This is a genomic window from Streptomyces sp. NPDC018026 (genome assembly GCF_044327745.1).
GTDB lineage: Bacteria > Actinomycetota > Actinomycetes > Streptomycetales > Streptomycetaceae > Streptomyces > Streptomyces rubrogriseus.
In genome coordinates, this window is sequence record NZ_JBIRFY010000007.1 from 146,552 (window position 1) to 201,728 (window position 55,177).

Here is a 55,177-nt window from a genome sequence, read left to right on the forward strand (position 1 = left end):
TGTCGTTGAGGTGGTCGTCCTTGCTCTTGCCGGACGACCTGGGGGCGTCGGTGCGCACCTTGGAGGCGCCTGCGACGGCCTCCTGCTTGTACTTCCAGTGCGCGGCGATGCCGTACTCCGCGCGGCGGTGCATGTCGAAGGTGCGGATCTGCAGCTCGACCGGCTTGCCGCCGGGCCCGATGACCGTCGTGTGCAGCGACTGGTACATGTTGAACTTGGGCATCGCGATGTAGTCCTTGAACCGCCCCGGAACCGGGTTCCAGCGGGCGTGGACCGTGCCGAGCGCCGCGTAGCAGTCGCGGACGGTGTCCACCAGGACGCGGATGCCCACCAGGTCGTAGATCTCCGCGAAGTCCCGGCCGCGGACGATCATCTTCTGGTAGACGCTGTAGTAGTGCTTGGGGCGGCCGGTGACGGTCGCCTTGATGCGGGCCGCGCGCAGGTCCTGCTGGACCTCGTCGGTGACCACGGCGAGGTACTCGTCGCGCTTGGGGGCGCGCTCGGCGACCAGCCGGACGATCTCGTCGTACATCTTGGGGTAGAGGATCGCGAAGGCGAGGTCCTCCAGCTCCCACTTGATGGTGTTCATGCCCAGCCGGTGGGCGAGCGGCGCGTAGATCTCCAGGGTCTCGCGCGCCTTCTTCTCCTGCTTCTCGCGCTTGAGGTAGCGCATCGTGCGCATGTTGTGCAGGCGGTCGGCGAGCTTGATGACCAGGACCCGGGGGTCCTTGGCCATGGCGACGACCATCTTGCGCACGGTCTCGGCCTGCGCGGCCTCGCCGAACTTGACCTTGTCCAGCTTGGTGACGCCGTCGACGAGCAGGGTGACCACGTCGCCGAAGTCGCGGCGCAGGTCCTCCAGGCCGTACTCGGTGTCCTCGACGGTGTCGTGCAGCAGCCCCGCCATCAGCGTGGCCGGATCCATGCCCAGCTCGGCGAGGATGGTGGTGACGGCGAGCGGGTGCGTGATGTACGGGTCGCCGCTCTTGCGCTTCTGGCCGCGGTGCCAGCGTTCGGCGACCTGGTAGGCGCGCTCGATCTGGCGCAGGGTCGCCGTCTCGATCTTGGGGTCGTTGCCGCGCACTATGCGCAGCAGCGGCTCCAGGACCGGGTTGTACGGGTTGGCGCGCTGGACGCCGAGGCGGGCGAGGCGGGCGCGGACGCGGTTGGAGGAGCCGGAGCGGGCGGGCTGCCCGGCGGGGGCGCGGACCACGGGCGCGTTCTGCGGGCGCTCGGCCGGCAGCGGCTTGGGGCGCGGCTGCTGCTCGGCGGGCTTGTCGACCGGCGCGGACGGGGCATGCCGGATCGGCCCGCGCGTGTCGTTCTTCGCCTGGGGCGCGCTCGGCGCGGGCTTCGCCGCGGACGCCGAGGCGGACTCGGGCTTTGCGGCGGTCAGTGGCTGGGCCTCGTCTGGCAAGAGGACTCCTCGTGCGCGATCCGGGTCCCCCGGTCAGGCTCCGGATACCCCATGGTAGCGATCCTGCCCTCCAGGATCGCCTTCTGGCCAATGTGAGGGCTGTCAACCCGTGCAACGCCTGGGGCGGGCGCCGGATTCCTCCGGGCCCGCCCCAGGGGTGCGGTTCGCACGGTTCAGACCGTGAGCAGTGCCTTCAGCGGTGCCCCGGCCAGGGCCGGCTCCAGCCGGGCCCGGCCGCCGAGGAAGCCCAGTTCCATCAGGACCGCGAGGCCCGCGACCTCCGCACCGGCCCGGCGGATCAGCTCCAGCGAGGCCTCGGCGGTGCCGCCGGTGGCGAGGACGTCGTCGACGACCAGCACGCGGTCGCCCGCGGTGAGGTCCTCGGCGTGCACCTCGATCTCGGCGGAGCCGTACTCCAGGTCGTACGCCTGGCCGAGCGTGGCTCCGGGGAGCTTGCCCGCCTTGCGCACGGGGATGAAGCCGAGGCCCGCCCTCAGAGCCACCGGGGCGCCGAGGATGAAGCCGCGGGCCTCCAGGCCGACGACCTTGGTGGCACCGGTGCGCCCAGCGACCTCGGCGAGCGCGTCGGTCAGGACGGTGAACGCCGCCGGGTCCGCCAGGAGCGGCGTGATGTCCTTGAACACCACGCCCGGCTCCGGGTAGTCGGCCACGTCGCGGATGCGGCTGAGCAGCAGCTCCGTGATGCCGGTCGTCTCGGTCATCGGCGCTTCCCCGAGGGTCGGCCGCGGCCCCTGCCGCGGGACGCGGGCTGGTTGCGGGGTCCGACCACCGCGGGTGCCGCGTCGTCCGGCTCGTCGGCGTCGTACGCCCCCTCGTCGGCCGCGGACTCCGCGCTCTCGCCCTTGGCGGCCGCCTGGGCGCGCTTGGCGAGGACCCGCTTCTTGAGGGCCTTCATCTGCGGCTCGGCCTCCTTGAGGTCGGCGACGAGCGGCGTGGCGATGAAGATCGACGAGTAGGCGCCCGCGGCGAGACCGACGAACAGCGACAGCGAGATGTCGTTGAGCATGCCGGCGCCGAGGACACCGCCGCCGATGAACAGCAGGCCCGCCACCGGCAGCAGCGCGACCACCGTGGTGTTGATGGAGCGGACCAGGGTGCTGTTGATCGAGCGGTTGGCGATCTCCGCGTAGGTCCAGCGAGTCTGTTTGGTGATGTCCCGGGTCTGCTCCTTGAGGCTGTCGAAGACGACGACCGTGTCGTAGAGCGAGTAACCGAGGATCGTCAGCAGACCGATCACCGTGCCGGGCGTGACCTCGAAGCCGACCAGGGCGTAGATGCCCACGGTGATGGTGATGTCGTGGATCAGTGCGACGAAGGCGGCCAGTGCCATCCGCCACTCGAACGCGATCGCCAGGTAGATCACCACGAGGACCATGAAGATCCCGAGGCCCTGCCAGGCCTTGTTCGCGATCTGGTCACCCCAGCTGGGGCCGACCAGGTCGGCGTTGATCTTCTCCGCGGAGACGTCCAGGTTCTTGGAGAGGTCCTCCTTGATCTGGTCCGACTGCTGGGTGTCGGTGCCCGAGATCTGGATGCGGAGGCTGCCGTCGCCGAGCTTCTGGACGATCGCGTCGTGGCCGGAGGCCTCCTCCGCCCAGGTCTCGGTCTGGGAGACCGAGGCGCTCATGTTCTTCGGGGTGGTGAAGACCGCGCCGCCCTGGAACTCGATGCCCATGTGCAGGCCGCGCACCGCCAGGCCGACGATGGCCGTGATGGTGATGAGGATCGAGATGCCGTACCAGATCTTGCGGTTCTTGACGAAGTCGTAGCCGACCTCGCCGTGGTGCAGTCGGGCGCCGAGTGTGCCGAGCTTCGACATCTCTCACGCCTCCTTCGGGTCGACAGGGCCGGCGGCAGGACGGGACGGACGGCGGGTGCGGCGCAGCGGAGGCTTGGCACCCAGGGCCTTGGGGTCGAGGCCGGACCACTTGTGACCGCTCGCGAAGAACTTGCGCCGCGCCATCAGCGTCAGCAGCGGCTTGGTGAAGAGGAACACCACCACCACGTCGAGCAGGGTCGTCAGACCCAGCGTGAACGCGAAGCCCTGCACCTTGCCGACGGTGACGACGAAGAGCACCGCGGCGGCGAGGAAGGACACGAAGTCGGAGACGAGGATGGTGCGCCGGGCGCGCGGCCAGGCCCGCTCGACGGCGGGGCGCAGCGTGCGGCCCTCCCGGATCTCGTCGCGGACGCGTTCGAAGTACACGATGAACGAGTCCGCCGTGATGCCGATGGCGACGATGGCACCGCACACGGCCGGCAGGTTCAGCGCGAAGCCGATGGTCGGGCCGAGCAGCGACATGATCACGTAGGTGAGGCCGGCCGAGACCAGCAGCGAGCAGACGGCGATGAACGACAGCCCGCGGTAGTAGAACAGCAGGTAGAGGACGACCAGGGCGAGGCCGATCGCGCCCGCGATCAGACCGGCCTTGAGCTGCTCACCGCCGAGCGCGGCGGTGACGGTGGTGACGCTGTCCTCCTTGAAGGTCAGCGGCAGCGCGCCGTAGGACAGCATGTTGGCGAGGCTCTGGGCCTCTTCCTGGTCGAAGCTGCCGGAGATCTCCGCGTTGCCGCCGGTGAGCGCCTGGCTGACGTACGGGTCGGAGACGACCTCGTTGTCCAGGACGATGGCGAACTGGTTCTGCGGGGACTGGTTCTGGGCCAGCTTGCCGGTGATGTCCGCGAACTTCTTGCTGCCCTTGTCCGTGAACTTCATCGTCACGGTCCAGCCGGCGGCGGTCTGCGTGTTGTAGACGGCCTCGGCCTCGTCGACCTCGGTGCCGTCGACGGCGGCGGCGCCGAGGATGTACTTCTGCCACTGGCCCTGCGAGTTCTGGCCGCAGGCCACGGTCTGCTCGCTCGGCTTGGCGCCGTCGCCGGCCTTGGCGCGGGCGTTCTTGTCGGTGCAGTCCAGGGCCGCGTACTGCTGCTGCAGCTTGGCGGCGGCGTCGTCACCGGAGGCGCTGGCGCTCGGGGACGGGGAGGCGCCGTCGGAGCTCGTCGCGGACGGGCTGGGGTCGGCCTTCAGGGCGTCGCTGGCGGCGCGGCCCTGGGTGGTGGCGCTCGCCGAGGCGGAGTCGGACGGCGTGCCGCTCGCCTTGTCGCCGTCGGTGGCCTTGTCGCCGTCGGTCGCCTCGTCCGTGGCCTTGTCGGTCGCCTTGTCGGTGGCCTTGTCGGTCGCCTTGTCCGAGGCGCCGCCGGTCTCGCTCGCCGAGGGGGTGCCGGTCGCGTTGGCGCCGGAGAGTTCGGTGGCGAGGACCGGACGGAAGTACAGCTTGGCGGTGGTACCGACCTGCTGCCGGGCTTCCTTCGAGTTCGTCCCCTTGGGGATGTTGACGATGATGTTCCGGTCGCCCTGGGTCTGGACCTCGGCCTCGGAAACACCCAGACCATTGACACGGCGGTTCATGATCTCGACCGCGGTGTCCATGTTGGTCTTGTTGATCGCGGACTCCTGGCCCGCCTCCGGCACGGCCCGGAGCGTGATGCTCGTGCCACCAGCCAGGTCGATGCCGAGACGCGGAGTCGTGTGCCCGGAGGCGAACATGCCACCGGTGAGCGCCACGATGGCGATCAGAATCAGGGCCAGCGAGCGCCCGGGCTTACTCTGAGCGCTCGCATTCTTTCCCTTTTTAGGTGCTACCACCTTTGTGTACTCCCTCTCGGGCCGCTTCGCGCCCAGAAGGCGTCACCGGCGGCCATCACATGGTGTCCGGATCCGTGCGAGCCGCGCGTCACGCGGGGTGCGCGGGAACCCGTCCCGCGCACCCCGGGGCACGGCTTACTTCGCCTCGGAACCGCCGTCGGACTTCTTCGCCTGCTCGTCCGTCTTCGCCTCGGCGGGCGCGGCGTCGACCGTCGGCTCGTCGGCCGTCTCGTCGGCGGGCTCGGGCTTCTTGCCGAGGTCGACGGACTTGTCGTCGGAGGCGTCGTCGTCGGGGGCGTCGGTCTCGGTGAGGGAGGAGGCGTCGTCGGGGACGACGTCCGCGTCGGACTTCAGGTCGTGCTCGATGCCGTGGACGATGCGGTTGTACTCGTCGTCCGAGAGGACGGCGCCGATCGCGTTCTTGGCGAAGAGGAGCTCAACACCCGGGCCGGCGTCGAGGAGGACCGTGTCGTCGTTGACCTCCTTGACCGTGGCGTACATGCCCCCGATGGTGCGGACACCGGTTCCGGGCTGCATCTCGCTCCGCATGTTGGCGGCCTGCTGCTGCTTCTTCTTCGCCGACCGGGTCATCAGGAACATGGCCCCGATGAGCACGATGAACGGGAGGAGGGTCACGAGACTCACGGGTCGGTACTTCCTTCACACGACCGCGATGGGGAGCGGCCTGATGGTTGGGGGTGTGTACACCGCCGACAAGGGCGGCATCGGCGGAGTCTAGGCGAGTCCGCGCGCATGGAACAACGCCCAGCATGTCACCGGGGTTCCTGCTCCGGCGAATGTGCCCCGCGTGAACGGGTCGTCACGCCCCGAACAAGTCCGGTTGTCCGTTTCCTGAACCCTGCGAACGCGGCGGGGTGAGGCCGAGGTGCGCCCAGGCGGCCGGAGTGGCCACCCGCCCGCGTGGGGTGCGGGCGAGCAGACCCTCCCGTACGAGGAAGGGTTCGGCGACCTCTTCCACTGTCTCACGCTCCTCCCCCACGGCGACGGCGAGCGTGGACAGGCCGACCGGTCCGCCGCCGAACAGCTTGAGGAGCGCCTCCAGCACCCCGCGGTCGAGGCGGTCCAGGCCCCGGGCGTCGACCTCGTACACGGCGAGGGCGGCCGAGGCGATCTCCTGGGTGATCAGGCCGTCGGCCTTGACCTGGGCGTAGTCGCGGACCCGGCGCAGCAGGCGGTTGGCGATGCGGGGGGTGCCGCGGGAGCGGCCGGCGATCTCGGCGGCGCCGGTGGCGTCGATCTCGACGTCGAGCAGGCCCGCGGAACGGTGGACCACGCGTTCCAGCTCGGCCGGTCCGTAGAACTCCATGTGGGCGGTGAAGCCGAAGCGGTCGCGCAGCGGGGGCGGCAGCAGGCCCGCGCGGGTGGTGGCGCCGACCAGGGTGAACGGGGGCAGCTCCAGGGGGATGGCGGTGGCGCCGGGGCCCTTGCCGACGATGACGTCGACGCGGAAGTCCTCCATCGCCATGTACAGCATCTCCTCGGCGGGCCGCGACATGCGGTGGATCTCGTCGAGGAAGAGGACCTCGCCCTCCTGGAGGGAGGAGAGGATCGCCGCGAGGTCGCCGGCGTGCTGGATGGCGGGGCCCGAGGTGATGCGGATGGGGGCTTCCATCTCGGCCGCGATGATCATCGAGAGGGTGGTCTTGCCCAGGCCCGGGGCGCCGGAGAGGAGCACGTGGTCGGCGGTCGCCCCCCGCGCGCGGGCGGCCCGCAGCACCAGGTCGAGCTGCTCGCGGACCTTCTCCTGACCGATGAACTCGCCCAGGTCCTTCGGCCGCAGGGCCGCCTCCACGGCCTGGTCCTCGCCGTCGGCGGCAGCGCCGACCAGCCGCTCGGCGGCGGCCTCCGCGTCGGTCGTGTCGTCCCAGTTCACTTGATTCTCCTTGCCGTGGCGCACCGGGTCGGTGGTGGCGGGCGTGGTCAGCGGGCGCGGTTCAGCGTCCGCAGGGCGGCCTTGAGCAACTGGCCCACCTGCGGCGCGCCCCCGGCGGCCTCGGCCTGCGGCGCCACGGCGGAGACGGCCTCGTCGGCCTCGCGGGTCGCGTACCCGAGGCCGATCAGGGCGGCGTGCAGCTGGTCGCGCCAGCCGGTGCTGACCGGGGCGCCGACGGCGGGGGCGCCGATGGGCTCGCCGAGCCGGTCCTTCAGTTCCAGGAGCAGCTTCTGCGCTCCCTTCTTGCCGATGCCGGGGACGGCGGTGAGCGCTTTCTCGTCCCCGGTGGAGACCGCTCTGCGCAGGGCGTCGGGCTGGTGCACGGCGAGCATCGCCTGGGCGAGGCGGGGGCCGACGCCGCTGGCGGTCTGGAGCAGCTCGAAGACCTGGCGCTCGTCGTCGTCGGCGAAGCCGTAGAGGGTGAGCGAGTCCTCCCGCACGACGAGGGAGGTGGCGAGCCTGGCCGGCTTGCCGAGCCGCAGGGTGGAGAGCGTGTTCGGCGTGCACTGGACGGCCATGCCGACGCCGCCGACCTCGACCACCGCGGCGTCGGGTGCGAGGGCGGCGACGGTGCCGCTGACGAAGGCGATCATGCGGGGCGGCCTTTCGACGGGTGGGGCTTCTGGGGGCGGCGCGGGGCCTGTGCGGTGTGCAGGGCCACGGCCTGCTGGAGGCGGTTCTGCGCGGGGGCGCGCCAGATGTGGCAGATGGCGAGGGCGAGGGCGTCCGCGGCGTCCGCGGGCCGGGGCGGGGCGGCGAGCCGGAGCAGGCGGGTGACCATGGCGCCGACCTGCGCCTTGTCGGCACGGCCGGTGCCGGTGACGGCGGCCTTCACCTCGCTCGGGGTGTGCAGGGCGACGGGGATGCCGCGGCGGGACGCGCACAGGATCGCCACGGCGCTGGCCTGGGCGGTGCCCATGACGGTGCGGACGTTGTGCTGGCTGAAGACGCGCTCCACGGCGACGGACTCCGGCCGGTGCTCGTCCAGCCACTGCTCGATGCCCTGCTCGACGGCGACGAGGCGGTGGCCGAGGTCGGCGTCCGCGGGCGTGCGGACGACGCCGACACCGACCATGGTGAGCGGCCGGCCCGCGACGCCCTCCACGACGCCGATCCCGCAACGGGTCAGCCCCGGGTCCACCCCCAGCACACGCATCAGCGGGCCCCTCTCGTCGATCACCTGTTTGTGCAGGCTATCGGGTGCCACCGACAACGCGACGGGCCGACGGGTGGTGTCCCCGTCGGCCCGCTGAGCACAGGGCGCGGCCTATGCGTCCACCTTCTCCATGACCTCGTCGCTCACGTCGAAGTTGGCGAAGACGTTCTGCACGTCGTCGCTGTCCTCCAGGGCGTCGATGAGCCGGAAGATCTTCCGGGCGCCGTCCTCGTCGAGCTCGATCTGCATGGTCGGGACGAAGTTGGCGTCGGCGGACTCGTAGTCGATGCCGGCCTCCTGGAGGGCGGTGCGGACCGCGACCAGGTCGGTGGCCTCGCTGAGCACCTCGAAGGACTCGCCGAGGTCGTTGACCTCCTCGGCCCCCGCGTCCAGGACGGCGCCGAGGACGTCGTCCTCGGCCAGCTCGCCCTTGGGCACGATCACGACGCCCTTGCGGTTGAACAGGTACGACACCGAGCCCGGGTCGGCCATGGAACCGCCGTTGCGGGTCATGGCGACGCGGACGTCGGAGGCGGCGCGGTTGCGGTTGTCGGTGAGGCACTCGATGAGCACCGCGACACCGTTCGGACCGTAGCCCTCGTACATGATCGTCTCGTAGTCGGCGCCGCCGGCCTCCAGGCCGCCGCCGCGCTTGACCGCGGAGTCGATGTTCTTGTTGGGGACCGACTGCTTCTTCGCCTTCTGGATGGCGTCGTACAGCGTCGGGTTGCCCTCGATGTCGACGCCGCCCATGCGCGCCGCGACCTCGATGTTCTTGATCAGCTTCGCGAAGAGCTTGCCGCGTTTGGCGTCGATCACGGCCTTCTTGTGCTTCGTCGTAGCCCATTTAGAGTGGCCGGACATCTGCCTGTCTCCTTCGCGTAACCCATCTCCTGCAACGAACGCAGGAATCCTACAAGGACTGAGCCGCCCGGTTCGCGCGCACCATGTCCGCGAAGAGCCGGTGCACACGGTGGTCGCCGGTCAGTTCCGGGTGGAACGACGTGGCCAGCGCGTTGCCCTGGCGGACGGCGACGATGTGGCCGTCGTGCTCGGCGAGCACCTCGGCGGCCGCACCGACGGACTCGACCCAGGGGGCGCGGATGAAGACCCCCTCCACGGGCTCGCCCTCGACTCCCTCGACGTCGACGGCCGCCTCGAAGGACTCGTTCTGCCGCCCGAAGGCGTTGCGGCGCACGATCATGTCGATGCCGCCGACCGTCTCCTGTCCGGAGCGCGGGTCGAGGATCTTGTCGGCCAGCATGATCATGCCGGCGCAGGTGCCGTAGACGGGCATGCCGTCCCGCACGCGCGCGCGGAGGGGTTCCATCACGCCGAAGAGGACCGCGAGCTTGGAGATGGTGGTGGACTCGCCGCCGGGCAGGACCAGGCCGTCCAGCTCGGCGAGTTCCTCGGGGCGGCGCACCGGCCTGGCCACGGCGTCGGCCACGGCCAGGGCGACGAGGTGCTCCCGTACGTCGCCCTGGAGCGCCAGGACACCGATGACGGGGGTGTCACTCATGCCGGGACGCCCTACCAGCCGCGGTTGGCGTAGCGCTCGGTCTCGGGGAGGGTGTCGCAGTTGATGCCGACCATGGCCTCGCCGAGGTTGCGGGACGCGTCCGCGATGATCTTCGGGTCGTCGTAGAAGGTGGTGGCCTTCACGATGGCGGCGGCGCGCTTGGCCGGGTCGCCGGACTTGAAGATGCCGGAGCCGACGAAGACGCCCTCGGCGCCGAGCTGGCGCATGAGCGCGGCGTCGGCGGGGGTGGCGACGCCACCGGCCGAGAAGAGCACCACGGGGAGCTTGCCCAGCTCGGAGACCTCCTTGACCAGCTCGTACGGGGCACGCAGCTCCTTGGCGGCGGCGTACAGCTCGTTGTTGTCGTAGCCGCGCAGCCGGGCGATCTCGTTCTTGATCTGGCGCAGGTGCCGGACCGCCTCGACGACGTTGCCGGTGCCGGCCTCGCCCTTGGAGCGGATCATCGCGGCGCCCTCGGCGATCCGCCGCAGGGCCTCGCCCAGGTTGGTGGCGCCGCAGACGAAGGGGGTGGTGAAGGCGAACTTGTCGCTGTGGTTGACCTCGTCGGCCGGGGTGAGGACCTCGGACTCGTCGATGTAGTCGACGCCGAGGGACTGCAGGACCTGGGCCTCCACGAAGTGGCCGATGCGGGACTTGGCCATCACCGGGATGGACACGGCGCCGATGATGCCCTCGATCATGTCCGGGTCGGACATCCGGGCCACGCCGCCGTCCTTGCGGATGTCGGCGGGGACGCGCTCCAGGGCCATGACGGCCACGGCGCCCGCGTCCTCGGCGATCTTCGCCTGCTCCGGCGTGACGACGTCCATGATGACGCCGCCCTTGAGCTGCTCGGCCATGCCGCGCTTCACGCGGGCGGTGCCGGTCTCGGGTGCCTGGTTTTCGGAGAGCGTGCTGGACACGGGTACCTCGCTGGGGAGAAGGGGGGTTGTGCAGCAACGAGGAAACGCGAGGCGAGCAGGCCACTGCAAGGGCCAATGAGAAGGCGGTGGATCGTTTTCGCTTCCCGGCGCTCCCGGTGCTACGCCGCCCGCTCGACCAGGGCGGCCGGCGACTCGTCGTCCATCTCGAAGGCCAGTGGGAAGGGCGCGTGCCCGGCGAGGCGGAACCAGCGGACCTTGCGGTGCTCGCGCAGCCTGCGGGCGGCGCCCACCGCGTCGTTGTGGAAGCGCCGGGCCATCGGCACCCTCCGTACGGCCTCGGCCAGTTCGTGGGCCGCCGCCTCTCCCCCGGGTGCCTCGCGCAGTACGTCCACCTGCTGCGCGTCGGCGAAGACGGCGCGCAGGGCCTGGCTCAGCTCGCTCTCGGCGACCTCCCGCAGCTCCTCCTCGGCCTGCCGGGCGGCGTGCGCGGCCTCGTAGAGGACCATGGAGGCGGCCGGGTCGAGCACGCCGGAGGTGGCGAGTTCCTGGGCCACCGACGCCCTGCGCAGCAGCTGTGCGTCCAGGGCGGCACGGGCGGCGTCGATCCGGGCGTGCAGCCGGTCCAGGCGGCCCGCCGTCCAGCTGAGGTACAGGCCGACGGCGACGAGGACGACCAGGATCCAGATGAGGGTTGCGGTCACGGGCCGCAACCCTATCGGTGGCCCGAGCGCGTCCGGTGGGCCCCGTACACGCCGGCCGGCCAATACCCGCCGGCGGGCCGGTGACCGGTGCGGGCCGGGACCCGCGTGCGCCGGTGGCCGGTGCGGGCCAGCGACCGGTGTGGGGCGGGGCCGGGCGCCGCCGGGCTCGTAGGCGCGTGTCGGTGGCCGTGTGCGTTGGTGGGTGTCAGTCCCTGGCCAGGCCGAAGCGGGCCCGCAGGCCCGTCGCCCGGTCGTCCGTCGCCACCGCCGCCGCTCCCGCGGTGACCGTCTCGTAGACGGACAGGATGTCCGCGCCGACCGTGGACCAGTCGAAGCGCCGTACGTGGGCGCTGCCCCGCTCCCGCAGCGCGGCCCGCCGCTCCGGGTCGGCCAGCAGGCGCAGGGCCGCCTCTGCCAGCGCGTCGGCGTCCTCGTTGGGGAAGAGCTCACCGGCCGCCCCCTGGTCGAGGACCTGGGCGAAGGCGTCCAGGTCGGCGGCGAGCACGGGGGCGCCCGCCGACATGGCCTCGACGAGGATGATGCCGAAGCTCTCGCCGCCGGTGTTGGGCGCGACGTACAGGTCGACGCTGCGCAGGAAGCGGGCCTTGTCCTCGTCGCTGATCATGCCGAGGAACTCCACGCGGGAGCGCAGCTCCTTCGGCAGGCTCTCGACGGCCTCCTCCTCGTCCCCGCGCCCGGCGACGAGCAGCCGGGTCTGCGGCCGGGCGGCGAGGATCGCGGGCAGCGCCCGCATGAGCACCGGCAGGCCCTTGCGGGGCTCGTCGATGCGCCCTATGAAGCCGATCGTGTCGCCCTGCCACTCCGGCTTGGGCTCGGCGTCGGCGAAGAAGTCGACGTCGACGCCGTTGGGGATGACGACCGCGTCGCCGCCCAGGTGCTCGACGAGCGTGCGGCGGGCGTACTCGCTCACGGCGATCCGGGCGCTGATCTTCTCCAGGGCGGCCTGGAGGATCGCGTACGCGGCGATCATCGCGCGGGAGCGCGGGTTGGAGGTGTGGAAGGTGGCCACGATCGGGCCCTGCGCCGCCCAGCAGGTCAGCAGGCCCAGCGAGGGCGAGGTCGGCTCGTGGATGTGGATGACGTCGAAGCCGCCCTCGTGCAGCCAGCGCCGGACCCGGGCCGCCGACAGGAAGCCGAAGTTGAGCCGGGCCACCGAGCCGTTGTACGGCACCGGCACCGCGCGACCCGCGGAGACGACGTACGGCGGCAGCGGCGTGTCGTCGTCGGCCGGGGCGAGGACGGACACCTCGTGGCCGAGCCGGATGAAGTACTCGGCGAGGTCCCGGATGTGGAACTGGACGCCGCCCGGCACGTCCCAGGAGTACGGGCAGACGATGCCGATCCTCACGACGCGCCGCCCGGCCCGTCGGCCGCCCCCGGCGCCTTGGCGGGGTCGAGGTCCTTGAGCCACAAGCGCTGCAGCATGTGCCAGTCCTCCGGGTGGTCGGCGATCCCCGTGGCGAAGGCATCGGCCAGCGCCTGTGTCATGACAGACGTCTTTTCGGCCCGGGTACCTGACTCGGGCACCTCGACCGGCGGGTGCACCCGGCCCTGCATCACCGGCGAGTCGTCGTACCAGAGCGTCACCGGCAGCAGCAGCGCGCCCGTCTGCTGGGCGAGCAGGGCGGGACCGGCCGGCATCCTGGCCGTCTCGCCGAAGAAGCCGACCTCCACGCCGGAGGCGGACAGGTCGCGGTCGGCGACCAGGCAGACCAGGCCGCCGTCGCGCAGCCGCCGGGCCAGCGTGCCGAAGGCGGTGCCGCCGCTGTGCGGCAGGACCTCCATGCCGAGGCCCTCGCGGTAGGCGACGAAACGGTCGTAGAGGGTCTCGGGCTTGAGGCGCTCGGCGACGGTGGTGAATGGGATGCCGAGTTTCGTGGTGACCCAGGCGCCCGCGAGGTCCCAGTTGGCCAGGTGCGGCAGGGCGAGTATCACGCCCTGGCCGGCGTCCAGGCCGTCGGTGAGGTGGTGCAGGTCCTTGGGGGCGAAGCCGCCCTTGATCCGCTCGGTGCTCCACGCCGGGAGCCGGAACGACTCCATCCAGTAACGCAGGTACGAGCGCATGCCCGCGCGCGAGAGGGCGGCGAGCCGCTCGGGGCTCGCGCCGGGCACCACGCGCGCGTAGTTGCTCTCCAGGCGGCGCACCCCCGCGCCGCGCCGCTTCCAGGCGACATCGGCGATGGTGCGGCCGAGGCGCACGGCGGCGGGCTCGGGGAGCTTCTTCACGGTGCCCCAGCCGGCGCCGTACAGACCGTCGGTCAGCCGGTCCCGAGCGCTCACTTGGCCGCCTCGGCGTCCTGGCTCTCCTGCGCGGCGGCGTCCGCCTCGGCGGCCTCCCGGCGGACCGTGACGACCCGCTGGACCAGCGTGACGAGGCTGCCGACGGCGACGATCCACAGGGCGATCGGCAGCAGGTACTGGATGCCGGGCACGCCGAACTTGTGCAGCCCGGCGAATCCGGCGGCGACCAGCGAGATGACCAGGCGCTCGGCGCGCTCGACCAGGCCGTTGACGGCGACCGGCAGGCCGATCGCCTCGCCGCGCGCCTTGGTGTACGAGACCACCTGGCCGCTGGCCAGGCAGAAGATCGACACGGCGCACAGGACGATGTCGTCACCACCGCCCGCGTACCACAGGGCGAGGCCGCCGAAGACCGCGCCGTCGGCGACCCGGTCGAGGGTGGAGTCCAGGAACGCGCCCCAGCGGCTGGAGCGGCCCAGCTGGCGGGCCATGTTGCCGTCGACCAGGTCGGAGAAGACGAAGAGCGTGATCACCACCGTGCCCCAGAAGAACTCACCCATGGGGTAGAAGACCAGCGCACCCGCGACCACACCGGCGGTGCCGATCAGCGTGACCGTGTCCGGGCTGACGCCCCGGCGGATGAGAAACGCGGCGAACGGTGTGAGGACACGCGTAAAAAATGCACGCGCGTACTTGTTCAGCATGGCCTTCCCGACGGTCGGTGTGGCGCCGCGGCCCTTGCTGGCCACCGGCTGGCCCATCGTAGTCACGCGCGCGTGTGGACGGTGGCCGGGCACCCTGAGCCCCCGCCGGGCGTCCGGTGGCCGCCGGGATCGGGTCCTTCGTATGGACGCGGCGTGACGGGAGTGGAAAGCTCGAAGGACCGCGGGCGTCGCCGGAGCCGCCAGTGCACGCGGTCCCGCGTGTCCGCGCCCACAGTGACCTCACCGTGCACGGGAGGCAAGGACATGGGCGACAAGGCACACACCCATCCCGGAGCCGCCGGAAGGGCAACGGCGGCCGACCACCCCGCGTCCGTACGGAACGTGGTGCTGGTCGGCCACTCCGGATCGGGCAAGACGACATTGGTGGAAGCTCTCGCGCTGACGGCGGGAGCGGTGAACCGGGCGGGCCGCGTCGAGGACGGCGGCTGCGTCTCGGACTACGACGACATGGAGCACCGCCAGCAGCGCTCCGTACAGCTCTCCCTGGTGCCGGTCGAATGGGACGGCATCAAGATCAACCTCCTGGACACTCCCGGGTACGCCGACTTCGTCGGTGAGCTGAGGGCCGGTCTGCGCGCGGCGGACGCGGCCCTCTGCGTCGTCTCGGCCTCCGACGGGGTGGACGGCTCGACCCGCATGGTCTGGGAGGAGTGCGCCGCCGTCGGCATGCCGCGCGCCATCGTGATCACGCACCTGGAGGCCGCCCGCGCGGACTTCGAGGAGATGACGCGGATCTGCGCGGAGGCCTTCGGCGGCGACGACCCCGACGCCGTACTGCCGCTGTACCTCCCGCTGCACGGCCCGCCCGCCCCCGACGGACACGCCCCTGTGACGGGGCTCGTGGGGCTGCTTACGCGCAAGCTGTTCGACTACGCGTCCGGCGAGCGCGTGGCGTCGGAGCCGGGCGAGGCGGAGCTGCCGCAGCTCGACGAGGCCCGCTCGATGCTGATCGAGGGGATCATCTCGGAGAGCGAGGACGAGACCCTCATGGAGCGCTATCTGGGCGGCGAGCAGGTCGACGTCAAGACGCTCGTCGAGGATCTGGAACGGGCCGTCGCGCGCGGGGTGTTCTTCCCCGTCCTGGCCGCCGCCCCCGCCGCCGACGGCGCCCGGCAGGGGCTGGGCACGGTCGAACTGCTGGAACTGGTCACGCGCGGCTTCCCGACACCCCTGGAGCGCACCGCGCCGCGGGTCACCACACCCGAGGGCGCCGGACGCGAACTGCGGATGTGCGATCCGGAGGAGTCGCTGGTCGCGGAGGTCGTCAAGACGTCCTCGGACCCGTACGTCGGCCGGATCTCGATGGTCCGCGTCTTCTCCGGCACCCTGCGCGCCGACCAGACGGTGCACGTGTCCGGGCACGGGATGACCGACCGGGGCCACGAGGACCACGACGTCGACGAGCGGATCGGCGCCCTGTCGACGCCGTTCGGCAAGCAGCAGCGGCCGGTCTCGCACGTGATCGCGGGCGACCTCGCCTGCGTGGCGAGGCTGACCCGCGCGGAGACCGGGGACACGCTCTCGGCCAAGGACGACCCGCTGCTCATGGCCCCCTGGGAGATGCCCGACCCGCTGCTGCCGCTCGCCATCGAGGCGCACAGCAAACCCGACGAGGACAAGCTCTCCCAGGGACTGGCCCGGCTGGTCGCCGAGGACCCGACGATGCGCCTGGAGCACAACCAGGACACCCACCAGGTGGTCCTGTGGTGCCTGGGCGAGGCACACGCCGACGTGGCCCTGGAACGGCTGCGCAGCCGCTACGGCGTCCAGGTCGACGTCGTACCCCACCGGGTCTCCCTGCGCGAGACCTTCGGCGGCCGGGCGGCCGGGCGCGGGCGGCATGTGAAGCAGTCCGGCGGGCACGGCCAGTACGCCATCTGCGAGATCGAGGTGGAGCCGCTGCCGGGCGGTTCGGGGATCGAGTTCGTGGACAAGGTGGTCGGCGGCGCGGTGCCCCGGCAGTTCATCCCGTCCGTCGAGAAGGGCGTGCGCACCCAGGCGGCCAAGGGCGTCGCCGCGGGCCACCCGCTGATCGACGTGCGGGTCACGCTGCTCGACGGCAAGGCGCACTCGGTGGACTCCTCCGACGCCGCGTTCCAGACCGCGGGCGCGCTGGCGCTCAGGGAGGCCGCGGCCGAGGCGAGGATCCACCTGCTGGAGCCGGTGGCCGAGGTGAGCGTGCTGGTCGGCGACGACTACGTGGGCTCGGTGATGAGCGACCTGTCCGGGCGGCGCGGCAAGGTGCTGGGCACCGAGCAGACCAGCGGCGGCCGGACCCTGATCAGGGCCGAGGTGCCCGAGATCGAGATCGGCCGCTACGCCGTGGACCTGCGCTCCCTCTCGCACGGCACCGCGCGCTTCGACCGCCGCTACGCACGGCACGAACCGATGCCGGCGCAGGTCGCGGACCGGCTGCGCGAGGAGGTGCGGGTGGCGTCCTAGCAGGGGCGCGGGACATCGTCCTGGAAGAGGTGCGGGACGGCGTCCCGGCGGAGCATGGGACTCCGGTGCGTGGTCCGGCCGCACCGGAGTCCCGCTCCCCGCACCGGAGCCGGTCCGCCCCGGCGTGCGACGGCGCGCCCGGCGGTCAACCCGGGCGCGCGGGGCGCCTTTGGCCGTCCCGTGACGCACGGCCGTCCCGGCGGATACGCTGATGACCAGATCAACAGGTGTGCGGGGCAGGGAAGTCGGGAAGGCCGCAGGAGCGACAGTGGTGGCGATCGGGGGCGGGAATGACCGTTGACGGCGGTTACGCGGACTTCTTCGGACCGCAGGTGCCGCGCACGGACGACGGCGGCCAGACGGCCACGTTCGCGCTGGCCTCGGCCGCCTACCGGGACAGCGAGGCCGAGGAGATACTCAAGGCCAACAGCGAGTGGCACAAGTCGGCCGTGAGCAAGCCCCGGATCAAGCTCTTCCGGCCCAACCTGGGCGAGGCGTTCTCCCGGGCGATCATCGACCGGATGCTCGGTCCCAAGCGGGCCCCGCTCATCCAGTCCTTCGGCGCCCAGCCGCAGGTCGTCGTGGAGCACAGCCTCGCGGCGCACCGCATACGCCGGGACCGGGACAACTGGCTGAGCGCCGTCATGGTGCTGTGCGGACTGCTGTTCCTGCCCGGGCTGCTGATCTGGCTCCTGGTCTTCCAGATCCGCACCACCGTCGCCCGGCGCGAGGACAAGCGGGCCGGCGCGCTCGCCACCGCCCTGCTGCTCGCGATGGCGGTCCTCGCCGTGCTCTTCCTGCTCAAGATGCCCTTCAGCGGCTTCTGGGCCTGGTACGCACGTGCCTGCGTCGTCGCCCCGGTGATCGGCTGGTTCTGGGCCAAGCGGATCTGCGAGCGCACGGCACGGGACCTCCGGGAGCGCTGGAGCGGCCTCCTGTCCGGCGCCGGCGTGGGCGCCAAGGTGCCCGAGGCGGTGCCGAGCAGCCCCGGCGAGACCGCGGCCGAGGAACTGCGCCAGTCACTGGCCCGGCTCAGCGCCGAGCAGCAGTCCAACTCCGTCTTCTACGCCGGTCCCAAGGGGATCCTCGGCATGGGCACCCGCTGGGGCAACTGGCAGCTCGCCGAGGAGCTGGTCCCCGTCGACCCGGACCGGGAGATCAACCCGTTCCGCAGCTGGGACGTCATCAAGGCCATCCACGACCGGCTGCGGATGCTGGAGCGCGGCCCGCTGCACACCGGCGGCTTCACCAAGCCGACCGTGCGGCACTGGATCGTGACCCCGATCGGTGAGAACGCCGACTCGGTGTCCCGGCCCGAGGGCACGGACGTCGAGGCGTACCAGATCAAGCAGCACGCCATACAGGAGATCTGCGACAAGCAGCAGTTCGGCGCGGGCGACCGGCACTACCTGGGCGTCCAGTGGACGCTGTGGGACGGCCAGTTGGTCATCTCCATGCTGATCACGGTGACGGTGCTGCACGAGACGCTGCGCATCGAGGTCACCGGACACGCCCTGGGACCGGTGCACTCCCTGTTCACCAGCAAGCCCGCGGCCAAGGAGAAGCAGGTCCAGAAGTCGGTCAAGTTCTGGGAGACCCGCACGGTCAAGCTCCCGCTGGTCGACACCGACGAGGTGGTACGGCTGGCCGCCCGGGCCCCGCTGACCTGGTATCCCCCGCTGCTGTACTGGCTGGGCGGCAAGCTCACGCTGCCCGAGCCCTTCGGCGTGCGGCACGCCTGGGCGGACCGGCCGTGGCGGCACCGCTTCATGGCCGACGACGCGCTGCGGGCGGCCACGCCGGTGCTCCGGGCGGTGCACTCGGCGGCGATCAAGGTGCTGAAGGAGAACGGCGTGGACACGGAGAAGTTCGGCGCCCGCGCGGGCGGTCTGAGCGGGGCGGTGCAGGAGGCGGTGCCGAAGAAGGCGGACGTCTACGACGCGTAGGCCTCCGGCGGTTGGGCGGGGGGGCGGAGTGGGCGTCCCTGGGGGCTGCCGCCCCCAGACCCCCACTTCGGCCTGGACGGCCTCGTCCTCAAACGCCGGACGGGCTGGAGGGCCAGGCTTCTGCCAGCATCTTGCGGGTGTCGCCCAGGAGCTGGGGGAGCACCTTTGTGTGGCCGATCACGGGAAGGAAATTGGTGTCGCCTCCCCAACGAGGCACTACATGCTGGTGGAGGTGGGCGGCAATGCCCGCGCCGGCCACGGTGCCCTGGTTCATGCCGATGTTGAAGCCGTGGGCGCCGGACGCGGTGCGCAGCGCCGTCATCGCCTGCTTGGTCAGCTCGGCCAGCTCCGCGGTCTCCACGGTGTTCAGCTCGGTGTAGTCGGCGACGTGGCGGTAGGGCACAGTCATCAGGTGACCGCCGTTGTACGGGTACAAGTTCAGCACCGCGTACACGTGCTCGCCGCGCCGGATGATCAGACCGTCCTCGTCGGACTTGGCCGGAATCGAGCAGAAGGGGCAGTCGTCATCGGCGCCGGGGCCGCTCGGCTTGTTCTCGCCCTGGATGTAGGCCATCCGGTGGGGCGTCCACAGACGCTGGAACGCGTCCGGCGTACCCACTCCCAGCTGCTGCTCCGGCTCACTCGTCATGCGTGCAGCATATGGCGTCGGCACCGGGAAGATGAAAGGGCCCCCGGGAGATCCCCCCCCCGGAGGCCGATCCCCGCGAGTGCGGGGAGCAAAGCACCTTCGTGTGTCCGACGACCGGTATGAACGGACCATCCCCGCATCGGCGGGGAGCATGTCACACCTGAACCCGGCGCTCCACCACATCAACGAGCTTCGCCAGTGCCTGGTCGCGCGGAATGCCGTTCTCCTGCGAACCGTCGCGGTAGCGGAACGACACCGTGCCCCCGTGCATGTCCTCGTCACCGACGATGATCATGAACGGGACCTTCTGCTTCTGCTGCGTGCGGATCTTCTTCTGCATCCGGTCCGAGGAGGAGTCCACGTCGACGCGCAGCCCCTTGCGCCGGGCCTCCGCCGCGAACTCCTCCAGGTACTGCACGTGCGCGTCCCCCACCGGGATGCCCACCGCCTGCACCGGGGCGAGCCACGGCGGCATCGCGCCCGCGTAGTGCTCCAGGAGCACCGCGAAGAAGCGCTCGATGGAGCCGAACAGCGCGCGGTGGATCATGACCGGACGGGTCTTGGTGCCGTCCCCGGCCGTGTACTCCAGGTCGAAGCGCTCCGGCAGGTTGAAGTCGAGCTGGATGGTCGACATCTGCCAGGTGCGGCCGATGGCGTCCTTGGCCTGGACGGAGATCTTCGGGCCGTAGAACGCGGCGCCGCCCGGGTCGGCCACCAGCTCCAGGTTCTGCTTCTCGGCGACCTGGCGCAGCGTCTCGGTGGCCTCCTCCCAGGCCTCGTCGGAGCCGACGAACTTCTCCGGGTCCTTGGTGGACAGCTCCAGGTAGAAGTCGTTCAGACCGTAGTCGCGCAGCAGGTTCAGGACGAAGGTGAGGGTCTTGTCCAGCTCCTCCGACATCTGCTCGCGGGTGCAGTAGATGTGCGCGTCGTCCTGGGTGAAGCCGCGGGCCCGGGTCAGGCCGTGCACGACGCCCGACTTCTCGTACCGGTACACGGTGCCGAACTCGAACAGGCGCAGGGGAAGTTCGCGGTAGGACCGCCCCCGCGCGTCGAAGATCAGGTTGTGCATCGGGCAGTTCATGGGCTTGAGGTAGTAGTCCACGCCCTCGTCGAGCTGCATGGGCGGGTACATGCCGTCGGCGTACCAGTCCAGGTGGCCCGAGGTCTCGAAGAGCTTCCCCTTGGTCGCGTGCGGGGTGTAGACGAACTCGTAGCCCTCCTCCTCGTGGCGGCGCCGCGAGTAGTCCTCCATGACCCGGCGGATGATGCCGCCCTTGGGGTGGAAGACGGCGAGGCCGGAGCCGATCTGCTCCGGGATGGAGAACAGGTCCAGCTCGCTGCCGAGCTTGCGGTGGTCGCGCTTCTCGGCCTCGGCGAGGAACTCCAGGTGCGCCTTCAGCTCGTCCTTGGTGGGCCAGGCGGTGCCGTAGATGCGCTGGAGCATCGGGTTCTTCTCGCTGCCGCGCCAGTAGGCGGCGGCGTTGCGCATCAGCTTGAAGGCCGGGATGTTCCGGGTCGTGGGCAGGTGGGGACCCCGGCAGAGGTCCTTCCAGCACAGCTCGCCGGTCTTCGCGTCGAGGTTGTCGTAGATCGTCAGCTCGCCGGCGCCGACCTCGACGTCCGCGCCGTCGTCGCTGGACGCGGAGCCCTTGAGGCCGATCAGCTCCAGCTTGTAGGGCTCGTCGGCGAGCTCCTCGCGGGCGGCCTCGTCGGTGACCACGCGGCGGGAGAACCGCTGCCCGCGCTTCTGGATCTCCTGCATCTTCTTCTCGATGGCCTTGAGGTCATCGGGGTGGAAGGGCTTCTCGACGTCGAAGTCGTAGTAGAAGCCGTCCTTGACCGGCGGGCCGATGCCCAGCTTGGCCTCGGGGAACAGCTCCTGCACGGCCTGGGCCATGACGTGCGCGGTGGAGTGGCGCAGGATGTCGAGACCGTCCTCGGAGGAGATCTCGACGCCTTCGACGGTCTCGCCGTCCTGTACCGCGTAGGCGAGGTCCTTGAGGTCGCCGGAGACGCGGGCGGCGATGATCGAGCGCTCGCCGGCGAAGAGCTCGGCGGCCGTAGTGCCCGTCGTCACCACGCGTTCTTCCCGCTCGGAATCCCGCTGGATGATCACACGGACGTCTGACACCGGTCTCTCCTGACTGAAGGTGGGGCCGCGGCGCCATACCGGAGCGCACGCATGAGGGCGATCGTACCGACCCTGGCCCGCCCACCGCGAAATCAGTCCCGGCAGTCCCCTCCGTCGCCGCAGGCCTCCTCGAAGAAGGCCGCGACCTCTACGTGCTCCTGGACGGCCTTCAGCAGCCGGTCCCGCTCCGCGTCGTCGACCTGGACGGGCGTGATCTCGCAGGCGCCGGTCAGCCGGCGGAACCCGCCCCGGCTCTCCAGCCGACCCAGCATCCGCACCGGCAGCCCGACGAGGTGGGCGTGCCCGGCGATCCGGTAGGCCTCCTCGTCCAGCGCGACGCGCACGTGCGGCACCTCGGCCCCGGCCAGCACCCGCAGCCGTACGGTGCCCGGGCCGCGGGGTCCGGGCCGACGCATGCGGACGACGGTGCCGGTGATCCGCACCGGCACGGAGGGCTCCGCGCGCAGGTAGCGGGCGGCGGCCTCGCGCAGGGCGGGCAGGTCGCCCGGCGAGAACTCGACGGGTTCGGTGAGGGTGCCGCAGCCCTCGGGCACGCCCGCGGCAGGTGCCCAGCCGATGGCCATCCGGGCGCCCTCGGTGCCGCGGACCAGGGCGACCAAGGACTCGGTCAGCTCGTGGCTGACCCCCGCCGCGACGGCCGAGTCGAAGGCCTCCGCGCCACCGGTGGTCCGCCGGTAGTCGACGGCCTCACGGGCGGCGTACAGGGCCTGGTGCAGGCGTACGGCCAGGGGGCGGCCGGTGCCGACCGGCAGGAACGCCGTGAGGTGGCGGCCGTCGGGGGCGGGGCCCACCAGGACGTTCTCCAGGGCGGTCTCGGCGGCGCGCCGGTGCCGGGCGCCGTAGTAGCCGGCCCGCGCGCGGGTGGCGAGCGCCCCGGCGAGCAGCATGCGGCGGGCGGCGGAGCGCAGCTGTTCCTCCGCCGTCCAGGTCGCCGTGGCGCCGGGCCCGGTCGGGATGTCGCGTTCCCAGCGGATCTCGTCGCTGGGGACGGCGAGGGAGAGCAGGATCTCGCGGGCGGCGGGCGTGCCGCTGCGGGACAGGGCGAGCAGCGCCTCGCCGAGCAGGTCGTCGCTGTCGGGGAGGGCGCGGCTGACGGGCACCAGGAGGCTGGTGACACCCGTGGCCGGGCCGGGCGGGGTCCAGCGGCCGTAGCGGCCGGGGGCACCGCCGCGCCGTCGCCAGCCGTGCCGGTGGAGCAGGGCGGTCAGCACGGCCGGGTCGACGGTCCCGGGCTCGGGCGGGGCGGCGTCGCGGGGGCGGTCGTCGAGGGCGTCGGCCGGGTGGTGCGGCCGTACGGACCGCAGGGGCTCGACGGACCGCGGGGGCTGGACGGGCCGCGGGGGGCCGCCGCCGGTCGGGCGGTGCGTCATGGTTTCCCTCCCGTCCCGACCCGCGTCATGATCTCGCACAGCGCCCGGTCGTCGAAGATCCGCGCGGTCGGTATCCGCACAGTGGTGCGCTGCCGGCCCGTGACGGGGTGTCCGGCGAGGTTCGTCCAGTAGCAGCAGTGCCTGAGGTCGAGCCGGTCGTGTCCGGCGCGCAGCCACTGGTCCCGGGCGGGACCGGGGGACGATCATCACGACCAGGATCTTGTGCACCGACACCGGGGTGCGGGCGAGCTTCGCCAGATGGCCGTTGTCGAGGGTGAAGGAGAAGAAGCGGCCGGGGGGTCCGGGCGCGATCTGGTAGGTGGCCTTGAGCTGCACCTTGATCGTGACCTCGTCGTCGACGGTGTGCCCGGGGGCGCTGTGGCTGACGTGCCAGTCGATGCCGTTGTCCGGAAAGGGCTGGGACAGCGAGCAGCCCGCCGCGGCGGCGACCGCGTGGAGGTATCCGACCTGCAAGGTCTCCATGCAGGCGGTGGTGGCGAGAGAGCCTCGTGAGGGCGTGGTGCGCTCCGGCAGCAGCCCGCCCCGTTCGGGCTGCGCAATGGCCATGACCAACAGCCTTCCAGAACTGGTGAATCCCCGCTGCGGGTCTGTGAACTGCAAAGACCCGTACTCCTGTTGTGTCCTTCCGGCGTACGCCGCAAACAGCCCGGGTATCACCGAACCGGGACAAGGGACGGCGCGTCAGCTGTCGCGCTCGGACGAGGAGTTGAGTGCCCTATGACGAGCTGGTTCGAGGGGCCGCTGGCCGCCTTCGACACGGAGACGACGGGTGTGGACACCGAGACCGACCGGATCGTGTCGGCCGCCCTCGTCGTCCAGGACGCGCCGGGACTGCGCCCGCGGGTGACCCGGTGGCTGGTGAACCCGGGCGTGCCGGTGCCCGAGTCGGCGACGGCGGTGCACGGGTTGACGGAGGAGTACGTGCAGCGCCACGGGCGGTGGCCGGCGCCGGTGATGTACGAGATGGCGGAGGCGCTGACGGAGCAGGCCCGCGCGGGGCGTCCGCTGGTGGTGATGAACGCGCCGTTCGACCTGACGCTGCTGGACCGGGAGTTGCGCCGGCACCGCGCCTCGTCGCTGGGCCGCTGGCTGGAGCGGACGCCGCTGCACGTGCTGGACCCGCACGTGCTGGACAAGCACCTGGACCGCTACCGCAAGGGCCGTCGCACCCTCACCGACCTGTGCGCGCACTACGGCGTGGAGCTGGAGGGCGCGCACGACGCGGCGGCCGACGCCCAGGCCGCGCTGGAGGTGGTGCGGGCGGTGGGGCGCCGTTTCCAGGCGCGCCTCGAACGCCTCTCCCCCGCCGAGCTGCACACCCTTCAGGCGGTGTGGCACGCCGGGCAGGCACGCGGGCTGCAGGCGTGGTTCGCGCTCAACGGCACCGAGGAAGCGGTGGACCCGGCCTGGCCCCTGCGCCCGGACCTGCCGGCGGCGGCGTGACCCTTCGTACCGGTCCGCGTGAACGCCGGAACACGAAGAAGCCGGTCCGTCGTGTGACGGACCGGCTCTTTCCGGGTGGGCGATACTGGGTTCGAACCAGTGACCTCTTCGGTGTGAACGAAGCGCTCTCCCACTGAGCTAATCGCCCGGGAACGCACTGAACAATACAGGGCGTCCGGCGATTCCATCAAACCGCTTGCCGACCACCTGCCAGGTGCGCCGCGAGACCCCGTCGCCCCGCCCGCATCATGAGGCGGTGGTTGGCCCGGAACAGGGGTCGCCCCGGCACGGCGAGGAGGCGCAGCAGCGGCTTGCGGACGACGACCTCCTGGTCGTAGCGGACGAGGGTGGCGGAGCCGCGCGGGGTGACCGTCCAGCGCGCCCAGCCCTCCATGTCGCCGCTCATCGCGACCTCCAGCACCCCTTCGGCCGGGTCCCGCCGTCCCTCCCGCACGGTGGCGGTGAGGTCGTACGGAAGCAGGGAGCGGAACCGGAGGAGGCCGCTGGTGTCGTCGAGCCGGGTGACCTCGCGGACCTGCGGCCACCAGCGGGGGTAGTCCTCGATGCGTTCCAGTGCCCGGTAGACGTCCGGGGCGGGCGCGGGCAGCGGCCACCGGCTGCGGAAGCGGTAATGGTTCCAGTCCACCCGTGCAGTGTGCCCGCGCCCGCGCCCCGTACGGGCCCGCTACGGCATCCTGTCCCCCAGGAGTGCGAGGTTCTCGATGGCGGCCAGGCCGTAGAGCGCGGTGTCGTTGGTGGACACCCAGCTCGCCTCGCTGCCCGGGACCAGGGCGACGGGGCCGCTCAGCTTCCGTGTCGTCCAGGGCGCCGACTCCTGGTAGCCGTCGGAGTCGTAGAACTTCTGCCACGCGCGCGTGGCGAGCTTGTCGTCGCCGGTGCGTACGGCCGCGTACGCGTCGAGGCGGGAGTGGCCCTGGAAGAGGATGAGGCTGCCGAAGTTGGTGCCGTAGCGCTCGGCCTGTTCGGTCTTGCTCGCGTTGAAGTAGCGGCAGTAGTCGTAGTACGCCTCCTCGAACTTCGGCATGTCGACGAGGTCGATCAGTTCGGCGCACAGTTCGTTCAGGCCGAAGACGGCGGACAGGTGGGAGACCTCGACCTTCGGGGTGTCGGCGACGGCGAACCTCCCGGTGTCCAGGTCGTACAGGCCGCTGCCCTGGACGAAGCCGTTGGGCTGGGCGGCGATGGTCTCCATGGTGGACAGGACGCGGTCCCTGGCCTTCTCCCACTTGGGGCCCTTGCGTTCCCACTCGGTGAGCCAGGCCGAGACCAGGCCGCTCCAGTCGGTGCCGAAGCCGACCGACAGGGCGTTGCGGTCGGGGGTGTAGGGCTCGGTGCGGATCTTGCGGAGCGGGTCGAGGGCGAGGAAGGTCTCGTCGGAGTCGACGTTGGCGTGCATGAGGTCGCCGACGCGTTCGTCGGCGGTGAGGAAGTAGTAGAAGCGCCGGTAGGTGGTGTTGGCGATGCGCTGCTGCTTGGCGCTGTCGGCGTAGTGCTGGACGCCGTGCCGGGTGCCGAGCCCGGCCCATTGGCCCAGGTGGTAGACGTCCACCTCGCCGGTGTGCCGGGTCATGGCCTCGGCGAAGCGGAAGATGTCGGCGCGGCCGGAGCGCAGATAGGCGTACCAGAGCCAGAGGTCCGGGGAGAGTTCGGAGTTGTCCCAGGCGTAGCCGCCGATGTCGTACCGCCAGGTGTGCCGGGCGGCGTCGTAGGTGTGCATGATGTCGCCGTAGTCCCAGAATCCGTACCAACGGCGCTGTTCCACCTGGTCCTTGTAGTAGTTGAAGAGGAAGTCGAGGTGGTCCTCGATCCTGGCCCTGGCGGGGGTGGAGCGGTCGGGCTCGGAGTAGAGGCCCGGGCCGAAGACCCCGGCCTTGATGAGCTGCTTGGGCGGGGCGGCCAGTTGGGGCAGTACGCGCACGGCCTCGACCTGTTCGGCGAGCCGCTCGGCGCTCGGGGTGGCGTCGTTGGCCCAGAAGAGGAGCTCCGAGGTGCGGGCGATGCCGTAGGGCGTGCCGAACTCCGGCTCGTAGTCCTCGTAGGTGATGTTGAGGCCTTCGAGCTGCTCGGGGAACGTGTCCTGGCCCATGCCGTCGTGGTAGAAGCGCAGGTCCATGGGCTGGGCCTCGGGTGACCAGAGCCAGAGGGTCACCTCGGCCTCTTCGGTCTGGGCGTCGCGGATGTCGAGTTGGGCGGGGTACTTCTCCCAGAAGTCGCGCAGGCCGAAGGAGAGGCCGCCGCTCGCGCCGCCGACGTAGCCGAAGCCGGAGGCGCGCCGGCCGCCGCCCGCGCCGATCCAGCCGTGGCCCTTCTTGGTGCGCTTGCGCAGGGTGAAGCCGTCGGCGGACAGCTGGGAGAGGGTGTAGTCGCCCCACTCGGGGATGTACTTCAGGCGGGTGGTGACCCGCTGGTCCCAGGTGGCGGGGTCGGGCAGCTTCTCCCCGGCGAACTGGGCCGCCTGGACGGCGGCCCCCGGGTCGCGGCGCAGTCCGGTGATGCCCTTGACGGCCTCGCGGAGCAGTCCGGTGCCCTCGCCGCCGATGCGGATGTGGCGGTCGTAGGAGGCGTCGCGCATGGGGACGGTGAAGCGGACACCGAGGCCGCGGACGAAGTCGCCGCTCGCCCGGCCGGGGTCCTGCTTCCCGTCGAACGTGACGGTGTGCACCATGCGGAAGGAGTCGGCGCCCGCGTAGAAGTAGAGGCGGATGGAGAAGGGGAGCCAGCCGCGGTGGCCCCTGCGGTGCTTGCCGTCGATGCGGACGACGGCGCGGACGGGGCCCTCCTGCTCGACCCGCACGTCGTCGATCACGCCGTCGAAGCGCTCGTACTTGACGGTGCCCTGGTCGCCGTCCTCGATCTCGGGCTGGCGCAGCAGGACGAGGCGGCCGTTCTTCGCGATCTCGGTGGAGCCCCGGGTGACCGACTTGATCAGTGCCGATCCGGACGTGCCGATTCTCGCGGTGATGACGCCGGTCGATATGTCGATGGTGCCGCCGTGCCGGTCGACGGCGACCTTCTTGGCGGGGGCGGCCGGGGTGCCGGCGGTGAGGGTGAGCCTGCCGTTGCCCGAGGCGACGGCGTGGGCGGTCCACTTGAGGGAGCCGTCGGGCCAGTGGGCGAGCGGCCAGGTCTGTACGGGTACGGCCTTGCCGTCGGCGTCCGTGACGGCGAACGACTGGTCCTCCTGGTAGGTGCCCCTGGGCCAGGGGACGCCGACGGTGGAGCCGGGGGCGGCGCCGAGGCCGCCGTCCTCCAGCCAGGTCAGGGTGACGGGGCTGTCGTCGGCGACCGGGGCGGTGGCGGGCGCGGCCTGTGCGTTCTTCGTGCCCAGTGCCCAGCTGAACTGGGCGGCGGCGCCGGCGACGGCGGCCGCCTTGAGGAGGGACCTGCGGGGAATGGGGGACATGGCCTTTCCTTTCCGTGCGAGTGTGCCGGGGTGTCAAGGGCATGACAGGAAGAGGTACGGCTCGTCGATGCCGACCTCGGTACGAGGAGGTGGCCACCGCGGCACGGGACCACCCCGGGGGGCGAAGGCGCCGGGTCAGCGGCGCCGGTAGCGCTCCTCCACCGCCACGGCCGCCGCGGCGACGGCGCCCAGGACGGCGACGGCCAGCGGTGCGCTGAACCAGCCGGAGCAGACCACGACGGCCAGCCCGCCGACGAGGAGGAAGGAACCGGCGGGGTCGAGCACGGTGCGCCGGCCCGCCGACGCGAGCAGCGTCCGCCAGGAGGCGCCGGGGTGCCAGGCCGCCGCCGCGCGCAGCCCCGCGACGGCCGCGCCGATGAGGGCGAGGACGCCGAGGGCGCCGACCGCCGGACCGCCCGGCAGGCCGTCCCGTACGGCCCGTACGTCGATCCACACCACCGCGAGGGCGGCCCACCCGGCGACCCCGACGAGCCACCCGTGGCGTACCGCCGCCCGGAAGTCGGCGGCGAACTCCCGCCAGCCGCCCCGCTCGTGGGCCAGCCGGCGCCCGAGGTGCCGTGCACCGGCCGCGAAGGCGGCGGGGTAGGTGACCAGCCCCAGCGCCGCCACCGCGATCCACACGCCGGTGAGCAGGCACTCGGCGAAGAGGGCGAAGCCCTGGGCGAACCGGGACTCCCCCGGCTCCGGACGGGCCTTGGCACTCGCTTCGGTCATCGGAATCCCACCTCAGCCCTTCAGGCCGGACGTCGCCATGCCGTCGATCAGATAGCGCTGGAAGGCCAGGAAGAACGCGAGGACCGGCAGCAGGGCGACGAGCGACATGGCGATCATGCCGCCGTAGTTCGCCAGGCCCTCCTGGTCCACGAACATCTTCAGGCCGAGGGAGATCGTGTACTTGCCGGGCTCGTTGAGGTAGATCAGCGGGCCCATGAAGTCGTTCCAGGAGTTGATGAAGGTGAAGATCGCGCTGGTGATCAGTGCGGGGCGGCACAGCGGCAGCACGATCGACCAGTAGATCCGCAGGTGCCCGCAGCCGTCGAGGCGGGCGGCCTCGTCCAGTTCCCTGGGCAGGTTGCGCATGAACTGCACCATCAGGAAGACGAAGAACGCCTCGGTGGCCAGGTACTTCCCCAGCAGCAGCGGGGTGTACGTGTTGATCATGTCCAGGTTGCGGAAGAGCACGTACTGCGGGATCAGCAGCACGTGGTACGGCAGCAGCAGGGTGCCGATCATCAGCGTGAACAGCAGGTTGCGGCCGGCGAACCTGATCTTCGCGAAGGCGTAGGCCGTCAGCGAGCAGGACACCACGATGCCGATCACGGAACCTACGGCGAGGAAGAGCGAGTTGACGAAGAAGGTGGAGATCGAGATGTCCGCGATGCCGTCGGCGAGGCTCGTGTAGTTGTCCGTGATCGGGTCGCCCGGGAAGAGGTCCAGGCTGCCGACGATGTCGCCGCTCTCCTTGAAGGAGCCGCCGATCACCCAGAGCACCGGGTAGAGGATCACGGCGAGGATCGCCAGCGACCCGAGGTGCCAGGCGAGCGACCCGGGCAGCCGGCGCCGGAGCGCGGCCGCCCTGGTGGACCGGGGCGGTGGGGTGTCGGTGGCCGGTGTGACGTCGGTGGCCTGCGCGCTCATCGGCCGCCCTCCTCGTAGTGCACCCAGCGCTTCTGGGACCAGAACAGCACCGCGGTGACCAGGGCGACCGCGACCAGCAGCATCCACGCCATGGCGGAGGCCAGGCCCATGCGGCTGTTCTCGAAGCCCTGGACGTACAGGTAGCAGGTGTAGACCATCGTGCCGTCCGCTGGACCGCAGGCGTTGCCTCCGGCGCCGCCGCCGACGATGTAGGCCGAGCTGAAGATCTGGAAGGAGTGGATGGTCTCCAGCAGGACGTTGAAGAAGAGGACCGGGGAGATCATCGGCAGGGTGATGTTCCAGAACTGCCGCAGCTTCCCCGCGCCGTCCACGTCGGCCGCCTCGTACAGCTCGCGCGGGACCTGCTTCAGACCGGCCAGGAAGATCACCATCGGGGCGCCGAACTGCCAGACGGTGAGTGCCACGAGGCTGTAGATGATCAGTTCCGGGTCGCCGGTCCAGCCGCCGACGTCGATTCCGAAGAGCTGCTGGGTGCGGTCGACGACCGCGTCGTCCGAGAAGATCGCCTTCCACACGATGGCGACGGAGACGCTCGCGCCGATCAGGGAGGGCGCGTAGAAGGCGGCCCGGTAGAAGGCCTGTCCGCGCCGCTTCTGGGCCAGCAGCAGCGCGACTCCGAGCGCCGCGATCAGCTTGACCGGCGTGCCGACGACCACGTACCAGAGCGTGATCCTGACCGAGTGGCGCCAGCGCGGGTCGCCGAACATCTCGGAGAAGTTGTCCAGGCCGATCCACCTGGGGGCGTCGAACAGGTTGTAGTCGGTGAACGCGAAGTAGAGCGAGGCGGCCATCGGGCCGGCCGTCAGCAGCAGGAACCCGGCGATCCAGGGGGACATGAAGAGGTATCCGGCCAGGTTCTCCCGGCGGCCCCGCCGCTTCAGCCCGTCGGGGCGCGGGGACTTCACCGGGCCGTGCCGCGGCTCGGGGTCCGCCCGGCCCTCCAGCGCGGGGGCGTGTGTCACGGCGCTTCCCATCAGCCGGCGAGAGCCGTCTTCGACTCGGTGAAGAACTGCTCGACGGCCTCTTCGACGGACCGCGAGCCGAGCGCCATCTCCTCGGCGATGCGCAGGAACGCGGCCTCGCAGATGTCGGCGCCGTTGGGGTGCGGGGTGATCTGCTCCAGGACACCGGCCTCTACGAGCGACTCCTCGTAGGCGGCGATGGCCTTGTTGACCGGGTCGGTCGGCCGGTAGGCGTCGTACTGGGCCTGGGTGGTGGGGACACCGCGGTCGTAGCCCATGATCTTGGCGACCTCGGGGTCGTGGACCATGAAGTCGATGAACCGGGCGACCTCCTTGGGGTGCTCGGTGCGCTTGTAGCCGCTGAGCATCAGGGAGCCGAGGTACTGGCCGGTGCGCTTGCCGTCCGTGGTGGGGATCGGCGCGAGTCCGTACTCGCTCTTGCCCTCGGAGGTGTAGCGGACGGTGAAGTTGTCCCAGGTGAACTCGCTGCCGGCGAGTTCCGCGGAGAGGGCCGACTTGGGCTTGATCTGGGCGACCTTCTTGGCGTCGGCGAAGAGTCCGGACTTCACGCCCTTCTCCGCCTTGGTCCACCAGGTGGTCAGATCGGCCTCGGTGAAGCCGAGGCCGTCCTCGGTGAAGAAGGCCTTGCCGTTCTGGCGCAGGTACAGGTCGTAGAGGTACATGACGCCGTACATGCCGCTGTCCCCGGCGCGGCCGGTCCTGTCGCGGACCTTCGTCATCGCCTCGTCGAAGTCGTCCCACGTCCAGCCCTGTTCCGGCTTGACGCCGGCCCGGGTGTAGACGGGCTTGTCGATGACCAGGGCCATCGAGTTGGAACCGACGGGCACGCCGAGGAGTTTGCCGTCGATCTCGCCGAACTTCTCCAGGCCCGCGCGGAATCCGTCCATGGAGAGGTTTCCCGCCTCGACCTGTCCGCTCAGGTCGAGCAGGACATTCTTGGCGTCGTATTTGCGGAGGAATCCGATGGCATTCTGGAAGACGTCCGGTGGATTCCCCCCGGAGGCCTGGGTGTTGAACTTCTTCCAGAAGTCGGTGTACGGCTGGAAGTCGGTCTTGACCTTGATCTTCGGATACTTCTTCTCGAAGAGCGCGATGGTCTTGTTGATGCGCTCGGCCCGGTCCTCGGCACCCCACCAGGAGTAACGGATCGTCACCGTTCCGTCCCCGGAGCCGCTGCCGCCGCCGCACGCGGTGGCCGTGGCCCCGAGTCCGGCGACGGCCAGCGAGGCCCCCGCCGCTTTGAGGATCGTGCGCCTTCCGGCCTGCCGCTCCGCATTCCCGCCCTGCTGCATACGAGCCTCCCCGCGACGTCGCTTTCGCCACATGAATCGTTTCAAGTAAGCGCTTGCTGGCACAAGGTACGGAGGGCCCAGGGGTGCGTCAATGATTCGGACAGGAATTGATGGACGGGGGTCGCGGCCGCCCCGGCGCACCGCTCCGGAAACGCCGTCCGGCCCCCCGGAGAACCCACAGGTCGGCGCGGCGCGACCGACCGGCCGAACAGCCGCGCGGCCCCGGAGGGCCGCTGCGCCGAAGGTCACGGTTGGGTGAAGGCGGGTCTAAGCGGAATGCCCTGACACCCGGACGCGGCGCACACGAAGGCGGCCCGGCTCACGATCGTGAGCCGGGCCGCCTGATGATCCGGTGGGCGATACTGGGTTCGAACCAGTGACCTCTTCGGTGTGAACGAAGCGCTCTCCCACTGAGCTAATCGCCCGGACGCAGGAAGAACATTACCCCATGTCAGAGCCGCCGGTGACCAGCGGGGGCCGCATCGGCGCACCCCCGCGGGCGGCCGGCCGCACCCCCGCGGACGATCACTGGTCCTTGATGTTCCAGGGCATCTCGAGGCCGAACTTCCACAGGTAGGTCCCGGCCAGCGCGGCGATGATCACCACGCCGATCGAGGTCAGGATGATGTTCCGGCGCCGCACCTTCGGGTCGAGGGCACGCTGCGCCGCCTCGGTGACCTTGCGCTTGGTCCAGCGCAGCACCAGCTGGGCCCAGACGAACTCGGTCGCCCAGATCGCCATGCCGCCGAAGATCACGACCCAGCCCGGTCCGGGCAGCACCAGCATGGCGACACCGGCCACCACCACCGCGAGGCCGACGATGAAGACGCCGACCTGCCAGCTCAGGTGCAGCGCACGGCGCGCCTTGACGAATTCCGGTGCCCGCGAACCGAGCGCCCGCTCGGCCGTGGCCTCGTCCGTCCCCGTACGGTCTGCCGCCACGGCTGCCTCGCCGGGCTTGTTACTCCCCGTGTTCATACGGCCAAACACTACCGGAGCGAAACCTGTCACCGGAATGGGCGTACGACTCGAACGATCCGTCGGCCGGAAGAGTTACGTAAACACACGCAAAACACTCAGAGGGGTTTACAACGGCACCGTAGGTGGCATGTCGATTTCGCCGACGTGCGAATCCCCGAGCGCACACTGAGCGAAAGGCCCTGGCGCTTATGAACACCACGGTCAGCTGCGAGCTGCACCTGCGCCTCGTTGTGTCGAGCGAGTCCTCCCTGCCTGTCCCCGCAGGCCTGCGGTACGACACGGCCGACCCCTACGCCGTGCACGCCACCTTCCACACCGGAGCCGAGGAGACCGTCGAGTGGGTGTTCGCCCGCGACCTCCTCGCCGAAGGTCTCCACCGTCCCACCGGGACCGGCGACGTCCGTGTCTGGCCGTCCCGCAGTCACGGCCAGGGCGTCGTGTGCATCGCTCTCAGCTCCCCGGAGGGCGAGGCACTGCTCGAGGCCCCGGCGCGGGCCCTGGAGTCCTTCCTGAAGCGCACAGACGCCGCCGTGCCCCCCGGCACGGAACACCGGCACTTCGATCTCGATCAGGAGCTCTCGCACATCCTGGCGGAAAGCTAGGGCGGGGCCCCGCGTGAAGCCGCCCGTCGCCGTCGACTCGGGGTGACGGCACGGGCCCGGACAACCGCATACGGCACACACCGGCGTCGTCGCCGCGGATCTCCCGCGGGGGCGGCGCCGCTGCGTGCGCGGGCCGGGGAACGAAGGCGGGCCGGGCGCCGTTGTAGGGGCAACCGACGACCGGGGCCGGCTCGCGGCCGGTTCGCCCGCCGCGCGAGCCACTACCATCGGCCAGCATCGGCGGGCGCCCGCCCGACCCCCAGGCCAGGGAGCGAAACGTGCTGATCACCCACGACACCCGGTGCGCGCTCGACACCGTGGTCGATCTGGTGAACACGGTGCCGGAGGACGAATCGGCTCCGGACGGGCTGCCGGACCTCGCGGCCCTCCAGGAATTCGTGGGAACGCACGAGATCAGCGACGTCGGGGTGCTCACCGACCTCGATCTCTCAGCGGTGCGGCGGATCCGCGCGCGGTTCGCCGCGGTCTTCGCCGCTCCGGACGCCCGGACCGCCGCGGGACTGATCAACGACCTCGTCGCGGCCGCGGGCACCACGCCCCGGCTGACCGACCACGACGGCTACGACTGGCACATCCACTATTTCGCGCCCGGTGCCTCCGTCGCGGACCACCTGACCGCGGACTGCGGGATGGCCCTGGCGTTCTTCGTGGTGGCCGGGGAGCAGGAGCGGCTGCGGCGGTGCGAGGCCCCCGACTGCCGGCGCGCCTTCGTCGACCTCTCCCGGAACCGCTCACGGCGGTACTGCGACAGCCGCACCTGCGGAAACCGCTTGCACGTGGCCGCCTACCGGGCCAGGCGCAAGGAGGCGGCGGGCTGACGCCGCCCTTCGGGGCCGGTACGGCCGCGGACTCGGGGACGGCGACGCGGCCCCCGGCGGGTGGCGCCGGGGAGCGCGGGTACGGCTCACAGCAACAGCAGATCGTGCAACGAAGCCATGAGCAGCAGACACCCGATCACCGCTAGGAAGATCATGAGCGGTGGCTGGGAAAGGGCGAAGAGGCAGCCGCGTGGTTCGTCCTGCACCCGCGCGGTTTCGCTCTGTCTCGTGTCCAGCTGGGAATCCAGCTGAGTGGTGTCCGGCATCTCGCCGCGATGATGACGCAGCGGGTGGGGTCCACGCGATCAACACGCCCGTTATGACCGGGTGTTGGTTGAATGTCGCAATGTCCGGTCGGATCGTGATCATTCCGGAGCACGGGCTGACGGGCTCGGACCGCTGCGTCGTTTCAGCCCCGGAGTCCGGCCGTGATGTCCTTCCCGTGCCTCATATCCCGTGCTTCTTGAGGATGGCCTCGATGTCACTGAAGTCGTCGTCGCCGCCCCGGGAGGCCTTAGCCGGGCGGGACGCGGGCCGGCCGGCCGACTGGGGGGAGCCGGAGCCCGAACCCAGGGAGGGGGCGGAGGCCCCCGGAGCCACCGCGTCGCGCTGTGCCGCGGCCCGGGCCTCCTTGCGCTCCTTGCGGGTGCCGCCGCGACGGCGCTCCACCGCGCGTGTGGTCATGAAGAGCACCCAGGCCACGCCCAGCACTCCGAAGCCGGCCCAGGCCACCGGGCTGAAGGCCGTGTCGGCCAGCCACTCGACGACCCCGGTCATCACCAGGCCGATCGGGACCAGCGAGTAGGCGGCGATACGGGCAGCGGTGAGGAATCGCCTGCGGTACGCGGTGACCGCCGCGATGCCCAGGCCTGCCGCGGACACCGCGGAGCAGACGGTCTCGGCAATCATCCGGTCCTCCAGGGCTGGGCCCGGTCGGGCATGAGTACTTCGTCCCTTCCATCCTGCACCGTCCGCCCGCCGCGAGGCCATGCCGGGGGACCGAGATCAGGGAGATCTCGGGGTCGGCTCCTCCGCAGGTGCCGGCGGGACCGGTACGACAGGTGCCGGCGGGCCCGGTACGACGCCGGTTGGGGTGGCGTGCCGCGGGCTGGGAGGATGGGGGCATGAGCGACTCCTCCCCCGCCCGTCCCGCCGCGCCCGTCCTCGACGTCTGGTGCGAGCTCCAGTGCCCGGACTGCCACACCGCCCTGGACGACGTCCGTGCCCTGCGGGCCCGCTACGGCGACCGCCTGGAGGTGCGGCTGCGGCACTTCCCGCTGGAGAAGCACAAGCACGCCTTCGCCGCCGCGCAGGCCGCCGAGGAGGCCGCCGCGCAGGGCCGCGGGTGGCCGTACGCGGAAGCGGTCCTGGACCGGGTCGCGGAGCTGGACCGTAGGGGAGAACCCTTCCTGGTCGAGGTCGCCCGGGAACTGGGACTGGACGCCGAGGAGTTCGACACGGCGCTCATCGACGGCCGGCACATCCTGATCGTCGACGCCGACCAGGCCGAGGGCAAGGCGATCGGCGTGACCGGCACCCCCACCTACGTGATCGGCGGCGAGCGCCTCGACGGCGGCAAGAGCCAGGAAGGGCTGCGCGAGCGCATCGAGGAGATCGCGGACCGGCTGCTGGCCCAGCCGCGGGACTGAGTGCCGGTGACCGCGGCGGCGGGGGCGCGGCAGAGGCCGGAACCGGAACCTCCACCGGCTCGCCGTCCGCCGTCACAGCAGCGGCGCGCCGTCACAGCAGCGGCTTGCAGTAGCTGTACCGCGTGGTCTCGTAGCCGAGCGACTCGTAGAGCCGCTCGGCGGCGGTGTTCCCCGCGAAGACGTTGAGGCCGATCAGGGGGCGGCCGGCGGTGACCGCCTGGGTCTCCGCCAGCAGCATCAGGGTGCGGCCGTGTCCCCGGCCACGGTGCGGGGCGTCGGCCTCGACGTCGAAGACGAAGGCCCGGTCCTCGCGCAGCGCCAGCCACAGGGTCCCGACCCGATGGCCCTCGTGCTCCAACACGCTGAACAGCATGTTGTCGGTGGCCGCCCCCTGGGGCAGCAGCACTTCGTGATCGCGGCGGGCCTTCGCGTGCGCGTCGGCCTCGGGCACGCCCCGCTCCATCCAGGTGCGGGCGTAGCGCTCCGACTCGTACGCGTGCCAGGCGGCGAAGTCCTCCGGTGTCATGGGCCGCGCCCGGCTGCCCGCGGGCAGGGCGGGCGGGGTGTCGCCGAGCGGCTTGGCCATGGCGCGGTTGCGCACCGCGTAGCCGAGCGCCTGCGCGAGCCGCGGGCCCGCCTCGGCGTCGCCGTCGACGCCCGCCTCGATCTGCCGGCAGCCCCAGGAGCGCGCCACCTCCTCCGCGGCGAGCGCGGCCACCGTGCCCCGGCCGCGTCGGCGGTCCGGTTCGTCGACGCGCAGCTTGTGGATCACGGCCACCGAGTCGCCGAGGGTGGGCGAGGTGCCGAGGTGCAGCACACCGACGGGACGGCTGTTCACACACACCTGGTAGTGGCGCGAACGGGTTCCGTCGGCGGCGCGCTGGAGCGGCTCGGTCGGCCGCAGGGTCGTGGTCATCACGGCAGTTCTACCCACCGTGGACGAGAACGGCAGCCGAATATCGGCGGCTTCGGGGATGCGGATCCCTGACCGCGGTCGCGGATCGGATGCGGATGCGGTCGCCGGTCCGGGTCACGGATCGGGATCAGGGATCGGGGTCACGCATCCAGGTCACGGATCCAGGTCGTCCCCGGACCGCTCCTCGAAGATCCGCATGGCCTTTGCCGTCACCGGTCCCGGGGCGCCGGGCAGTTCGCGGTCGTCGATCCGGTGTACGGCCTGGACGTCCCGCAGCGTCGAGGTCAGGAAGACCTCGTCGACGCGCTCCAGGACGTCCAGCGGGAGGTCGGTCTCGCGGGCGCCGGTCCACTCGGCGGCCAGGGCGCGGGTGATCCCGGCGAGGCAGCCGGAGGCGACCGGCGGGGTGTGGATCTCGCCGTCGAGGACGACGAAGACGTTCGAACCGGTGCCCTCGCAGAGCCGGCCCACCGTGTTGCCGAACAGCGCCTCGGAGGCGCCTCGTTCGCGGGCGCGGGCCAGGGCGACGACGTTCTCGGCGTAGGAGGTGGTCTTCAGGCCGGTGAGCGCGCCGCGTTCGTTGCGGGTCCAGGGCACCGTGATCACGGCGGTGGAGTCGGGGCGGCGGCCGGTCTCGCCGAGGGCGACGACGAGGGTCGGACCGTGCTCGCCGCGGTCGGAGCCGAGCGGGCCGTGGCCGCCGGTGTAGGTGATGCGCAGCCGGCCCAGCGGCATCGGGTTGGCCTCCAGCACGGCGGCGCAGGCGCGGCGGACCTCGTCGAGGTCGGGGGCGGGCAGGCCGAGGCCGCGGGCCGAGCGGGTCAGCCGGTCCAGGTGCCGGGTCAGCGCGAACGGCCTGCCGTCCACCGCCTTCACGGTCTCGAAGATGCCGTCGCCCACGGTCAGCCCGTGGTCGAGGACGGAGACGCGGGCGGAACCGATGTCCTGCAACCCGCCGTCGAGCCAGATCTTCACGTCGCCAGCGCCTCTCCCGTCGCGTTCACCTCGTACGCCCCCGACGCTACCGCGAGCAGCCGGGAGGCCTTCAGTTCGGTCTCCCGCCACTCGCCCGCCGGGTCGGAGCCCCAGGTGATGCCGGCGCCGGTGCCGAAGCGCAGCCGCGCGTCTCCGTCGGCGGCCCGGTCGATCCAGAAGGTGCGGATGCCGACGGCCAGCTCTCCCGTGCCCCGGTCGGCGTCGACCCAGCCGACGCCCCCGCAGTACGGGCCGCGGGGCGCGGTCTCCAGCGCGTCGATGATCCGCAGGGCGCTGGACTTGGGCGCGCCGGTGACGGACCCGGGCGGGAACGCGGCGTCGAGCAGCTCCGGCCAGCCGGTGTCCGCGGGCAGCTCGCCGCGCACCGTGGAGACCAGGTGGACGAGGCCCGGGTGCTTCTCGACGGCGCACAGGTCGGGCACCGTGACCGTGCCGGTGGCGCAGACGCGCCCCAGGTCGTTGCGGACCAGGTCCACGATCATGACGTTCTCGGCGTAGTCCTTCTCCAGCAGGTCGGCCTCGGTCCGCCCGGTCCCCTTGATCGGCCCGGACTCGACGGTGCGGCCGTCCCGGCGCAGGAACAGCTCGGGCGAGGCGGTGGCGATCTCGACGCCGTGTTCCGGCAGCCGGATCGTCCCGGCGTACGGTGCCGGGTTGCCGCGGGCCAGCAGGGCGGTGAGGGCGTCCACGTCGGCGCCGGCGCCGACGGGCGCCGAGAGCACCCGGCAGAGGTTGGCCTGGTAGACCTCGCCCGCGGCTATGTGGGCGCGGATGCGCCGTACGCCCGCCGTGTACGCGGCGCGGTCGAGCGACGACGTCCAGTCGCCGAGGGCGGGGCCCCGCCACTCCCCCGGCGTGGGAGCGGGCTCCGGCTCGGTCCGTACCTCCGCGAAGCGTGCGCAGGTCAGGCGGCCTTCGAAGTCCGCGCAGACGGCCCAGAACCCCTCGGATTCGAGGGCGGCGGGATCACTCGTGACGTCGAGGAGACCGGTGGCGAGACGGTCGCCGAAGCGGGCGAGGGGAGGGAGGTCGAGCACACTGTCGAGTCTAGGCGGGTGGCTCCCGGATGACCCGAACGTGTCCTTCCGGGTGCCCTGACCAGGTCCGTGACCGGACGCACCGCAGCACGCTGCACAAACGCGTTTTTGTGCTGGCTGCGGAATCCGCTAGAGTTCATCACGTCGCCGGGCCGCGCAAGCGGACCGAACCGACAGGCGGACGTAGCTCAGTTGGTAGAGCGCAACCTTGCCAAGGTTGAGGTCGCGAGTTCGAGCCTCGTCGTCCGCTCGCAGGAACAGGAGACCTCCCGGGTCTCCTACACTCCTGGTGGAGTGGCCGAGAGGCGAGGCAACGGCCTGCAAAGCCGTCTACACGGGTTCAAATCCCGTCTCCACCTCCAAGGACGATTAGCTCAGCGGGAGAGCGCTTCCCTGACACGGAAGAGGTCACTGGTTCAATCCCAGTATCGTCCACTGATCCGTAAGGATCTCCGGTCCGCAAGGATCCCCGCGCGATTAGCTCAGCGGGAGAGCGCTTCCCTGACACGGAAGAGGTCACTGGTTCAATCCCAGTATCGCGCACGCAGTACCGCACCTGGTGTTTCCCGGACGATTAGCTCAGCGGGAGAGCGCTTCCCTGACACGGAAGAGGTCACTGGTTCAATCCCAGTATCGTCCACACAGAACGAAGCCCCCGGCCGCCTCTCGCGGCCGGGGGCTTCGTCGTGGGCGGCTCAGCTCGAGAAGAGCATGCGGCCGAAGCTCTTCTGACGGTGGTGCCCGTAGTGGCCGTGACCGCCGCCGTGCGGGGCACCCCAGGCCGGCGCCTGGGCCGCCGGGTACGCCTGCGGCGCGGCGGGCGGGGGCGGCGGAGCGGGCTGGGACCACTGGGCCTCCAGGCGGGTCAGCGACTCCAGCTCGCCGTAGTCGAGGAAGATGCCGCGGCAACCGCTGCACTGCTCGATCTGAACGCCGTTGCGGTTGTAGGTGTGCATCGGTGCGTGGCACTTGGGGCACTGCATGCTCGGCTCAACTCCTCGCCGGTCGGTCCTGCTTCGCGTATCGCCAGGACAGACTCCGTCCCGCCCCGGGTCGGTTGCACCCTACTTCGCGGAACTTCGGCTCAACCCCTTGGGTCGGCGGGCCGGACGGACGCCATGCGCGCGCACGCGTCGACGAGGGAACGCTCCACCTCGTCCAGCGCCCGGCCGTCCAGGGCCGCCTTGGAGACGGCCCGGGCGGCGCTCTGCGCGGTGAGGGCTCGGGCCGGGACGTCCAGGGCGGGCCACGGGTCGCCCTCGGCGGGGACGGCCGGGCCGCCGGCGGCGCGGTAGGCGGTCAGGAAGCGGCGCCATTCCTCGGGCGGGAGCAGCCCGCAGGCGTACCAGGCCGCGGGGCGGGCCAGGTCCCAGGCCGGGACGCCGGTGCCGAGGTCGTCGACGTCGATCAGCAGCCAGGGTCCGTCGGGGGCGGGGTGGCGTATGAGCTGGCCGAGGTGGAGGTCGCCGTGGCAGAGGGCGGCCGGGCCCGGCATGGCGGCCTCGCCGCGCGCCCAGGCGGGGAGTGCCGCCCAGGCCGCCAGCACGGGCGCGGTGGCGGGGTGGCCGGGGGCGGTGTCGCGGAGGCGTGCCGTGGCCAGGGCCGCCTTCGCGGGGCCGCGCATGGGCGGCAGGGCGGCGGGGGCCGGCGTGCGGTGGAGGCGGGCGAGGAGGGTCGCCGCGGCTTCCCACGGGGCGGCGTCCGGATCCTCGGGATCCACGGGTGTGCCGTAGGGCCAGTAGGTGACGAGCCGCCCGTGCAGGTCGACGGGGGCCGGGGCGAGCGGGGGCAGCAGCACGCCGGGGAGCCGGGCGGCCGCGGCGACCCGGAGGGACAGCTCGGCGGGGTCGGCGTCCGCGGCGTGGGCCTTGGCGACGGTGTCCGCGTGCCGGACGACGGTGGCGTCGGGGCGGTCGGCGAGGGTGGCCGCGCCGCAGGGGCAGGCCGGGGTGCGGGCGTGGGCCGTTTCCCTGACGCGGGCCGCGAGGGCGGGGAGGAGATCGTGGGCGTCCGTGGTCACGAGGGTGAGGGTACGCAGGCGCGATGTGCCGCCGTGCTCCCCGGCCCGGCGCTGTCCCGGGAGGGAAAAGCAATGCCGGCGCAGCTCCCCAGCTGCGCCGGCATTTTGCCGTCCGCCGCACCCCCGTCCCCACGGGGTTTCATGGATGGATGTCCCCGCCCGGACCGCTCTTCCGGGCCTGGGGTCGCCGCTCAGCGCCCCAGCACCACACCCACGGACGACGCCTGTGTGGCCACTGTCTCCCACCCGTCGAAGACGAGGAGGAGCAGGACCGCCAGGGGCAGGGCCATGAGCGTCGCCACCGCGGGGTGGCGACGGCCCTGACGGCGGTTTTCCCGTGTGCGGACCAGCGTCCGCGGAACCGTCTGGGCCATGGTCCCTCTCCTGACCGTTCGTTGAGTCGTTCGTTGTCTCGTTGCAGCGGCGGGTGTCTGACCTCGGGGGACGAGTGCTGCACCCGCCGCTTGACCTCAAATCTATGCGTCGGGCGATCGCCCGACGTCATGCCCTCGTACCGATTGCCGGGCCTCCCGGAGGATGAGCCGTGACCGGCCTACTACTCCCCTGGGTGGAGACCGCCTCCCCGGTCTCGGGGTCTTCCCGGACGGGGTGCCCACCGTGTCCCGGTATCTCCGGGCTGTCCGGTGACTTCCCTCACTCCGGCCGCCTCCCCGCGCACCCCCGCCCCCGCCCCGGGGCGCGTCCCGCCCGCCGTCACGCCGCACGTGCGCGAGCGCTCCCCGCCGCCCCCGCCCGTCCCCGGCCGGTCCCCCTCGCCCGCACCAATCACCGGGCTGCCGGGGCCGGTTGGGATCACGGGCGGAGCACGGCCGGCCGGTCCGCGCGGGTGCTGACCGCCGCTCAACTCTCGCGCCGGGCACTGACAATCCGTTGTCGCGAGAGGGCGCGGCCTCTGCGCGCGGGCGGCCGTGGAAACGTAAGCTGTGGCACGTCACAGGGACCGGGCAGCGGGGATGAACATGGCGATGATGCGCCTGAGGCGCGAGGACCCGCGCGTCGTCGGCTCGTTCAGGCTTCACAGGCGGCTCGGCGCGGGTGGAATGGGCGTGGTCTACCTGGGCTCCGACAAGAAGGGGCAGCGGGTCGCGCTGAAGGTCATCCGGCCGGACCTGGCGGAGGACCAGGAGTTCCGGTCGCGGTTCGCCCGTGAGGTGTCGGCGGCCCGGCGCATCCGGGGCGGCTGCACCGCCCGGCTGGTCGCCGCGGACCTGGAGGCGGACCGTCCCTGGTTCGCCACGCAGTACGTGCCCGGCCCGTCCCTGCACGACAAGGTCGTCGACGGGGGCCCGCTCGTCGCGGCCGACGTCGCGGCCGTGGGCGCCGCGCTGTCCGAGGGCCTGGTCGCCGTGCACGAGGCCGGGGTGGTGCACCGGGACCTGAAGCCGTCCAACATCCTGCTGTCCCCGAAGGGGCCGCGGATCATCGACTTCGGCATCGCCTGGGCCACCGGTGCCTCCACCCTCACGCACGTCGGCACCGCGGTCGGCTCCCCCGGGTTCCTCGCGCCGGAGCAGGTGCGCGGGGCCGCGGTCACCCCGGCCACGGACGTGTTCTCGCTCGGTGCCACGCTGGCGTACGCGTCGATGGGCGACTCGCCCTTCGGGCACGGCAGTTCCGAGGTGATGCTGTACCGCGTGGTGCACGAGGAGGCCCAGCTGCACGGGGTCCCGGACGCGCTCGCCCCGCTGGTGCGGGCGTGCCTGGCCAAGGACCCCGAGGAACGCCCCAGCACCCTGCAACTGTCGCTGCGGCTCAAGGAGATCGCCGCCCGTGAGGCCCAGGGCATGGCCGACGTCCGGCCGCCCGCGCCGCGCAGTGGTGAGGCGGACGTGCCCACGGGGCGGCTCGCCGACACCTATCCGGAGCGTGCCCAGCGGCGTCCGCAGGGCCGGCCGGGCCCGCAGGGCACTCCCGCGCCGCGCGGCACGTCGGGGTCGCGGGGATCCGCGCCCCGGGGTTCCGTCCCGTCGCGGGGCGGCGCACCCTCCCGTGGCGGAACGCCCTCGCGCGGTGGCGGTCCGTCCCGCGGTGGCACGCCGTCGCGCGGTGGCGGTACGGGGGCGCGGTCCGGGTCCCGGCCCACGCCGTCCTCCCGCGACACGACCGGCCGGAACTCCTCGCGCACCGACGGCGGCCGGCCCGCCCCGCGCAGCGGATCCGGCCGTACGGCGCCCAGGACGACGGGGACCGGCTGGCGGCGGCCCGCCAATCCGCGGCTGCTGCGGCAGCGTCTGTTCGTGTTCGTGGTCGTGACGCTGCTGGTCGCGCTGGGTATCGCCGCCGCACAGGGCTGCCAGGGGCCCGCCCGCGGGCTCGGCGACGAACGGGGCGGCGGCGCGCGGGCGACGCAGCAGGAACGGGTGGCCCCGCCGGGCGGCCTCCCGGAGTCGCGGTCCCCCGGGCGCTGAGGGCCGGGGCCGGACAGGCCCTCAAACCGTGGGGCGTCCCGCGGTTACCGCGTAGAAGGCGACCGCGGCCGCCGCGCCCACGTTCAGGGAGTCGACGCCGTGGGACATCGGGATGCGCACCCACGTGTCGGACGCCGCCAGCGCCCGCCGGGTCAGGCCACTGCCCTCGGCGCCCAGCATGAGGGCCACCCGGTCCATGCGGTGCGGGGCGACCGCGTCCAGGGGCTCGGCCCGTTCGTCGGGGGTGAGGGCGAGGAGCGTGAAGCCCGCCTCGCCGACCGTCGCCAGACCGGCCGGCCAGGTGTCGAGGCGGGCGTACGGCACGGAGAAGACCGCGCCCATCGAGACCTTGACGCTGCGCCGGTACAGGGGGTCCGCGCAGTCCGGGGAGAGCAGGACCGCGTCCATGCCGAGCGCGGCGGCGGAGCGGAAGATCGCCCCGATGTTGGTGTGGTCGTTGACCGACTCCATGACGACGACCCGGCGGGCGGTCGTCAGGAGGCCGGCGGCCGTGTCCAGCGGCTTGCGCTGCATCGAGGCGAGCGCGCCGCGGTGCACGTGGTAGCCGGTGACCCGCTCGGCGAGCGCCGGGTCGACGACGTACACCGGGGCGGGCGCGGCGTCGATGATGTCGCGCATGGTGTCGACCCACTTGGCGGACAGCAGCATCGAGCGCATCGCGTAGCCCGCCTCGCCGGCCCGCCGGATGACCTTCTCGCCCTCGGCGATGAACAGGCCCTCGGCGGGTTCGCGGCGGCGGCGCAGCTCGACGTCGGTGAGGCCGGTGTAGTCGTGCAGGCGCGGGTCGTCGGGGTCGTCGATGGTGATGAGGTCGGCCACGTCAGGCCGTCCCGTGCGGACCGACGGCGACGACCTCGCCGACGACGATGACGGCGGGCGGCCTGACCTCCTCGGCGACGGCCACCTCGGCGACGGTCGCGAGGGTCGCGTCCACTCGGCGCTGGGCCGCCGTGGTGCCCTCCTGGACGAGGGCGACCGGGGTGTCCGGGGACTTGCCGTGCGCGATCAGGGTCCCGGCGATCTTGCCGATCTTGTCGACGCCCATGAGGATCACGAGCGTGCCGGTCAGCTTGGCGAGGGACGGCCAGTCGACCAGGGAGCGCTCGTCGTCGGGGGCGACGTGCCCGCTGACCACGGTGAACTCGTGGGCGACGCCCCGGTGGGTGACCGGGATCCCGGCCGCGCCGGGCACCGAGATCGTGCTGGAGATGCCGGGGACGACGGTGCACGCGATGCCCGCCTCGGCCAGCGCCTGCGCCTCCTCCATGCCCCGGCCGAAGACGAACGGGTCGCCGCCCTTCAGCCGTACGACCGCCTTGCCCTGCTTGGCGTGCTCGATCAGCGCGTTGTTGATGGCCTCCTGGGCCATGAAGCGCCCGTACGGGATCTTGGCCGCGTCGATGATCTCGACGTGCGGCGGCAGCTCGGCGAGCAGGTCGCGGGGGCCGAGCCGGTCGGCGATGACGACGTCGGCCTCGGCGAGCAGGCGGCGGCCGCGGACGGTGATCAGGTCCGGGTCGCCGGGACCGCCGCCGACCAGGGCCACACCGGGGGTGCGGGTGCGCCGGTGCGGGGCGACCAGGGTCCCGTCGCGCAGGCCCTCCACCACCGCGTCGCGGATGGCGGCCGTGTGGCGGGGGTCGCGGTGCCGCGCGTCGGTGGTGAGCACGGCGACGGTGACGCCCTCGCTGCGTCCGGTCGCCGGGGTCCAGGCCGTGGCCCGGTCGGCGTCGTCGGAGCGGACGCACCACACGCGGTGCCGCCCGCCCTCGGCGGAGGCGGCGTCGTTGGCCGCGGTGTCGCTGGTGGCGATCAGGGCGTACCAGGCGTCGGCCAGGTCCCCCTCCGCGTACGGGCGCCGCTCCCAGGTGATCTCGCCCGCGTCCGCCATCGCCTCGACGGACGGAGTCGCCTCCGGGGAGACGAGGCGGATGTCGGCACCGGCCGCGACGAGGGCGGGCAGGCGGCGCTGGGCGACCTGTCCGCCGCCGAGGACGACCACGCGACGGCCGGCGAGACGGAGGCCTACGGGGTAGGCGGGGTGTTCGGCCATGAGGGGACGGCTCCTCTTGCGGCGGTGGCGCTGACGTGCGGATTTTACGGCGGGACGGCTGGTGGGGCGCGGGTGGTCCGGTGGTTGGACCTCGGTGCCGGGTGCGGCTTGTGGGTACAACCACCGGTCCCGCCGGCTCGCCGGCCGCTACTTCTCGGTTACCCCCGCCGAGTCGAACGTCGCGACCTCGTGCATGGCCCGCGCGGTGCTCTGCACCATCGGGAGCGCGAGCAGGGCTCCGGTGCCCTCGCCGAGGCGGAGGTCCAGGTCGACCAGCGGACGCAGGCCCAGCTTGTTGAGCGCGGCCACGTGGCCGGGCTCGGCGCTGCGGTGGCCCGCGATGCAGGCCGCCAGGACCTCGGGGGCGATCGCGCGGGCCACCAGGGCGGCGGCACCGGCGCTGACGCCGTCCAGGATCACCGGGGTGCGCAGCGAGGCGCCGCCGAGCAGCAGGCCGACCATGGCCGCGTGCTCGAAGCCGCCGATCGCCGCGAGCACGCCGACCGGGTCGGCCGGGTCCGGCTGGTGGAGTTCGAGGGCACGGCGGACGACCTCGGTCTTGCGGGCCAGCGTCTCGTCGTTGATGCCGGTGCCGCGGCCGGTGACCTCGGCCGGGTCGGCGCCCGTGAACACGGAGATGAGCGCGGCGGACGCGGTGGTGTTCGCGATGCCCATCTCGCCGGTGAGCAGCGCCTTGTTGCCGGCCGCCACCAGGTCGCGGGCGGTCTCGATGCCGACCTCGATGGCCTGCTTGGCCTCCTCGCGGGTCATCGCCGCGCCGGTGGTCATGTCGGAGGTACCCGCGCGCACCTTGCGGGGCAGCAGGCCCGGCGTGGCGGGCAGGTCGGTGGCGACCCCGACGTCCACGACGCACACCTCGGCGCCGACCTGGGTGGCGAAGGCGTTGCAGACCGCACCCCCGCCCAGGAAGTTGGCCACCATCTGGGCGGTGACCTCCTGCGGCCAGGGGGTGACGCCCTGGGCGTGCACACCGTGGTCACCGGCGAAGACCGCGACGGCCGCGGGCTCCGGGATGGGCGGCGGGCACTGCCAGGACAGCCCGGCAAGCTGGGCGGAGATGATCTCCAGCATGCCGAGCGCCCCGGCCGGCTTGGTCATGCGCTTCTGCCGCTCCCACGCCTCGCCGAGCGCCTTGGCGTCCAGCGGGCGGATCTGCGCGACGGTCTCGGCGAGCAGGTCGTGCGGCGCCTCGCCGGGCAGGGCCCTACGGCCGTACGTCTCCTCGTGCACCACCCAGGACAGCGGGCGGCGCTTGGACCAGCCCGCCTGCATCAGCTCGGGCTCGTCCGGGAACTCGTCGACGTATCCGACGCACAGGTAGGCGACGACGTCCAGGTGCTCGGGCAGGCCGAGGGCGCGGACCATCTCGCGCTCGTCGAAGAAGCTGACCCAGCCGACGCCGAGGCCCTCGGCGCGGGCGGCGAGCCAGAGGTTCTCGACGGCGAGCGCGGAGGAATACGGCGCCATCTGCGGCTGCGTGTGCCGGCCGAGGGTGTGGCGGCCGCCGCGGGTCGGGTCGGCGGTGACGACGATGTTGACCGGGGTGTCGAGGATGGCCTCGATCTTCAGTTCCTTGAACTGCTTGGCCCGGCCCTTGGGCAGCGACTTGGCGTACGCGTCGCGCTGCCGCGTCGCCAGTTCGTGCATGGCCCGGCGGGTGTCGGCGGAGCGGATGACGACGAAGTCCCAGGGCTGCGAGTGACCGACGGAGGGCGCGGTGTGGGCGGCCTCCAGGACTCGGAGCAGTACCTCGTGCGGGATGGGGTCGCTGCGGAAGCCGTTGCGGATGTCGCGGCGCTCGCGCATGACCTTGAGTACGGCCGCGCGCTCGGCGTCGTCGTAGGCGGGGGCCGCCGGGCCGGCGGGCTGCGGGGCTTCCTGCGGGCCTTCCTGCGGGGCGAGGGTCTCCTGGGACGCGGGCTCCGCGGCGGGCGCTTCCGCCGCCTCCGCCGCCTCGGCGGTCTCCGCGTTCTCCTCGGTCGCTTCGGCGGTGTGGTCGTCCTCGTCGGCGCCCCGGGTGTCCAGGTCCTCGACGCTCTGGGCGAGTTGAGGGTCGGCCTCGCGCGGCGCCGGTACCGCGACGGCGGCCTCCTCGGCCACCGGGGCCGCGGCGACGGGCTCCGGTTCGGGAGCCGCCTCCGGCGGGACCAGGACTGCCTCGGGCGGGGTGGGCGCGAGGTGCGGGGTCGTGGGCACCTGCCCGCCGTCGACGGGCAGGAACTGCCCCACGGGCTGGGCGGGGTGCGGCTCTTGGACGACAGGGGCGGCCGGTACGGGCGTGGGCTCCTGCGTGCCGGGCGCGGACGCGTCCGCCGCTACGGGCTCGGCGGCGCCGTCGGCCACGGCCACGGCCTCTTCCTGCTCCTGCTCCTGCTCCTGCTCCTGCTCCTGCTGCATGTTGGCGTCCATGAGGGACTGGGGTCCCTGGGCGGGCTGTGCCTGCGTCGGCGTCGGCTGCACGGCCTCGACCTGGACCGCAGCGGGCTGCTCCGGCGCCGGGGACGGCTCGGCTTCGGGCTCGGCTGCGGGCTCGGGTTCAGGTTCGGCGGCCACGGGCACGGTCGCTTCGGGCGCGGACGCCTCGGGGGCCGACGCCTCGGGGGCCGATACCTCGGGCTCCGCGGAGGACGGTGCTTCCTGCGGTGCGGGCGCGGACGCCTCGGGGGCGGCGTCGGCCGGCCGGGGTTCGCCGAGTCCCTGCGGTGCTTCCGCGGGTACCTCTGCGGGTACTTCCGCCGGTGCTTCTTCCGGAGCCGACTGCTCGGGGGCCTCCTGGGCCTCGGGAACCGCGGGCGCCTCCTCGGGCCCGGCGTTGCCCTCGGCCGTCGCCTGGACGGGCTCGGTCACGGGGGGCACGGGGGACGCAGGGGTCACGGGCTCCGCGGGGACCGCCTCGGGAACCGGTACGGCCTGCTCCGCGGGCTCGACCGACTGCCCCGCGTCGGTGTGCGCCGCCTCCGGTGCGGGCGCCTCCTGCGGTTCGCCGGGCTCCCCGGCGTTCGCGGGCGTCGCGCCGGTCGCCGCGACGGCCTCCGTGGCCACGCGGGTCACGAGCGCCTGGGCCGCGCCCACCGGCTCCGCCGCCTGCTGCTCCGGTACCGGAACAACCGTTTCCGCATGCCCCGCCCCGGCGTTCACCGGGACCTCCTGGGCCTGCGGCGCCGTCTGCGCTCCCCAGGGCGCCGCCGCCTGCGGGGTCGCCACCGCGGCCTGCGGGACGTCGAGGTACTCGGGGCCCGCGGTGGGCGGTCCGGGATGCCGTACCGGCGCGTCGGCGGGGCCGCGGTCGGCGAGGGAGCGGACCGGGCTGGCGGAGGTGTCCGGGATCGGCGGACCGAGGTGAAGGGGTCTGCGCGCCGGGACCGGGGCGGACGCGGGGTCCTGCGCCGGGTCGGGCAGCCGGACGCCGCGGAGGTCGACCGAGCCGCTGTCCCGGCCGGACATCTCGTGCGGTCCGGGCTGGTGCACGGTCTCGACGACCGGCTCCGGCGCCGGCGGCGCGACCTCGTTGCCCCAGGCACTCTGGGCTCCCGGCAGCAACAACAGGTCCTCGTCCTCGGCGGTGGCCTCGGAGAGGTAGGTGTACGCGCCGGGTGCGGGGACGCCCGGCTGCTCCACCATGCCTGCGTTCTCCGGCAGCCCCTCGCCCGGGATCTGGCCGGTGTCGGTCATGCGTAACCCCTCGCCCATCGGTTAGTGCTTCTACGACCAGCTCACCCGGGGCGGCGCACCGTCCGCCCGTAGTGAAGAACGAGCGGGCGTGCCCAGCGGCACGAACGACCCGCGGGAAAAGACGACAAAGCCATTGAGTGCCATTGTCGCGGTCGTCCCCCCGCCACGACAGCTTGATCCGCGACGGCCCGCTGTGGACTGCGCCACGTTGCGCGTCCTCCGGTTCTGCCGTACCACACCCGTCCCCGGAGGTGCGGGTTTTTACGGACATCGGCTGACGAACTGCCGGGTGTCCGCATGCGGTACAACAATCCGCCAGCTTACCCCGCGCGGTATGAACAACCGATCACGGGGCGCGGTCCTCGTCGGTCCTCAGCGGGGTGATTCGCGCCGCACGATCTCTCCGCTGAGCAGGAACGCGACGCTCCGCTCCGTCTCCGTCCAGGCCCGGGTGTCGAGTCCGACGGACTGCAGCAGGGCGCACTCGACGCGGTACCCGTGCTCCGTCAGGTCCCTGCCCACGAGTTCGGCCGCGTCGCGGGTCGCGGCGTGCGCGACGATGCGCTGCGGGCGGCGGTCGGCGACCGCGGAGACCACGGCCGCTCCCCCGCCGCCGACCCGCACGACGTCCGGTTCGGGGAGGTCCTCCAGGACGTGGGGGGCGTTGCCGTGCACGGTCTGGAGCTGGACGCCGAAGTGCCGTGCGGTGGCCTCGGTGCGGGCGCAGGCGTCGGGGTCCCGGTCGACCGCGATGACGGCGGCGCCGGCGCGGGCGGCCTCGGTGGCGAAGGCGCCGCTGCCGCAGCCGATGTCCCACACGAGGTCGCCGAGGCGGGGCCCGAGCCGGGCGAGTTGGGCGGTGCGCAGCAGGTCGGTCTCGCCCTCGCCCAGTTCACCGCCGTACGCCGCGGCGGGCAGTGACCAGCCGCGCGGTCCGGTGGCGGGGTCGCGGCCGGTGATCCAGCCGGTGCCGTCGCCTGCGGTGGCCGGACCGGCGTTGCCGCCGGCCACGATGACGACGTTCGGGTCGCGCCAGGTGTGGTCGGCGGCCTTGTCGGAGGTGACGACGGTGACGCGTTCGCGGGTGGTGCCGAGTTCCTCGCAGATGACGAAGGTGCGGTGGACGCCCTCCATCAGCAGACCGAGCTCGGCCGGTCCGGCGCCCGGTGAGGTGAGGACCGCGACCTTGGTGTGGGCGCGGCACACGTTCACCGCGCGTCGCAGGGTGCGGGGGTGGGCGACGACCACCTGGGCGTCGTCCCAGGGCATCCCGGCGCGGGCGAAGGCGGCGGCCACGGAGGAGACGGCGGGGACGACCTCCACCTCCAGGCCGAATTCGGGGGCCCGCAGGGTGCGTACGACGCCGAAGAAGCCGGGGTCGCCGTCGGCCAGCACGACCGTCGTGCCGCGGTGCGCGGCGAGACGGCGGGCGGCGAGGGCGACGCTGCCGAGGCGGATGCGTTCGGCGGCGGGCGGTACCTCGGGAAGTGCCAGGTGGTGGGCGGCACCGGCCACCAGGGTGGCGGCGCCCAGTGCGGAGCGTGCCGCGGCGGTCAGCGGCGAACCGTCCCAGCCGATCACCGTGACCCGGTCGGCCATCGTCGTCAGTCTCCAGGGTTCTCGCAGGTCGTGGGCGCAGGTCGTGGTCGTGGTCGTAGTCGTGGAAGCGTCGCGGGCGCGCCCCGTGCGGGGTATCCGGTGCGGCCTGGTCCGGGGCGGTGGCGCGGTCGCCCCTCGTGTATCAGTTCCAGTCGGTGAAGGTGGTGAAACCGTCGGGGCCGGTCAGCTGTCCGGTGGTGCCCTCGAGGTCCTCGGGCAGCAGGCTCCACACGATGAAGTCGGTGCGTACGTCCGTCCAGACGCCGTCGTCGGTGCGTACGCGCGCTATGCAGGCGCCGCGCAGGACTCCTTCGCTGATGCAGCCGATCTTCTGGGCGACCTGCTGGGAGGCGGTGTTGTCGGCCGCGGTGCGCAGCTCGACGCGTTCGAACTTCTGGTCGCCGAAGAGCCACTGGGCGGTGGCGAGCGCGGCCTCGGACGCGTACCCCTCACCCCGGGCCCAGGGGGCGACTATGTAGGAGAGTTCGGTGGAGCGTACGTGCCAGTTGGTCTTGGTCAGCTGGATGACGCCGACCAGTCGCTGAGTGAGGAACTCGGTGACGGCGAGGTCGAGGCCCCGGCCCGCGGCGCGCTCGGCGGGGGCGTACTCGCCGATCCAGGTGGCGGCGTTGTCCTCGGTGAAGGGCTGGGGGACGTGGGTCCAGGCGGCGACCTGCTCGTCGTTCATCATGGCGGCCAGTGCGGGGACGTCGTCCTCGTCGAGGGGGCGCAGCACCAACCGCTCCGTGCTGATGGAGATGTTGGGGAAGGTGCTCGTCATGCGCCGCTCCGTAACCTGTGTAGCCGTCAGGGCCTGCTCGAACTGCCCAGCATGCAGCATGAAAGCACTCAACCACACCACCGGGTCCGCCCCGTGTGCACGGAGCGGACCCGGTGGGTGGCGCGGCGTCCGGCCCGCGGGGCGGGCCGGAGGGAACCTCGGTCCGAGGCTCAGAAGGAGGGCAGGACCGCGCCGGCGTACTTGTCCTCGATGAACTTCTTCACCTCGGGCGAGTTGAGGAGCTTCGCGAGCTTCTTGACGCGCGGGTCGTCCTCGTTGCCCTCCTTGACGGCGAGGAGGTTGCTGTTCGGGTTGCCCTTGGCGCTCTCCAGGACGAGGGCGTCCTGGGCGGGCTTCAGGTCGGCCTCGATGGCGTAGTTGCCGTTGACGACCGCCGCGTCCACGTCGTCGAGGGAGCGCGGGGTCTGGGCCGCCTCCAGCTCCTTGAACTCCAGCTTCTTCGGGTTCTCGGTGATGTCCGAGGGGGTCGCCGCGGTGCCGACGCCGTCCTTGAGGGTGATGATCCCGTTGGCGGCGAGCAGCTGCAGCGCGCGGCCCTCGTTGACGGTGTCGTTGGGGACGGCGACGGTCGCACCGCTCTTCAGGTCGTCGGCCTTCTTCACCTTGTGGGAGTAGAGGCCCAGGGGCTCCAGGTGCACGTCGACGACGGACACGATGTGGGTGCCGTTCTTCTTGTTGAACTCGTCGAGGTAGGGCTGGGTCTGGAAGTAGTTGGCCCCCACGGAGCCGTCCTCCGTCGCCGTGTTCGGCGTGACGTAGTCGGTGAACTCCTTGACCTCGAGGTCGAGGCCCGCGTCCTTCGCCAGGTTGTCCTTGACGTAGTCGAGAATCTCGGCGTGCGGGGTGGGGCTCGCGGCGACGACCAGCGGGCCGGAGACGTCGGTGGCGGACTCCTTGTCCGAGCCGCAGGCGGTCAGCCCGAGGGTGAGGGCTCCGGCGGCGAGGACGGCGGTGGTGAACTTGGCGGTGTTACGCACGAAAAGTGCCTTTCCTGAGGTGGTGCGGCCCCGCCCGGTACGGCGGGGAGTCTGTGGGGGGCGCGGTCAGGCGACCTTGCCGACGTCGGCCGCGGCGGGCTCCTTGGCCCTGAGCAGCCGGAGCCTGGGGGCGGCGGCGCCGCGTCCGCCGCGGCGGTGCAGGGTGCGGGCCGCGTAGTCGCCGGCGAACTGGATGAGCGAGATCGCGACGGCCAGGAGCGCGACGGTGATCCACATGAAGTCGGGTTCGAAGCGCTGGTAGCCGTAGCGGACGGCGAGGTCGCCGAGGCCGCCGCCGCCGACGGTGCCGGCCATGGCGGAGTAGCCGATGAGGGCGATGACGGTGGTGGTGGTGCTGGCGATCAGCGACGGGAGCGCCTCGGGGACCAGCACCTTGCGGACGATGGTCCAGGTGTTGCCGCCCATGGACTGGACGGCCTCGACGAGCCCGCCGTCGACCTCGCGCACGGCGGTCTCGACGAGCCGCGCGAAGAAGGGGATGCCGCCGATGGCGAGCGGCACGATGGCGGCCTCGCTGCCGATGGTGGTGCCGGTGACCCAGCGGGTGAAGCTCATCAGCGCGACCATGAGGATGATGAACGGCATCGAGCGGCCGATGTTCACGATCTGCCCGATGACCTTGTTGACCACGACGTTCTGCAGCAGGCCGCCCCGGTCGGTGAGGACGAGGAGCACGCCGAGCGGCAGGCCGACGACGACGGCGATCAGGGTGGACCAGCCGACCATGATCAGGGTCTCCCAGGAGGCCTGCTCCAGCAGCGGCTGCATCTCCGACCAGGTCACTTGGCACCTTCCTTCACCAGCGAAGCCGACTGGGCCGGTGTCGCCGGTGCGTCCGGCGTGTCCGGCGTGTCCGGCGTGTCCGGCGTCTCGTTCACCACGTCGATCTGCAGACCCTGTTCGCGCAGGAAGCCGACGGGCACGACGTTGTCCTCGTAGCGGCCGGGCAGTTCGATGCGCATCCGGCCGATCTGGAGGCCGCCGACGGTGTCGATGGCGGCACCCAGGATCGATATGTCGATGTTGTAGGTGCGCGAGAGCTGGGAGATGACCGGCTGGGTGGCGGCCTCGCCGTGGAAGGTCACGTCGAGGACGGTGCGGTCGTCGCCGGAGGCGTCGCCGCCGACCGGGAAGAGCGCGGCGGCCAGCTCGGAGCCCGGGGTGGCGAGCAGTTCGCCGACCGTGCCGGACTCGACGATGCGGCCCCGGTCCATGAGGGCGGCCGAGTCGCAGATGCTCTTGACGACGTCCATCTCGTGGGTGATGAGCAGGACGGTCAGCCCGAGCTGCCGGTTCAGGTCGCGCAGCAGCTGGAGGATCGAGCGGGTGGTCTCCGGGTCGAGCGCGCTGGTGGCCTCGTCGGAGAGCAGGACCTTGGGGTCGCCGGCCAGGGCGCGGGCGATGCCGACGCGCTGCTTCTGGCCGCCGGAGAGCTGGGCGGGGTAGGCCTTGGCCTTGTCGGCGAGACCGACGAGGTCGAGCAGCTCCAGCGCCTTGCGGGAACGTTCCTTCCCGGACTTGCCCAGGATCTCCAGCGGCAGTTCGACGTTGTCCTGGACGGTCCGCGAGGAGAGCAGGTTGAAGTGCTGGAAGACCATGCCGATGCGGCTGCGCGCCTGCCGCAGTTCCCGGCCCGCGCGGGGGCCACGGCCGGCCAGCGCGGTGAGGTCCGCTCCCGCGACGGTGACCGTGCCGGCGGTGGGGCGCTCCAGGAGGTTGACGCAGCGGATGAGCGAGGACTTGCCGGCGCCGGACTGGCCGATGACGCCGTACACCTCGCCCTCGCGGACGTGCAGGTCGACGCCGTCCAGGGCGGTGACCTCACGGCCGCGTGAACGATAGACCTTGGTGAGGCCCGATGTGGTGATCACGTGGGTTTCCGTCACTGTCGAGTGCGCGGCGCGGTGGTGTGCGCCGGGCACGGGGCGTTGTTCTTCGGGTTCTCGGGGCCCTTCGGAACGCGGCACGGTTCTCGCGGTGGCGGTGCGCCACGGCGGTGGGACCGGGGAGAAACGTGTGCGCGGGGCGTGGCTCGGCCGCGTGCGCGTCGGGCGCGGGCGGGCACGAGGGGGCGCTCGCTTCGGGGCGCGAGACTCAGGTGGTGCGGGGGCCCTCTAGAAGGCGCACATTCGGCGGCACATACAACGAGCACCGGGCGTCGTGGTCGCCTCGGTCGCAGGGGTGCGGTCGCTCGTGGTGCTCATGCCGATCAGTAAAGCAGACGTATGCCCCTGGCCGGAGACCGCTGTCCGGATACTGGACAGCGGTGGACGGTGGCGGCTCGCGGCGCGCGTCGATCAGCCCCGGACGGCGATCTCCACTCCGCCCTTGGTGACCAGTGCCGACAAGGCCGAGAGGTCGGTGACGACGAGGTCGGCGTCGAGTTCGCCGGCCGGGTGGGTTGTGGCCAACGCCACGGTCCGCATCCCGGCGGCGCGGCCGGCCTGGAGCCCGGCGGGGGCGTCCTCGAAGACGACGCAGTCGGCGGGATCGACGCCCAGGGCCCGGGCGCCGAGCAGGTAGGGCTCGGGGTCGGGCTTGCCGCGGGTGATGTCGTCGGCTGCCACCAGGGTCTTGGGGAGGATGCCGACGGCGTCGAGCCGGGCCTCGGCGAGGCGGCGGGTGGCGGAGGTGACCACGGCCCAGCGGTCGGCCGGGAGCGCGTCGAGGAAGTCGCGGGTGCCGGGCAGCAGGTGCACGCCCCCGCCCGGCACGTCCTCGACCTCCAGTTGTTCGATGCGGGCGACGGCCTCGGCGACCACCTCGGCGGGGAGCAGGTCGGCGGCTATCTCGGCGGCCGGGCGCCCGTGCAGTTCCACCTGCCCGAACCGCTCGGCGGTGATCCCGTACTC

General features: G+C 72.1%; 49 protein-coding genes, 7 tRNA genes and 1 pseudogene (2 of these 57 cut by a window edge). 12 read left to right on the forward strand and 45 right to left on the reverse strand.

Annotated elements, in window-relative coordinates:
- The 15 genes from relA to pgsA form a co-directional block, all read right to left on the reverse strand.
- Positions 1-1,417 carry the 5' portion of a GTP pyrophosphokinase gene (gene relA, locus ACH4D3_RS22665; protein ID WP_398324666.1) on the reverse strand. 1,127 nt of this gene lie to the left of the window's left edge, so the window shows 1,417 of its 2,544 coding nt (coding positions 1-1,417); the start codon lies at positions 1,415-1,417; its stop codon lies beyond the left edge, outside the window.
- A 173-nt stretch (positions 1,418-1,590) separates the two neighbouring features.
- Entirely contained in the window at positions 1,591-2,139 is a 549-nt protein-coding gene (locus tag ACH4D3_RS22670) for an adenine phosphoribosyltransferase (RefSeq protein ID WP_398324669.1), read from the reverse strand.
- Entirely contained in the window at positions 2,136-3,257 is a 1,122-nt protein-coding gene (gene secF / locus ACH4D3_RS22675) for a protein translocase subunit SecF (RefSeq protein WP_398324672.1), read from the reverse strand. The genes ACH4D3_RS22670 and secF overlap by 4 nt, the downstream gene beginning before the upstream one ends.
- A 3-nt stretch (positions 3,258-3,260) precedes the next feature.
- Positions 3,261-5,084 (reverse strand): protein translocase subunit SecD, encoded by a 1,824-nt coding sequence (gene secD, locus ACH4D3_RS22680; RefSeq protein WP_398324675.1) that lies wholly within the window; start codon positions 5,082-5,084, stop codon positions 3,261-3,263.
- Positions 5,085-5,219: 135 nt separating this feature from the next.
- Entirely contained in the window at positions 5,220-5,729 is a 510-nt protein-coding gene (yajC, locus tag ACH4D3_RS22685; protein ID WP_398324678.1) for a preprotein translocase subunit YajC, read from the reverse strand.
- A 175-nt stretch (positions 5,730-5,904) separates the two neighbouring features.
- Positions 5,905-6,978: a Holliday junction branch migration DNA helicase RuvB gene (gene ruvB / locus ACH4D3_RS22690; protein WP_398324681.1), complete on the reverse strand. Its 1,074-nt coding sequence runs from the start codon at positions 6,976-6,978 to the stop codon at positions 5,905-5,907.
- A gap of 47 nt (positions 6,979-7,025) precedes the next feature.
- The gene (gene ruvA, locus ACH4D3_RS22695) at positions 7,026-7,631 is read right to left on the reverse strand and encodes a Holliday junction branch migration protein RuvA (RefSeq protein ID WP_398324684.1); all 606 of its coding nucleotides are present in this window, start codon (positions 7,629-7,631) and stop codon (positions 7,026-7,028) included.
- On the reverse strand, positions 7,628-8,194 hold the full coding sequence (gene ruvC / locus ACH4D3_RS22700) for a crossover junction endodeoxyribonuclease RuvC (RefSeq protein ID WP_398325306.1): 567 nt from the start codon (positions 8,192-8,194) through the stop codon (positions 7,628-7,630). Before ruvC ends, ruvA begins: the two co-directional genes overlap by 4 nt.
- Positions 8,195-8,305: 111 nt before the next feature.
- Positions 8,306-9,058 carry a YebC/PmpR family DNA-binding transcriptional regulator gene (locus ACH4D3_RS22705; protein ID WP_398324687.1) on the reverse strand — a complete coding sequence of 251 codons (753 nt, stop codon included), beginning with the start codon at positions 9,056-9,058 and terminating at the stop codon, positions 8,306-8,308.
- Positions 9,059-9,107: 49 nt separating this feature from the next.
- On the reverse strand, positions 9,108-9,716 hold the full coding sequence (gene pdxT / locus ACH4D3_RS22710; protein WP_398324690.1) for a pyridoxal 5'-phosphate synthase glutaminase subunit PdxT: 609 nt from the start codon (positions 9,714-9,716) through the stop codon (positions 9,108-9,110).
- Between the two features lie 11 nt (positions 9,717-9,727).
- Positions 9,728-10,639, reverse strand: coding sequence for a pyridoxal 5'-phosphate synthase lyase subunit PdxS (pdxS, locus tag ACH4D3_RS22715; RefSeq protein WP_109033919.1), 912 nt, complete (start codon positions 10,637-10,639; stop codon positions 9,728-9,730).
- 119 nt (positions 10,640-10,758) lie between these two features.
- Positions 10,759-11,301 (reverse strand): hypothetical protein, encoded by a 543-nt coding sequence (locus ACH4D3_RS22720; RefSeq protein ID WP_109033917.1) that lies wholly within the window; start codon positions 11,299-11,301, stop codon positions 10,759-10,761.
- A gap of 205 nt (positions 11,302-11,506) precedes the next feature.
- Positions 11,507-12,670, reverse strand: coding sequence for a glycosyltransferase family 4 protein (locus ACH4D3_RS22725; RefSeq protein ID WP_398324694.1), 1,164 nt, complete (start codon positions 12,668-12,670; stop codon positions 11,507-11,509).
- Complete coding sequence (locus tag ACH4D3_RS22730) at positions 12,667-13,602, reverse strand: phosphatidylinositol mannoside acyltransferase (protein ID WP_398324697.1); 936 nt, start codon at positions 13,600-13,602, stop codon at positions 12,667-12,669. The genes ACH4D3_RS22725 and ACH4D3_RS22730 overlap by 4 nt, the downstream gene beginning before the upstream one ends.
- Complete coding sequence (pgsA, locus tag ACH4D3_RS22735) at positions 13,599-14,324, reverse strand: phosphatidylinositol phosphate synthase (protein ID WP_398325309.1); 726 nt, start codon at positions 14,322-14,324, stop codon at positions 13,599-13,601. Before pgsA ends, ACH4D3_RS22730 begins: the two co-directional genes overlap by 4 nt.
- 207 nt (positions 14,325-14,531) lie before the next feature.
- Here pgsA and ACH4D3_RS22740 point away from each other — a divergent pair, with 207 nt between their 5' ends.
- On the forward strand, positions 14,532-16,730 hold the full coding sequence (locus ACH4D3_RS22740) for an elongation factor G-like protein EF-G2 (RefSeq protein WP_398324700.1): 2,199 nt from the start codon (positions 14,532-14,534) through the stop codon (positions 16,728-16,730).
- Positions 16,731-17,020: 290 nt separating this feature from the next.
- Positions 17,021-18,676, forward strand: coding sequence for a hypothetical protein (locus ACH4D3_RS22745; RefSeq protein ID WP_398324703.1), 1,656 nt, complete (start codon positions 17,021-17,023; stop codon positions 18,674-18,676).
- A gap of 88 nt (positions 18,677-18,764) precedes the next feature.
- Here the strand turns inward: ACH4D3_RS22745 and ACH4D3_RS22750 are convergent, their stop codons facing one another.
- The 4 genes and pseudogenes from ACH4D3_RS22750 to ACH4D3_RS22765 form a co-directional block, all read right to left on the reverse strand.
- Positions 18,765-19,325 (reverse strand): HIT family protein, encoded by a 561-nt coding sequence (locus ACH4D3_RS22750; RefSeq protein ID WP_398324706.1) that lies wholly within the window; start codon positions 19,323-19,325, stop codon positions 18,765-18,767.
- A gap of 154 nt (positions 19,326-19,479) precedes the next feature.
- On the reverse strand, positions 19,480-21,456 hold the full coding sequence (gene thrS, locus ACH4D3_RS22755; RefSeq protein WP_398324709.1) for a threonine--tRNA ligase: 1,977 nt from the start codon (positions 21,454-21,456) through the stop codon (positions 19,480-19,482).
- A gap of 92 nt (positions 21,457-21,548) precedes the next feature.
- Positions 21,549-22,847, reverse strand: coding sequence for a hypothetical protein (locus tag ACH4D3_RS22760; RefSeq protein ID WP_398324712.1), 1,299 nt, complete (start codon positions 22,845-22,847; stop codon positions 21,549-21,551).
- Positions 22,844-23,414: pseudogene (locus ACH4D3_RS22765) on the reverse strand (DUF4365 domain-containing protein). The gene ACH4D3_RS22760 and the pseudogene ACH4D3_RS22765 overlap by 4 nt, the downstream one beginning before the upstream one ends.
- 171 nt (positions 23,415-23,585) lie before the next feature.
- Between ACH4D3_RS22765 and ACH4D3_RS22770 the strand changes: the two are divergent.
- Positions 23,586-24,311, forward strand: a complete 726-nt coding sequence (locus tag ACH4D3_RS22770) for a 3'-5' exonuclease (protein ID WP_385362417.1) — start codon at positions 23,586-23,588, stop codon at positions 24,309-24,311.
- 76 nt (positions 24,312-24,387) lie between these two features.
- On the opposite strand, the gene ACH4D3_RS22775 is transcribed toward ACH4D3_RS22770, so the two are convergent.
- The 9 genes from ACH4D3_RS22775 to ACH4D3_RS22815 all read right to left on the reverse strand — a co-directional run bounded on the left by ACH4D3_RS22775 (position 24,388) and on the right by ACH4D3_RS22815 (position 32,668).
- Positions 24,388-24,459 (reverse strand) — tRNA-Val (locus tag ACH4D3_RS22775).
- A 39-nt stretch (positions 24,460-24,498) separates the two neighbouring features.
- On the reverse strand, positions 24,499-24,957 hold the full coding sequence (locus tag ACH4D3_RS22780; protein ID WP_398324715.1) for an SRPBCC family protein: 459 nt from the start codon (positions 24,955-24,957) through the stop codon (positions 24,499-24,501).
- Positions 24,958-24,996: 39 nt separating this feature from the next.
- On the reverse strand, positions 24,997-27,735 hold the full coding sequence (locus tag ACH4D3_RS22785) for a Tat pathway signal sequence domain protein (RefSeq protein ID WP_398324718.1): 2,739 nt from the start codon (positions 27,733-27,735) through the stop codon (positions 24,997-24,999).
- Between the two features lie 135 nt (positions 27,736-27,870).
- Complete coding sequence (locus ACH4D3_RS22790) at positions 27,871-28,470, reverse strand: hypothetical protein (RefSeq protein WP_398324721.1); 600 nt, start codon at positions 28,468-28,470, stop codon at positions 27,871-27,873.
- 12 nt (positions 28,471-28,482) lie between these two features.
- Positions 28,483-29,394, reverse strand: a complete 912-nt coding sequence (locus ACH4D3_RS22795) for a carbohydrate ABC transporter permease (protein ID WP_398324724.1) — start codon at positions 29,392-29,394, stop codon at positions 28,483-28,485.
- Complete coding sequence (locus tag ACH4D3_RS22800; RefSeq protein WP_398324727.1) at positions 29,391-30,389, reverse strand: carbohydrate ABC transporter permease; 999 nt, start codon at positions 30,387-30,389, stop codon at positions 29,391-29,393. The genes ACH4D3_RS22795 and ACH4D3_RS22800 overlap by 4 nt, the downstream gene beginning before the upstream one ends.
- Positions 30,389-31,690: an ABC transporter substrate-binding protein gene (locus ACH4D3_RS22805; protein WP_398324730.1), complete on the reverse strand. Its 1,302-nt coding sequence runs from the start codon at positions 31,688-31,690 to the stop codon at positions 30,389-30,391. Before ACH4D3_RS22805 ends, ACH4D3_RS22800 begins: the two co-directional genes overlap by 1 nt.
- A 353-nt stretch (positions 31,691-32,043) precedes the next feature.
- Positions 32,044-32,115, reverse strand: a tRNA-Val gene (locus ACH4D3_RS22810).
- 100 nt (positions 32,116-32,215) lie between these two features.
- Positions 32,216-32,668: a TIGR02611 family protein gene (locus ACH4D3_RS22815; protein ID WP_398324732.1), complete on the reverse strand. Its 453-nt coding sequence runs from the start codon at positions 32,666-32,668 to the stop codon at positions 32,216-32,218.
- Between the two features lie 191 nt (positions 32,669-32,859).
- Here ACH4D3_RS22815 and ACH4D3_RS22820 point away from each other — a divergent pair, with 191 nt between their 5' ends.
- Positions 32,860-33,273, forward strand: a complete 414-nt coding sequence (locus ACH4D3_RS22820; protein ID WP_004002642.1) for an SsgA family sporulation/cell division regulator — start codon at positions 32,860-32,862, stop codon at positions 33,271-33,273.
- 278 nt (positions 33,274-33,551) lie between these two features.
- On the forward strand, positions 33,552-34,112 hold the full coding sequence (locus ACH4D3_RS22825) for a CGNR zinc finger domain-containing protein (RefSeq protein ID WP_398324735.1): 561 nt from the start codon (positions 33,552-33,554) through the stop codon (positions 34,110-34,112).
- A gap of 86 nt (positions 34,113-34,198) precedes the next feature.
- On the opposite strand, the gene ACH4D3_RS22830 is transcribed toward ACH4D3_RS22825, so the two are convergent.
- Together ACH4D3_RS22830 and ACH4D3_RS22835 are read right to left on the reverse strand one after the other, a co-directional pair.
- Positions 34,199-34,378 carry a hypothetical protein gene (locus tag ACH4D3_RS22830; protein ID WP_003977283.1) on the reverse strand — a complete coding sequence of 60 codons (180 nt, stop codon included), beginning with the start codon at positions 34,376-34,378 and terminating at the stop codon, positions 34,199-34,201.
- Positions 34,379-34,559: 181 nt separating this feature from the next.
- Positions 34,560-35,021: a hypothetical protein gene (locus ACH4D3_RS22835; protein WP_398324738.1), complete on the reverse strand. Its 462-nt coding sequence runs from the start codon at positions 35,019-35,021 to the stop codon at positions 34,560-34,562.
- Between the two features lie 215 nt (positions 35,022-35,236).
- On the opposite strand from ACH4D3_RS22835, the gene ACH4D3_RS22840 reads away from it, so the two are divergent.
- Positions 35,237-35,761, forward strand: coding sequence for a DsbA family protein (locus tag ACH4D3_RS22840; protein ID WP_398324741.1), 525 nt, complete (start codon positions 35,237-35,239; stop codon positions 35,759-35,761).
- A 91-nt stretch (positions 35,762-35,852) separates the two neighbouring features.
- On the opposite strand, the gene ACH4D3_RS22845 is transcribed toward ACH4D3_RS22840, so the two are convergent.
- The 3 genes from ACH4D3_RS22845 to ACH4D3_RS22855 all read right to left on the reverse strand — a co-directional run bounded on the left by ACH4D3_RS22845 (position 35,853) and on the right by ACH4D3_RS22855 (position 38,710).
- Entirely contained in the window at positions 35,853-36,677 is an 825-nt protein-coding gene (locus ACH4D3_RS22845) for a GNAT family N-acetyltransferase (RefSeq protein WP_398324744.1), read from the reverse strand.
- 153 nt (positions 36,678-36,830) lie between these two features.
- Entirely contained in the window at positions 36,831-37,652 is an 822-nt protein-coding gene (locus ACH4D3_RS22850) for an aminotransferase class IV (protein WP_398324747.1), read from the reverse strand.
- Positions 37,649-38,710 (reverse strand): chorismate-binding protein, encoded by a 1,062-nt coding sequence (locus ACH4D3_RS22855; RefSeq protein ID WP_398324750.1) that lies wholly within the window; start codon positions 38,708-38,710, stop codon positions 37,649-37,651. Before ACH4D3_RS22855 ends, ACH4D3_RS22850 begins: the two co-directional genes overlap by 4 nt.
- Positions 38,711-38,887: 177 nt before the next feature.
- Between ACH4D3_RS22855 and ACH4D3_RS22860 the strand changes: the two genes are divergently transcribed.
- The 5 genes from ACH4D3_RS22860 to ACH4D3_RS22880 all read left to right on the forward strand — a co-directional run bounded on the left by ACH4D3_RS22860 (position 38,888) and on the right by ACH4D3_RS22880 (position 39,350).
- Positions 38,888-38,960: transfer RNA gene (locus tag ACH4D3_RS22860), tRNA-Gly, on the forward strand.
- A 38-nt stretch (positions 38,961-38,998) separates the two neighbouring features.
- Positions 38,999-39,072 (forward strand) — tRNA-Cys (locus ACH4D3_RS22865).
- Position 39,073: 1 nt separating this feature from the next.
- Positions 39,074-39,145, forward strand: a tRNA-Val gene (locus ACH4D3_RS22870).
- A 36-nt stretch (positions 39,146-39,181) separates the two neighbouring features.
- Positions 39,182-39,253 (forward strand) — tRNA-Val (locus tag ACH4D3_RS22875).
- Between the two features lie 25 nt (positions 39,254-39,278).
- Positions 39,279-39,350 (forward strand) — tRNA-Val (locus ACH4D3_RS22880).
- Between the two features lie 55 nt (positions 39,351-39,405).
- On the opposite strand, the gene ACH4D3_RS22885 is transcribed toward ACH4D3_RS22880, so the two are convergent.
- The 3 genes from ACH4D3_RS22885 to ACH4D3_RS22895 form a co-directional block, all read right to left on the reverse strand.
- A complete protein-coding gene (locus tag ACH4D3_RS22885) occupies positions 39,406-39,693 on the reverse strand; it encodes a zf-TFIIB domain-containing protein (RefSeq protein WP_007447626.1) in 288 nt (95 codons plus the stop codon).
- Positions 39,694-39,794: 101 nt separating this feature from the next.
- Positions 39,795-40,730: a phosphotransferase gene (locus tag ACH4D3_RS22890; protein ID WP_398324753.1), complete on the reverse strand. Its 936-nt coding sequence runs from the start codon at positions 40,728-40,730 to the stop codon at positions 39,795-39,797.
- 191 nt (positions 40,731-40,921) lie between these two features.
- Positions 40,922-41,104 (reverse strand): membrane protein, encoded by a 183-nt coding sequence (locus tag ACH4D3_RS22895; protein WP_003977275.1) that lies wholly within the window; start codon positions 41,102-41,104, stop codon positions 40,922-40,924.
- A gap of 600 nt (positions 41,105-41,704) precedes the next feature.
- Here ACH4D3_RS22895 and ACH4D3_RS22900 point away from each other — a divergent pair.
- Positions 41,705-43,159: a protein kinase gene (locus ACH4D3_RS22900; protein WP_398325312.1), complete on the forward strand. Its 1,455-nt coding sequence runs from the start codon at positions 41,705-41,707 to the stop codon at positions 43,157-43,159.
- A gap of 21 nt (positions 43,160-43,180) precedes the next feature.
- On the opposite strand, the gene ACH4D3_RS22905 is transcribed toward ACH4D3_RS22900, so the two are convergent.
- From ACH4D3_RS22905 to ACH4D3_RS22945, 9 genes are all read right to left on the reverse strand, one after another.
- Positions 43,181-43,999 (reverse strand): TrmH family RNA methyltransferase, encoded by an 819-nt coding sequence (locus tag ACH4D3_RS22905; RefSeq protein WP_398324756.1) that lies wholly within the window; start codon positions 43,997-43,999, stop codon positions 43,181-43,183.
- Position 44,000: 1 nt separating this feature from the next.
- Positions 44,001-45,233: a uroporphyrinogen-III C-methyltransferase gene (gene cobA, locus ACH4D3_RS22910; protein ID WP_398324759.1), complete on the reverse strand. Its 1,233-nt coding sequence runs from the start codon at positions 45,231-45,233 to the stop codon at positions 44,001-44,003.
- Between the two features lie 147 nt (positions 45,234-45,380).
- Positions 45,381-48,926 (reverse strand): nicotinate-nucleotide--dimethylbenzimidazole phosphoribosyltransferase, encoded by a 3,546-nt coding sequence (gene cobT / locus ACH4D3_RS22915; RefSeq protein WP_398324762.1) that lies wholly within the window; start codon positions 48,924-48,926, stop codon positions 45,381-45,383.
- A gap of 372 nt (positions 48,927-49,298) precedes the next feature.
- The gene (gene cbiE, locus ACH4D3_RS22920; protein ID WP_398324765.1) at positions 49,299-50,525 is read right to left on the reverse strand and encodes a precorrin-6y C5,15-methyltransferase (decarboxylating) subunit CbiE; all 1,227 of its coding nucleotides are present in this window, start codon (positions 50,523-50,525) and stop codon (positions 49,299-49,301) included.
- A gap of 142 nt (positions 50,526-50,667) precedes the next feature.
- On the reverse strand, positions 50,668-51,306 hold the full coding sequence (locus ACH4D3_RS22925; protein ID WP_398324768.1) for a GNAT family N-acetyltransferase: 639 nt from the start codon (positions 51,304-51,306) through the stop codon (positions 50,668-50,670).
- Positions 51,307-51,476: 170 nt separating this feature from the next.
- A complete protein-coding gene (locus ACH4D3_RS22930) occupies positions 51,477-52,304 on the reverse strand; it encodes a MetQ/NlpA family ABC transporter substrate-binding protein (protein WP_398324771.1) in 828 nt (275 codons plus the stop codon).
- 66 nt (positions 52,305-52,370) lie between these two features.
- A complete protein-coding gene (locus tag ACH4D3_RS22935; RefSeq protein ID WP_398324774.1) occupies positions 52,371-53,108 on the reverse strand; it encodes a methionine ABC transporter permease in 738 nt (245 codons plus the stop codon).
- Complete coding sequence (locus tag ACH4D3_RS22940) at positions 53,105-54,196, reverse strand: methionine ABC transporter ATP-binding protein (RefSeq protein ID WP_398324777.1); 1,092 nt, start codon at positions 54,194-54,196, stop codon at positions 53,105-53,107. Before ACH4D3_RS22940 ends, ACH4D3_RS22935 begins: the two co-directional genes overlap by 4 nt.
- A 426-nt stretch (positions 54,197-54,622) precedes the next feature.
- Positions 54,623-55,177 carry the 3' portion of an HAD family hydrolase gene (locus ACH4D3_RS22945; RefSeq protein ID WP_398324780.1) on the reverse strand. Its footprint extends 96 nt past the window's final position, so only the last 555 of its 651 coding nucleotides appear in the window; its start codon lies off the right edge, out of view — the gene reads right to left on this strand; its stop codon occupies positions 54,623-54,625.

What these genes read in the sequence shown, in the direction of transcription:
- ACH4D3_RS22885 (WP_007447626.1), bottom strand. Translation starts at nt 39,693, where the DNA reads ATGCAGTGCCCCAAGTGCCACGCACCGATGCACACCTACAACCGCAAC.
- ACH4D3_RS22840 (WP_398324741.1), top strand. Translation starts at nt 35,237, where the DNA reads ATGAGCGACTCCTCCCCCGCCCGTCCCGCCGCGCCCGTCCTCGACGTC.
- ACH4D3_RS22895 (WP_003977275.1), bottom strand. Translation starts at nt 41,104, where the DNA reads ATGGCCCAGACGGTTCCGCGGACGCTGGTCCGCACACGGGAAAACCGC.
- ACH4D3_RS22705 (WP_398324687.1), bottom strand. Translation starts at nt 9,058, where the DNA reads ATGTCCGGCCACTCTAAATGGGCTACGACGAAGCACAAGAAGGCCGTG.
- ACH4D3_RS22800 (WP_398324727.1), bottom strand. Translation starts at nt 30,389, where the DNA reads ATGGGAAGCGCCGTGACACACGCCCCCGCGCTGGAGGGCCGGGCGGAC.
- ACH4D3_RS22845 (WP_398324744.1), bottom strand. Translation starts at nt 36,677, where the DNA reads ATGACCACGACCCTGCGGCCGACCGAGCCGCTCCAGCGCGCCGCCGAC.
- ACH4D3_RS22760 (WP_398324712.1), bottom strand. Translation starts at nt 22,847, where the DNA reads ATGACGCACCGCCCGACCGGCGGCGGCCCCCCGCGGCCCGTCCAGCCC.
- ruvC (WP_398325306.1), bottom strand. Translation starts at nt 8,194, where the DNA reads ATGCGTGTGCTGGGGGTGGACCCGGGGCTGACCCGTTGCGGGATCGGC.
- cobA (WP_398324759.1), bottom strand. Translation starts at nt 45,233, where the DNA reads ATGGCCGAACACCCCGCCTACCCCGTAGGCCTCCGTCTCGCCGGCCGT.
- ACH4D3_RS22790 (WP_398324721.1), bottom strand. Translation starts at nt 28,470, where the DNA reads ATGACCGAAGCGAGTGCCAAGGCCCGTCCGGAGCCGGGGGAGTCCCGG.
- ACH4D3_RS22770 (WP_385362417.1), top strand. Translation starts at nt 23,586, where the DNA reads ATGACGAGCTGGTTCGAGGGGCCGCTGGCCGCCTTCGACACGGAGACG.
- ACH4D3_RS22795 (WP_398324724.1), bottom strand. Translation starts at nt 29,394, where the DNA reads ATGAGCGCGCAGGCCACCGACGTCACACCGGCCACCGACACCCCACCG.
- ACH4D3_RS22820 (WP_004002642.1), top strand. Translation starts at nt 32,860, where the DNA reads ATGAACACCACGGTCAGCTGCGAGCTGCACCTGCGCCTCGTTGTGTCG.
- ACH4D3_RS22740 (WP_398324700.1), top strand. Translation starts at nt 14,532, where the DNA reads ATGGGCGACAAGGCACACACCCATCCCGGAGCCGCCGGAAGGGCAACG.
- ACH4D3_RS22835 (WP_398324738.1), bottom strand. Translation starts at nt 35,021, where the DNA reads ATGATTGCCGAGACCGTCTGCTCCGCGGTGTCCGCGGCAGGCCTGGGC.
- secF (WP_398324672.1), bottom strand. Translation starts at nt 3,257, where the DNA reads ATGTCGAAGCTCGGCACACTCGGCGCCCGACTGCACCACGGCGAGGTC.
- ACH4D3_RS22925 (WP_398324768.1), bottom strand. Translation starts at nt 51,306, where the DNA reads ATGACGAGCACCTTCCCCAACATCTCCATCAGCACGGAGCGGTTGGTG.
- pdxT (WP_398324690.1), bottom strand. Translation starts at nt 9,716, where the DNA reads ATGAGTGACACCCCCGTCATCGGTGTCCTGGCGCTCCAGGGCGACGTA.
- ACH4D3_RS22900 (WP_398325312.1), top strand. Translation starts at nt 41,705, where the DNA reads ATGAACATGGCGATGATGCGCCTGAGGCGCGAGGACCCGCGCGTCGTC.
- ACH4D3_RS22830 (WP_003977283.1), bottom strand. Translation starts at nt 34,378, where the DNA reads ATGCCGGACACCACTCAGCTGGATTCCCAGCTGGACACGAGACAGAGC.
- ACH4D3_RS22750 (WP_398324706.1), bottom strand. Translation starts at nt 19,325, where the DNA reads ATGACGAGTGAGCCGGAGCAGCAGCTGGGAGTGGGTACGCCGGACGCG.
- ACH4D3_RS22805 (WP_398324730.1), bottom strand. Translation starts at nt 31,690, where the DNA reads ATGCAGCAGGGCGGGAATGCGGAGCGGCAGGCCGGAAGGCGCACGATC.
- ACH4D3_RS22670 (WP_398324669.1), bottom strand. Translation starts at nt 2,139, where the DNA reads ATGACCGAGACGACCGGCATCACGGAGCTGCTGCTCAGCCGCATCCGC.
- pgsA (WP_398325309.1), bottom strand. Translation starts at nt 14,324, where the DNA reads ATGGGCCAGCCGGTGGCCAGCAAGGGCCGCGGCGCCACACCGACCGTC.
- ruvA (WP_398324684.1), bottom strand. Translation starts at nt 7,631, where the DNA reads ATGATCGCCTTCGTCAGCGGCACCGTCGCCGCCCTCGCACCCGACGCC.
- ACH4D3_RS22745 (WP_398324703.1), top strand. Translation starts at nt 17,021, where the DNA reads ATGACCGTTGACGGCGGTTACGCGGACTTCTTCGGACCGCAGGTGCCG.
- cobT (WP_398324762.1), bottom strand. Translation starts at nt 48,926, where the DNA reads ATGACCGACACCGGCCAGATCCCGGGCGAGGGGCTGCCGGAGAACGCA.
- ACH4D3_RS22785 (WP_398324718.1), bottom strand. Translation starts at nt 27,735, where the DNA reads ATGTCCCCCATTCCCCGCAGGTCCCTCCTCAAGGCGGCCGCCGTCGCC.
- ACH4D3_RS22815 (WP_398324732.1), bottom strand. Translation starts at nt 32,668, where the DNA reads ATGAACACGGGGAGTAACAAGCCCGGCGAGGCAGCCGTGGCGGCAGAC.
- cbiE (WP_398324765.1), bottom strand. Translation starts at nt 50,525, where the DNA reads ATGGCCGACCGGGTCACGGTGATCGGCTGGGACGGTTCGCCGCTGACC.